Origin of the sequence: Pseudomonas protegens, assembly GCF_003363755.1 — a bacterium.
GTDB lineage: Bacteria > Pseudomonadota > Gammaproteobacteria > Pseudomonadales > Pseudomonadaceae > Aquipseudomonas > Aquipseudomonas danubii.
The window spans coordinates 4,009,279-4,066,720 of record NZ_CP031396.1 but is presented as its reverse complement, the minus strand read 5'-3'; the positions used below and the strand labels follow the sequence as shown (position 1 = coordinate 4,066,720).

Sequence of the window (57,442 nt, the reverse complement as noted above, 5' to 3'; positions counted from 1 at the left end):
ACTTCATCCAACGCTCACAGGCCCATCCCGAGGCGCTGATCTGCGGTTATCCGCAGTACGACGCCAGCGTGCCCAAGGGGCGCCTGTACGCCCGCTACCTGACTCACGTCTGGGTCTGGATCAACAGCCTGTCGCTGCAGATCCCGGACTCCATGTGTGGCTTCCGGGTCTATCCCCTGCCCGCCACGTTGGCCCTGCTGGACTCGGTGCAACTGGGGCGGCGCATGGACTTCGACCCGGAGATCCTGGTGCGCCTGTCCTGGCGCAACCAGCCCATGCACTGGCTGCCGACCCGGGTGCACTACCCCCAGGACGGCCTGTCGCACTTTCGCCTGTTCCACGACAACGCGCTGATTTCCAAGATGCACGCCAAGCTGTTCTTCGGCATGTTGCTGCGCCTGCCGCTGATTCTCTGGCGCCGGTGGCGTTCATGAGCCTGGAGCAACCCAAGGAGCCCGGCAGCGAACACTGGGCCGGCCATCAGGAGCGCGGCAGCTTCTGGCTGATGAAGCTCACCGCCTTCGGTGTACGAGTGCTGGGGCGCCGGGTGCTGAGCCCGGTGCTGTACGCCATAGTCTTCTACTTCTTCCTGTTCGGCCGCCGCGCCCGCCGCAGCATCTGGCAGTACCAGCAGCGCCTGGCCCAATGGAGCGGGCGCGACGAATTGCGCCCCAGCCACTGGCGGGTGTTCGGCCAGTTCATGGCCTTTGCCGATGCCCTACTGGACAAGCTCGATGTGTGGAACGGCAAGTTGCGCATCGAACAGATCGAAATCGTCGACCCGGCGCAGCTGCGCCATCAGCTGCGCGGGGAACGCGGACAACTGCTGGTGGGCGCGCACCTGGGCAACCTGGAAGTCTGCCGGGCCCTGGCCGAGCTGGGCGAGCAAGTGACCATGAACGTGCTGGTGCACACCAAGCACGCCGAACGCTTCAACCGCCTGCTGGGCGAGGCCGGGGCCAGCAACCTGCGGCTGATCCAGGTCAGCGAGCTGGACCCGGCGATCATGCTGCAACTGAGCCAGCGCCTGGATCGCGGCGAGTGGCTGGCGATTGCCGGCGACCGCGTACCGCTGCACGGCGGGCGCAACGTGCGGGTGGATTTCCTCGGCCATCAGGCCGCTTTTCCCCAGGGCCCCTGGCTGCTGGCCGGGCTGCTCAAGTGCCCGGTCAACCTGCTGCTGTGCCTGAAACAGCAGGGCCGCTACCAGGTGATCCTCGAGCCCTTCGCCGAGGCCGTGCAGTGGAAGCGCAATGACCGCCAGCAGGTGATCGCCCAGTGGACCGCCCGCTACGCCGAGCGCCTGGGCCAGTACTGCCTGCAGGCACCGCAACAATGGTTCAACTTTTACCCATTCTGGAAGACCGATGACGACCTCGACCCATGAGCCGGTAACCTTCGGCGAACACCCCCTGCGCATCGAAGACGTGCTGGCCCTGGCCAACCGCCAGGTACCGACCCGCCTGCAAGACGACGCCGCCTGGCGCCAGCGGATTGCCAAGGGTGCGCAGTTCCTCGACTCCCTGCTGGACAAGGAAGGGGTGATCTACGGCGTGACCACCGGCTACGGCGACTCCTGCGTGGTGGCGGTGCCGCTGCAGCATGTCGAGGCCCTGCCGCGTCATCTGTACACCTTCCACGGCTGCGGCCTGGGCAAGCTGCTGGACGCCCAGGCCACCCGCGCTGTATTGGCCGCACGTCTGCAGTCGCTGTGCCACGGGGTTTCCGGGGTCCGGGTGGAACTGCTGGAGCGCCTGCAGGCCTTCCTCGACCAGGACATCCTGCCGCTGATCCCGGAAGAGGGCTCGGTGGGCGCCAGCGGCGACCTGACGCCGCTGTCCTACGTGGCGGCCACCCTGTCCGGCGAACGCGAGGTGCTGTTCCGCGGCGAGCGTCGTGAGTCCGCCGACGTGCACCGCGAGCTGGGCTGGGAGCCCCTGGTGCTGCGGCCCAAGGAAGCCCTGGCGCTGATGAACGGCACCGCAGTGATGACCGGGCTGGCCTGCCTGGCCTTTGCCCGGGCCGATTACCTGCTGCACCTGGCCACCCGCATCACCGCCCTCAACGTGGTGGCCCTGCAAGGCAACCCGGAGCACTTCGACGAACGCCTGTTCGCCGCCAAGCCGCACCCGGGGCAGATGCAAGTGGCCGCGTGGCTGCGCCAGGACCTGGCCATCGATGCGCCGACCGCGCCCCTGCACCGCCTGCAGGACCGTTACTCGCTGCGCTGCGCGCCCCATGTGCTCGGCGTGCTGGCCGACAGCCTGAACTGGCTGCGGGGCTTTATCGAAACGGAACTCAACAGCGCTAACGACAACCCGATCATCGACGCCGAGGCCGAACGCGTGCTGCACGGTGGGCACTTTTATGGCGGGCATATCGCCTTCGCCATGGACAGCCTGAAGAACCTGGTGGCCAACGTCGCCGACCTGCTGGACCGGCAGTTGGCGCTGCTGGTGGACGTGCGCTACAACCACGGCCTGCCGAGCAACCTGTCCGGCGCCAGCGCCGAACGCGCCATGCTCAATCACGGGTTCAAGGCGGTGCAGATCGGCGCCAGCGCCTGGACTGCCGAAGCCCTGAAAAACACCCTGCCAGCCAGCGTGTTCTCCCGTTCCACCGAGTGCCACAACCAGGACAAGGTGAGCATGGGCACCATCGCCGCCCGCGACGCGATCCGCGTGCTGGAGCTCACCGAGCAAGTGGCCGCCGCCACCTTGCTCGCAGCCAACCAGGGCGTCTGGCTGCGCCGCCAGGAAGCCGATGCCCGGCCGTTGCCGCCGGCCCTGGATGCCATGCACCAGCAACTGGCCGCAGACTTCCCACCGGTGATCGAGGACCGCGCCCTGGAGCGCGAGCTGCGCCTGTGCCTGCAACGTATCGCCGAACAACACTGGAGGCTGCATGCGCAGTAAGGGAGTGATCCACGCCGACACCCAGGTCCAGGTGCCGTTCTTCGACGTCGACACCATGCATGTCGTCTGGCACGGGCACTACGTCAAGTACCTGGAAGTCGCCCGCTGCGCCCTGCTGGACAAGCTCGGCCACAACTACAACCAGATGCTCGAATCCGGCTACGCCTGGCCGGTGATCGACCTGCAACTGCGCTACGTGCGCGGCGCGGTGTTCGGCCAGACCCTGAACGTGCGCGCCAGCCTGGTGGAGTGGGAGAACCGCCTGAAGATCAACTACCTGATCACCGACCTGGCCAGTGGCGAGCGCCTGACCCGCGCCAGCTCGGTGCAGGTGGCCGTGGAGATCGCCAGCCGGGAGATGCAACTGGCCTCGCCCAAAGTCTTCACCGACGCCGTTGCCAGGGCCCTGCCATGAGGGTAGGAGCGAGCTTGCTCGCGAAGATCGTGGGTCTGTCGGCCAATTGCATGATGCCAGGCACCCTGGTGCGGCGGTTCGCGAGCAAGCTCGCTCCTGCGCTACTGGTATTGCTGGTGATACCGGGGTTGGCCCAGGCCTTCGATCTGCAACAACTGAGCGACCAGCTGTCGCGGCCGGAGGTGATCCACGGTCGCTTCATCCAGGAAAAACACCTGCGCGCCCTGCCCCAGCCTTTGACCAGCAAGGGCCACTTCGTCCTGGCGAAAAACCATGGCCTGCTGTGGCTGCTGCAGACCCCGTTGCAGCAGGACTACCGCATCACCGCCGCCGGCATTGCCCGGCGCGATGCCGGCGGCTGGCAGATGCTTCCGGGCAAGAGTGCCGGTGCCGAACAGAACCGCCTGTTCCTCGCCGTGCTGCAAGGCGACAGCAGTGGCCTGCAGCGTGACTTCGAACTCAAGCTGCAAGGCAGCGCGCAGAACTGGCAGTTGCAACTGATCCCCCGCTCCCTGCTGCTGAAACAGATCTTCAACCAGATCAACATCGACGGCGGCGAGCTGGTGCAACGCATCGAACTGCTGGAAGCCCAGGGCGACCGTACCTTGCTGATCATGCAGGACAGCAGCAGTGCCCAACCCTTGAGTGAAGCGGAGCAACATGACTTTGCCGAGTGAACGCTGGCTGCCGCGATCCTTCCTGATCCTGCTGGCCCTGGTGCTGGCCTTGGGCGCCTGGCAATGGCGCCACGGTGCGCCCCTGTCCGCCAACCTGATGGAACTGGTGCCCGGCACCGCCCCGGACGCCCTGGAGCTGCAGGCCGAACAGCGCATGCAGGAACCGCTGAACCGGGAAATCCTGGTGCTGGTGGGGCATGCCGAGCGCGAAAAAGCCGTGGCCATGGCCCGGCAACTGGCCGAGCAATGGCAGGCCAGCGGGCTGTTCGAGAAGGTCCAGTGGAACCTGCAGGCCGACCTGCCGGCCTTGCGCAAACAACTGCTGCAAGGCCGCCTGGCCATGCTCTCGGCCGCTGACCGCGAGCAGTTGATCAACCAGCCCCAGGCGTTCATCGAGCAGCGCGTGCAAAGCCTCTTCGACCCCTTTGCCGGCTTCTCCCTGGTGCCGAGCCAGGATGACTGGCTGGGCCTGACCGGACGTATTCAGAACAGCCAGCCGCAACACGGCGCGGTGCAATTGGACATCGGCAGCGGCGCCCTGGTGGCCGACGCCGATGGCAAACAATGGGTACTCCTGCGGGCCCGCACCAACGGCAATGCCTTCGACATGCAATTGCCCTTGCAGGTGGCCGAACTGCTGGACCACAGCCGCGAACAGGCCGGCCACAGCGATGTACAACTGCTGGCCGCCAGCGGCTTGCTGTACGCCGCCAACGGCCAGCAGCAGGCCAGCCGGGAAATCACCTGGGTTGGCGGAGGCGCCACCCTGGGCATCCTCTTGCTGCTGCTCCTGGCCTTCCGCCGCTGGCGCGCCTTGCTGGCCTTCGTCCCGGTGCTGGTGGGCATGCTGTTCGGCGCCGTGGCCTGCGTCGCGCTGTTCGGGCGCATGCACGTCATGACCCTGGTGCTGGGCTCAAGCCTGATTGGCGTGGCCGTCGACTACCCCCTGCATTACCTGTCCAAGAGCTGGAGCCTGAAACCCTGGCGCAGCTGGCCGGCCCTGCGCCTGACCCTGCCCGGGCTGAGCCTGAGCCTGATCACCAGTTGCATCGGCTACCTGGCCCTGGCCTGGACCCCATTCCCGGCGCTGACCCAGATCGCCGTGTTCTCCGCCGCCGGCCTGCTGGGGGCCTACCTGTCGGCGGTGTGCCTGCTGCCGGCCCTGCTCAAGGGCGTCGAACTGCGTCCGGCGCAATGGCCGCTGCGGGTCGCCGAAGCCTTGCTCGGGGTGCGTGCCGCGCTGCTCAAGCGTGTGCCGAGCCCGGCGTTGCTGGCCCTGTTGGCGCTGTTCTGCGCCGCTGGTTTGTGGCAGCTCGAGAGCAAGAACGACATTCGCCAATGGGTCGGCGCACCGCCGCAACTGATGCAAGAGGCCCAGGCCATTGCCCGGATCACCGGCTATCAACCCACCAGCCAGTTCTTCCTGGTGCGCGCGACCGATCAGCAGCAATTGCTGGAACGCCTGCGCGCCCTGGACCTGCGCCTGCAACAACTGGTGAGCCTGGGCAAGCTCAAGGGCTACCTGTCCCTGGACCAACTGGTGAGCCAACCCACCGAGCAGCAACAAGTACGCGAGGCCCTCAAGCAACTGCCGGGCGTCTGGCAGCCGCTGCTGGCGCTGGGGGTGCCCCTGCCGGCCCTGCAAGCGGAGTTGAAACAACTGCAGGACCTGCCCGTGGCCGACATTGATACCGCGCTCATCGGCCCCCTGGCCGAGCCTTATCGCCCGCTGTGGCTGGGCAGCAACGCCAGCGGCGTAGCGGCCATGGTCAGCCTGCAAGGCTTGAACGACGCTGCCCTGCTGCGGGTCCAGGCCGATGACCTGCCAGGGGTGCAACTGGTGGATCGCCTGGGCGAGCTGAACCGCGTGTTCGCCGCAACCCAGGTCAGCGCCGCCGAACTCAAGCTGGCGTCCTGCGTGCTGATCGTGCTGCTGCTGATCCTGCCCTTCGGTTTCGGTGGCGCCTTGCGCCTGGTGGCCCTGCCGCTGCTGGCAGCCTTGTGCAGCCTGGCCAGCCTCGGCTGGCTGGGCCAGCCGCTGACCCTGTTCAGCCTGTTCGGCCTGCTGCTGGTGACGGCCATCAGCGTCGACTACGCGATCCTCATGCGCGAGCAGATCGGTGGCGCCGCCGTGAGCCTGCTGGGCACCTTGCTGGCGGCCCTGACCACCTGGCTGTCGTTCGGTCTGCTGGCGGTGTCCAGCACCCCGGCGGTGAGCAACTTCGGTCTGGCGGTGAGCCTGGGGCTGGCCTTCAGCTTTATCCTCGCGCCCTGGGCCGGCCACACGCCGCATCCGACGCCGGCCGCAGAGAACCCGCCATGCTGATCCTGCTGTTCTGGCTGCTGGCCCTGGCCCTGTTCGCCCTGGCCACCTACATCGGGCGCCACCTGGGCCTGATTCCGATTGTCAGCCAACTGCTGCTGGCGACCTTCGGCCTGCCGTTACTGATGCTGCTGTGGATCGAGCCGCACTGGCAGCTGGGCGGCGCGCAGCTGGTATCGCCGCAATGGCTCAAGTTCCTCTACGGCCTGAGCTTCGCCCTGCTGCTGGGGCACATCCTCAGTGATGTGATCGACCTGCGCCTGGACCGTCAGAGCCTGAAGATCGCCGTGCCGAGCTTCTGCATTCCCTTTGCCTGTGGCCTGGCCACGGCCTTCTGGCTGCTGCCGGCACAACCCTGGATCAGCTCCCTGGCGGTGGGCCTGCTGTTCGCCATTACCGCAATCCCGGTGCTTTACCTGTACCTGCGACACATCCAGTACCCGCCCGCCGCTACCCGGCGCCTGGTGCAGACCGCGATCCTCATCGACCTGACCTGCTGGACCCTGTTCGCCCTGGCCCAGGGCAGCCTGCAGGTGAGCAGCCTGCTGCTGCCCCTGGCGGGCGCCTGCCTGCCCCTGGTGCTGCGGGTCCTCGGCCTGCGCCAGCCCCTGCTGCACAGCCTGGGGTTCTTCGGCCTGCTGGTGCTGGCCGAGCACTACAAGCTCAATGCGCTGATCTTTGGCATCGGCTACCTGTTGTGCATGGCCGCCCTCAAGCTGCCGCTGGTGCTGCCGTTAAAGGCTGCCTGGATGAACCGCTTGCAGACCTTGGTTGCCATTCCGCTGATCCTCACGTTCGGCATCGTGCAGATCAACGTGCACAGCGCCATGGACAGCCTCGGCTGGGTGCAACTGGCGGCGCTGCTGTTGCTGCCGATTGCCAGCAAGCTGCTGGGCAACTGGCTGGGCCTGAGCTGGGCCGGCGCCTCTTTCGAGGGCGCCAGCCGCTGGCGGGAAAGCCTGCTGCTGAACATTCGCGGCTTGAGCGAGATCGTCTTTCTCAACCTGCTGCTGCAACAACAGTTGATCAGCCCGGCGCTGTACTTCGCGCTGATGCTCATGGGCCTGATCGCCACCCTGCTGCCGGCCCTGGCCGGGATGCACCGAACGCCTGCGGCCGCGGTAAACGCGGCCCCCCTGAACCTGAACATCGCCGAACCGGCAAGGAGCCCCAGTGCCAACAGTTGAAATGCAACGTCGCCAGGTCGTGGTGATTGGTGCCGGCCCCTCGGGGGCCATCGCGGCCGCGCTGCTCAAGCGCCAGGGCCACGACGTGCTGATCGTCGAGCGGCAACATTTCCCGCGTTTCTCCATCGGTGAAAGCCTGCTGTCCCACTGCCTGGATTTCGTTGAGGAAGCCGGCATGCTGGAGGCAGTGCAAGCCGCCGGTTTCCAGCTCAAGAACGGCGCAGCCTTCGCCTGGGGCGAGCACTACAGCGCCTTCGATTTTGGTGACACCTTCAGTAACGGCAAGCCCACCACCTTCCAGGTGCAGCGCGCCGATTTCGACAAGCTGCTGGCCGACCAGGCCGCCCTGCAAGGGGTCGAGATCCGCTACGGCGAAGAGATTGTCGCCGTAGACGTGGAACGGCCGTTGCCGCAGCTCGACTGCCGCCGCGAGGACGGCAGCCAGTACCGCATCGAAGCCGACTTCATCCTCGACGCCAGCGGCTACGGCCGGGTCCTGCCACGCCTGCTGGAACTGGAGGCACCGTCGAACTTCCCGGTGCGCCGGGCGGTGTTCACCCATGTCGAGGATCGCATCGACTGCGAGCATTTCGACCGCAACAAGATCCTTATCACCACCCACCCGGAACACCGCGACATCTGGTTCTGGAGCATCCCCTTCAGCAACGGCCGCTGCTCGGTGGGCGTGGTGGCCGCCGACGAACACTTCGCCGGGCGCGATGGCGACCTGGACGCCTGCTTGCGCGGCTTCATCAACGAAACCCCGAGCCTGGCCAAGGTCCTGGAAAACGCCGAGTGGGACACCCCGGCGCGGACCATCGGCGGCTACTCGGCCAACGTCACCACCCTGCACGGCCCGGGCTTCGCCCTGCTGGGCAATGCCGCGGAATTCCTCGACCCGGTGTTCTCCTCCGGCGTGACCATCGCCATGCGTTCATCGAGCATGGCCGCCGCGGTGCTGCACCGTCAGTTGCAAGGCCAGAGCGTCGATTGGCAGAGCGAGTTCGCCGAACCGCTCAAGCGTGGCGTCGACACCTTCCGCTGCTACGTCGAAGGCTGGTACGCCGGCACTTTCCAGGACGTGATCTACCACCCGGGCAGCTCGCCGGAAATCCGCCGCATGATCAGCTCGATCCTCGCCGGCTACGCCTGGGATGAGCGCAACCCCTTCGTCAGCGAGCCCAAGCGCCGGCTCAAGGCCCTGTCGCAAGTCTGTGCGAGGGACGTGGCATGAGCGAACCATCCAGCCAGTACCTGAGCGCCAGCTACGTCGAGGAAACCCGCTTCGGCTTCTGGTTCCTGCGCAGCCACACCTGGCAGCACCATGTGCTGCGGGTGGCGATCAACGACCTGCGCTCGCTGTTCGACGGCGAGCCGCCCGCCCATCCGGTGCTGCTGGATGCTGGCTGCGGCCAGGGCAAGTCGTTCCAGTACCTGCGCCAGGTGTTCGCTCCGCAGCGCCTGATCGGCCTCGACGCCGACCCCCACAGCCTCAAGCTCAGCGCCGAAGAAGCCCGGCGCCAGCAACTGCAGGTGGAATTGATCGGCAGCGACTGCGCGACCCTGGAGCTGGCGGACGCCAGCGTCGACCTGTTGTTCTGCCACCAGACCTTCCATCACCTGGTGGAGCAGGAAAAGGCCCTGGCCGAGTTCTACCGGGTGCTCAAGCCGGGAGGCTACCTGCTGTTCGCCGAATCCACCGAGGCCTACATCGATACCTGGGTGATCCGCTGGCTGTTCCGCCATCCGATGCATGTACAGAAAAGCGCCGCCGAGTATCTGCAGATGATTCGTCGGCAGGGCTTTGAGTTCGGCCCGCAGAACGTGTCTTATCCTTACCTGTGGTGGAGCCGCGCCAAAGACTTCGGCCTGTTGGAGCGCTTCGGCCTGCGCCAGCCGCCGCCGGTGGGCCAGCGCGAGGAAACCCTGGTCAATGTGGTGGCCCGCAAGCCCCTGAATCCCCCGGTCGCCGAGGAAGGTCTGCCCGCATGATCCGCGCTCTGCTGCTCGGTTGTGTCCTGTTGCTGAGCGCTTGCGTCAGTCAGGCTCCGCTGCCCGAGCGCATGCCTTCCCTGGTGTTGCCGTTGCAGTTGCATGTGCAGCGCCAGGCGGATGGCCAACGCCAGGACTGGCTGCTGGTGATCCAGGCTGAAGGCGCGGACCTGCGCTGGTCGCTGATGGACCCATTGGGCATTCCCCAGGCCCGTCAGCGCCTGGTGCATGGCCAGTGGCAGGCCGATGGCCTGCTGCCCCCCAACCCGGAGGCCCGGGAGCTGTTCGCAGCGCTGCTGTTCGCCCTCACACCCGAGGCGGAACTGGCCGCCAACTACCCGGGCGCTCGTCAGCAAGGCGCCCAACGTACCCTCGGCCCACGCTGGCGGATTGACTATCAACAACTTCTGGATTTCGAGTTGAACCTGCCTCAAGGCCCGCACTACCACATCACTGCACTGAGTACCGAGGCCACCCCATGACGGCCTACCTCAATGCCCTCGGGGTGATTTGCGCCCTGGGCCGCAATCGCCAGGAAGTCGCCCGCAGCCTGTTTGCCGGCGACTGTTCAGGCATGCGCGACGAAAGCCACTGGGTGCCCGAGCGCACCTTGCCGGTGGCGGCGGTGCGCGGTCCACTGGCCCCCATGCCCAGTGGCTTCCAGGCGCAAAACAGCCGCAACAACCAATTGCTGCTGGAGGCCACGCTGCAGATCGAGGGCGACATCCGCCAGGCGATCCAACGCTATGGCCGTGGCCGCATCGGTATCGTCCTGGGCACCAGCACCTCGGGCATCGACGAAGCCAGTCGCGGCATTGCCCGTTATCTGCAGGACCGGCAATTCCCGGCGGATTACGACTACCGCCAGCAGGAGCTCAGCGCGCCGGCAAACTTCCTCGCCGACTGGCTGCAACTGTGCGGCCCGGCCTATGTGATTTCCACCGCCTGCACTTCCAGCGCCCGGGCCCTGATCAGCGCCCGGCGCCTGCTGGACCTGGGCCTGTGCGACGCGGTGCTGTGCGGCGGGGTCGACAGCCTGTGCCAGCTCACCCTGAACGGTTTCACCGCCCTGGAGGCGGTGTCCGCTCAGCGCTGCAATCCGTTTTCCCGCCACCGCGACGGCATCAACATCGGTGAAGCGGCGGTGCTGTTCCTGATGAGCAAGGAACCGGGCCGTGACTCGCCCATTGCCCTGCTGGGCGGCGGTGCCAGTTCCGATGCCTACCATATTTCCGCCCCGGCCCCCGACGGTCGAGGAGCCTTGCAGGCCATGAAACTGGCCCTGCACAGTGCCGGCTTGCAGCCACAACAGATCGGCTACCTGAACCTGCACGGCACCGCCACCCAGCACAACGACGCCATGGAGAGCCTGGCGGTGGCCCAGCTGTTCCCCGAAGGCGTGCCCTGCTCATCGACCAAGCCCATGAGCGGCCACACCCTGGGGGCCGCTGGTGCCCTGGAGGCCGCGTTCTGCTGGCTCAGCCTGAGCGCCGAGAACCCCGCCCAGGCACTGCCGCCACACCTCTGGGACGCCCAGGCCGACCCGGCCCTGCCGGCACTGCGCTGGGTCACCCCGGCCGACCGCCTGGACCCGCATGCCCCGCGCCGCCTGATGAGCAACTCCTTCGCCTTCGGCGGCAACAACGTCAGCCTGATTATCGGAGACGCCCCATGATTGACTGGCCGCTCGCCGAGTTGCTGCCCCATGCCGGGGACATGATCCTCATCGATCAGGTCCTGGCTTTTGATGAAGAACAGATCCGCACTCGCCTCCAAGTTCGCCCCGGCGGCCTGTTCAACCGAGCCGATGGCAGCCTGCCGGCCTGGGTCGGCATCGAACTGATGGCCCAGAGCGTCGCCGCCTACGCCGGTTGCCGCGCCCGCCAGCAGGGCTTGCCGGTGGAGCTGGGTTTTCTTCTGGGCACCCGTAAATTCGAGTGCAACGTTGAACATTTCCCCGTCGGCAGCACCCTGGAAATCCACGCCCTGCGCTCCCTCGAAGACGACAACGGCATGGGCGTGTTCGAGTGCCACCTCAGCGGCCCCGGCATTGCCGCCAGCGCGCGCCTGAATGTGTTCCGTCCGCCCCAGGCCGCCGACTATCTGCATGAAACACCTGCCTCTTCTACAGGAACCCCGTCATGACTGACTCCGTACTGGTCACCGGCTCCAGCCGTGGCATCGGCCGTGCCATCGCCCTGCGTCTGGCCCAGGCTGGCTATGACCTGGTGCTGCATTGCCGCAGCGGCCGCAGCGAAGCCGAAGCCGTCAAGGGCGAAGTCGAGGCCCTGGGCCGCAGCGCCCGCATCCTGCAATTCGACGTGTCGGACCGAGCGGCCTGCAAGGCCGCGCTGGAAGCCGACGTTGAGACTCATGGCGCCTATTACGGCGTGGTGCTCAATGCCGGGCTGACTCGCGACGGCGCCTTTCCGGCCCTCAGCGAAGAGGACTGGGATCAGGTGCTGCGCACCAATCTCGACGGTTTCTACAACGTCCTGCACCCGGTGATGATGCCGATGATCCGCCGCCGCGCCGCCGGGCGCATTGTCTGCATCACCTCGGTGTCGGGGCTGATCGGCAACCGTGGCCAGGTCAACTACAGCGCTTCCAAGGCCGGGTTGATCGGCGCCGCCAAAGCCCTGGCCATCGAGCTGGGCAAGCGCAAGATCACTGTCAACTGCGTGGCCCCGGGCCTGATCGACACCGCCATGCTCGACGAGAACGTGCCGGTGGACGAGCTGATGAAGATGATCCCCGCCCAGCGCATGGGCACCCCGGAAGAAGTCGCCGGCGCGGTGAACTTCCTGATGTCCGCCGAGGCCGCCTACATCACCCGCCAGGTGCTGGCGGTGAACGGGGGCCTGTGCTGATGAAACGCGTGGTCGTCACCGGCATGGCCGGCATCACCTCCCTGGGCAGCGACTGGGCCAGCATCGCCGAGCGCTTCGCCGCCAACCGCAGCGGCATCCGGCGCATGGACGAGTGGGACAGGTTCAGCGAACTCAATACCCGCCTGGCCGGCCCTATCGACGACTTCCAGGTGCCCGGCCACTGGACCCGCAAGCAACTGCGCAGCATGGGCCGGGTTTCGCGCCTGGCCGTGGGCGCCGCCGAGCAGGCCCTGGCCGACGCCGGGCTGCTGGGCGACCCGTCGATCAAGGACGGGCGCATGGGCGTGGCCTGCGGTTCTTCCACCGGCAGCACCGACGAGATCAAGGCCTTCGGCAACATGCTGCTGAATTCGGTGGCCGAAGGGCTCAACGCCAACTCCTACGTGCGCATGATGCCCCACACCACCGCGGCCAATATCAGCATCTTCTTCGGCCTCACCGGGCGCCTGATTCCCACCTCCAGCGCCTGCACCAGCGGCAGCCAGGGCATCGGCTACGCCTATGAAGCGATCAAGTTCGGGCGTCTGCCGCTGATGCTTGCTGGCGGTGCCGAAGAGTTGTGCCCCACCGAGGCCATGGTGTTCGACGCGCTGTATGCCACCAGCCTGAAAAACGATGCGCCCCACACCAGCCCGCGGCCCTACGACACCGACCGCGACGGTCTGGTGATTGGTGAGGGCGGCGGCATGCTGGTGCTCGAAGAACTGGAACATGCCCTGGCCCGCGGCGCGCGCATTCACGCGGAAATCGTCGGCTTCGGCAGCAACGCCGACGGCCAGCACACCACCCGTCCCGAGCAGAGCACCATGCGCCGGGCCATGGAGCTGGCGCTGGAGGATGCGGCCCTGTTCCCGGCGGCCATCGGCTACGTCAACGGCCATGGCACGGCCACCGAACAGGGCGATATCGCCGAGACCCAGGCCACCAGCAGCCTGTTCGGCAATCGCATGCCCATCAGCTCGCAGAAGAGCTTTCTCGGCCACACCCTGGGCGCCTGCGGCGCGCTGGAATCCTGGTTCAGCATCGAGATGCTCAACCGCGACCTGTACGTGCACACCTGCAATCTGGATCAGGTCGACCCGCGCTGCGGCGAGCTGGACTACCTGCAGGGCGGTTTCCGGGCCATGAGCCACGAATACGTGATGAACAACAACTTTGCCTTTGGCGGCGTCAACACCTCGTTGATCTTCCGCCGCTGGTCCTGATGCCTCACCTCACTGGAGAAATGGAATGTCTTCCCTGTTTCGCGCCACCCTCATCGTCCTCGCCCTGCTGAGCGTCACCGCCTGCACCAGCAAGCGCATGTACACCCCCAACCGAGTGATCCCGGCCACCATCCAGGCCGACCAGGAGCAGGTCAAACAGGCGATCCTGAAGAACCTGGTGGCCCGCAAGTGGACCGTGCAGCGCATCAGCCCGGAGCTGATTCAGGCCGAGATCACCGTGCGTGAGCAGTTCCACGCCGAGATCGATATCCAGTACTCCGCCAGCTACTACAAGATCGTCTACCGCGACAGCCGCGACCTGGATTACAAGGACGGCAAGATCCACAAGAACTACATCCGCTGGGTACGCCTGCTGGACAAGGGCATCCTGCGCGAGCTGCGGGACAACCAGAACGAGCGGACCGCGCAACAGCTGTCCGACGCCGCGGCCAAGAGCTTCCCGGCCGCGCAATGAGCCTCTCCCTGTGACCCCGGTCACAGGGCTGCTTCACCCCCTTTAATGTCATGGAGAATGCGATGCGTTTGAAGACACTGGCGGCCACCGCCACCCTGCTGCTGTGCACCCTGCCCGGCATCAGCCAGGCCCGCGATACCACCCTGTTCCTGCCCTTCGACAAGGTGGTGGCCGAGGCCATCAGCACCGGCAAGATCGATGGCAGCGTGAAGTTCTACCTGGCGGGCAACAAGCCGGCCGGCAAGGTCAGTGTGCTGAGCCCGGGCGCCGTGACCAACAAGAAGACCAATGCCTTCGGCAAGGCCGACCAGGTGGCCTGCGAGTGGGCCTTGCAGTCGGCGCTGATCACCCTGCATGAAGCGGCGAAGAAAGTCGGCGCCAACGCCGTGACCGACATCGCCAGTTTCTACAAGAGCCGTGAGCGCAAGGACGCCACCACCTATGAGTGCCATGCTGGCGCCATCATGGCTGGTGTCGCACTGCGCGGGGATCTGTCCAAGGTCCAGTAAGCTGCGGCTGACAATGAAAAGGGCGCCCCACACAGCCTGGTGGGGCGCCCTTTTTGTTTCCGGGATTTTTTCGGGGGCCCGGCCAGCGCCGTCTACACTCGCAACAGCAGGCCGGGCCACCGTCGCCTGCGGGAGCCAAGCGCTGCGACTGGACCTGGGCCGGTGCGACGCTGGCTCTTCTTTCACGTCCGTCAAGGAGCCGACCATGCAAGTGAAAGCGCTGATTGCCCTGGCCCTGCTAGCCGTCCTGAGCCCCACCAGCCAGGCCACCAACCTGATGTACATGCCCTTCGAAAAAGTCGTGGCCGACGCCGAGCGCGCCGGGCGCCTGGATGGCAGCGTGAGCTTCCACCTGGCCGGCAACCCGCTGCCACCGGTGCTCCAGGTGCGGCTCACCGAAGTGACCACCCACAAGAAGACCAATGCCTCCAACAAGAGCGATATCGCCGCCTGCGAGTGGGCCTTGCAGTCGGCGCTGATCACCCTGCAAGCCGCAGCCAAGCGGGTCGGCGCCAACGCGGTAACCAACATCGTCAGCTACTACAAGCGCCACGTACGCAAGGACCTCAACACCTACGAATGCCGCGCCGGGGTGCTGATGGCGGGCGTCGCCCTGCGCGGCGACCTGGTCATCCTGCAGCCCCCGGTGCGCCCCAACAGCCCCTCAGGACGTGGCCCCGGTCTTGCGCGTCAGTAGCTCGACAAAGGCCTTGGCCATGGGCGAGGCCTGGTCCTGGCGCTGTACCAGCCACACCGCCGACATGGCCTCCGGGTCCAGCAGCCGACGATAGACCACGCCGTCGATGCGCATGCGCTGGTAGGACGCCGGCAGTACCGAGACCCCCAGCCCCGCTGCGACCAGGCCGATGATGGTCATGGCTTCACCCGCCTCCTGGGCGAAATGCGGGGTAAACCCGGCCTCCCGGGACAGGCTCAGCAACTGGGCATACAGGCCGCTGCCATAGCTGCGAGGGAAGAACACAAAAGGCTCCTGGGCCAGCGCCGCCAGGTGCAAGCCCTCTTCACTGCCGCTGGCCAGCGGATGCTTGGCGCTGAGCACCGCCACCAGCGGCTCGCGCAGCAGCTCCACCACCGACAAGGAGTCCGGCAAGGGCAAGGGCCGCATGATGCCCACCTGGATCGTCTGGTCCACCAAGGCTTCGGCCACCTGGGTGCTGCTCATTTCCTTGAGCTTGAGGTGCACCGCGGGAAAGCGCTGGCGAAAGGCAAAGATGGCCTGGGGAATGGTCGAGTTGAAGGGGGCTGACGAGGTGAAGCCGATCTTCAGTTCGCCCAGTTCGCCCAACTGCGCGCGCCGGGCCACGTCTGCCGCCTTGTCCACCTGAGCCAGCACCAGGCGCGCCTCTTCGAGGAACAGGCGCCCGGCCTCGCTAAGCTCGACCCGACGATTGGTACGCTCGAACAGCCGGGCGCCCACCTCCTGCTCCAGGGCCTGGATCTGCTGGCTCAGCGGTGGCTGGGAAATGCCCAGCACCTGGGCCGCACGGCCGAAGTGCAGCTCTTCGGCGACGGCGATGAAGTAGCGCAAGTGACGCAATTCCATGGGCGATTCCATTGAGTCGTTAAAGCTATCAAACAGGTCGAACAATATATTGGAAATGATCATTAGCCAGCTATATGCTTTTTTCCATTGCCTGACCGGCTGCGTCCCCCCCGAGGTCCCCGTGAAAACCGCTGTTGCCCCCCTTGCCCACACCCTCGCCGCTACGCCCCTGGACGAGGTGGTCGCCCAACTCAACGAGGTCTACATCGAGAAAGGCACACCGCTGTTCATGCGCACGGTGCTGGCGCTGTTCTCCGGGGGCTTTGCCACCTTCGCCCTGCTGTACTGCGTGCAACCGATGATGCCGCTGCTGTCCCGGGAGTTTTCCATCAATGCGGCCCAGAGCAGCCTGATTCTCTCGGTGTCGACGGGCATGCTGGCCATCGGTCTGCTGATCACCGGGCCCATTTCCGACCGCATCGGCCGCAAGCCGGTGATGGTGGCGGCCTTGCTCGCCGCCGCCCTGTGCACCATCGCCAGCGCACTGATGCCCAGCTGGCACGCAGTGCTGGTGATGCGGGCGCTGGTGGGGCTGTCCCTGAGCGGGCTGGCAGCGGTGGCCATGACCTACCTCAGCGAAGAGATTCACCCCCAGCACATCGGCCTGGCCATGGGCCTGTACATCGGCGGCAATGCCATTGGCGGCATGAGCGGGCGACTGATCACCGGGGTGCTGATCGACTTCGTCAGCTGGCACACAGCGATGCTGGTGATCGGCGGCCTGGCATTGATCGCCGCCGCGGTGTTCTGGCGCATCCTTCCCGAGTCGCGCAACTTCCGCCCCCGCTCGCTGCACCCACGCAGCCTGCTGGACGGCTTTACCATGCACTTTCGCGACGCCGGCCTGCCCTGGCTGTTTCTTGAAGGTTTCCTGCTGATGGGGGCCTTCGTCACCCTGTTCAACTACATCGGCTACCGCCTGCTGGCCGATCCCTATCAGCTGAGCCAGGCCTGGGTCGGGATGCTGTCGGTGGTCTACCTCTCGGGGATCTACAGCTCGGCGAAGATCGGCGCCCTGGCGGACCAACTGGGCCGACGCCGAGTGCTCTGGGCCACCATCGTGCTGATGCTGGCGGGGATCGCCCTGACCCTGCTGACGCCGCTGTCCCTGGTGCTGATCGGCATGCTGCTGTTCACCTTCGGCTTCTTCGGTGCCCACTCGGTGGCCAGCAGCTGGATCGGCCGCCGGGCCACCAAGGCCAAGGGCCAGGCCTCATCGCTGTACCTGTTCAGCTACTACGCCGGTTCGAGCATTGCCGGCACCGCTGGCGGGGTGTTCTGGCACCTGGCGGGGTGGAACGGCATCGGCCTGTTCATCAGTGCGCTGTTGCTAGGCGCGTTACTGGTCGCCATGAAGCTCGCAAAACTTCCCCCCCTGACCCGCAGCGAAGCGGCCTGAGCGCGCCAAACCTTCAGCAACGAAAACGCCCGGCATTGCAGGCTGTGTGAAAACTACTGCGTTTGGCAATACTGCGTTAAAAACAGGCTCGGAATGCTCATTTACAGCCAGTAAACTCCGCTTCCTCGCCTGTTTTTGCCTTGTCTTGCCTTCACTCGTGACGTTTTCACACAGCCTGCATTGGCCGGGCGTTTTTGATGGGGTGGCGCTTACACGTGGTATTGCGCCGACAACTCGTGCACCGCTTCCAGGAAAGCACCGGCATGCTCCGGCTTCACTTCCGGGGTGATGCCGTGACCCAGGTTGAACACGTGGCCGCTGCCGGTGCCGTAGCTCGCGAGGATGCGCGCGACTTCGCTGCGGATCGCCTGCGGATTGGCGTAGAGCACGGTAGGGTCCATGTTGCCTTGCAGGGAAACCTTGCTGCCGACACGCCGACGGGCTTCGCCAATGTCGCAGGTCCAGTCCAGGCCCAGGGCGTCGGCGCCAGCATCGGCAATGCTCTCCAGCCACAGGCCGCCGCCCTTGGTGAACAGGATCACCGGCACCTTGCGCCCCTCGTGCTCGCGGATCAGGCCGCTGACGATCTTGCGCATGTAGGCCAGGGAGAATTCCTGATAGGCCGCCGACGAAAGGCTGCCGCCCCAGCTATCGAAAATCTGCACCGCCTGGGCACCGGCCAGGATCTGCCCGTTGAGGTAGGAAGTGACCGACTGCGCCAGCTTGTCCAGCAGCAGGTGCATGGCTTGCGGGTTGTCGTAGAGCATGGCCTTGGACTTGCGGAAGTCTTTCGACGAACCGCCTTCGACCATGTAGGTGGCCAGGGTCCAGGGGCTGCCGGCAAAACCGATCAGCGGCACGCGGCCATTGAGTTCGCGACGAATGGTGCTGACCGCGTCCATCACGTAGCCCAGGTCCTTTTGCGGATCGGGGATCGGCAGGGCTTCGATGTCGGCCAGGGTGCTGACCACTTTCTTGAAGCGCGGGCCTTCACCGGTCTCGAAGTACAGGCCTTGGCCCATGGCGTCGGGGATGGTGAGGATGTCGGAGAAGAGAATCGCCGCATCCAGCTGTGGATAGCGGTCCAGAGGCTGCAGCGTGACTTCGCAGGCGAACGCCGGGTTCATGCACAGGCTCATGAAGTCACCGGCATTGGCACGGCTGGCGCGGTATTCAGGCAGGTAGCGCCCGGCTTGCCGCATCATCCACACCGGGGTGACGTCTACGGGTTGCTTGAGCAGGGCACGAAGGAAACGGTCGTTCTTCAGGGCAGTCATGTCGGCATCCGGAAAAAAAGTGGGGGCATTTTCTCAGAGCGCGACACAAAAGGCACGGCAAGAGCCGTGCCTTTTATGTATCAGGTCAATTTGTCGCGGACTACAAGCAGTTGTTTAAGCGTCGCGAGCGAAGGCAAGGCAAGGCGAAAACAGACGAGGAAGCGGAGTTGACTGCTGTCAATGAGCATTCCGAGTCTGTTTCTGCGTAGCGCCGCAGGCGTGCAGCGCGCAGCATTGCCGAGCGCAGCAGCTTAAACGCCCAGGTAGTCGAGGATGCCTTCGGCGGCGTTACGCCCTTCGAAGATCGCCGTCACCACGAGATCAGAACCGCGGACCATGTCGCCACCGGCAAAGATTTTCGGGTTGCTGGTCTGGTGCTTGTACTGGCCTTGCTCCGGCGCCACGACGCGGCCCTGGCTGTCGGTCTGGATGCTGAACTGCTCGAACCACGGCGCCGGGCTCGGGCGGAAACCGAAGGCGATGACCACGGCGTCGGCCGGGATGATCTCTTCGGAGCCGGGAATCGGCTCGGGGCTGCGGCGGCCACGGGCATCCGGTTCGCCGAGACGGGTCTCGACCACCTTCACGCCTTCGACCTTGTCTTCACCGACGATGGCGATCGGCTGGCGGTTGTAGAGGAACTTCACGCCTTCTTCCTTGGCGTTCTTCACCTCTTTGCGCGAGCCGGGCATGTTGGCTTCGTCACGACGATAGGCGCAGGTCACCGACTTGGCGCCCTGGCGGATCGAGGTGCGGTTGCAGTCCATCGCGGTGTCGCCACCGCCCAGTACCACCACCTTCTTGCCCTTCATGTCGACAAAGTCTTCCGGCGACTTTTCAAAGCCCAGGTTGCGGTTGACGTTGGCGATCAGGAAATCCAGGGCGTCGTACACACCCGGCAGGTCCTCACCGGCAAAGCCGCCCTTCATGTAGGTGTAGGTGCCCATGCCCATGAACACCGCATCGTATTCGGCAAGCAGTTGCTCCATGGTCACGTCCTTGCCCACCTCGGTGTTGAGGCGGAACTCGATGCCCATGCCGCTGAAGACTTCGCGACGATTGCTCAGCACGGTCTTTTCCAGCTTGAACTCGGGAATGCCGAAGGTCAGCAGACCGCCGATTTCCGGGTTCTTGTCGAACACCACCGGGGTCACGCCGCCACGCACCAGCACGTCGGCACAGCCCAGGCCCGCCGGGCCCGCACCGATGATCGCCACGCGCTTGCCAGTGGGCTTGACCTTGGACATGTCCGGGCGCCAGCCCATGGCGAAGGCGGTGTCGGTGATGTACTTCTCCACCGAGCCGATGGTCACCGCGCCAAAGCCGTCGTTGAGGGTGCAGGCACCCTCGCACAGCCGGTCCTGGGGGCAGACCCGGCCGCAGACTTCCGGCAGGGTGTTGGTCTGATGCGACAGCTCGGCGGCGGCGAGGATGTTGCCCTCGGCCACCAGCTTGAGCCAGTTGGGAATGAAGTTGTGCACCGGGCACTTCCATTCGCAGTACGGGTTGCCGCAACCCAGGCAGCGGTGGGCCTGGTCGGCCGACTGCTGGGGTTTGAAGGGTTCGTAGATCTCCACGAACTCTTTCTTGCGTTGACGCAACAGTTTCTTCTTCGGGTCTTTGCGCCCGACCTCGATGAACTGGAAGTCGTTATTGAGACGTTCGGCCATGTTCAGGAACCTCTTTACGACAGCCTCAAGCGACGAGCTTCAAGCTGCAAGACAATCACATTAAGTCGGCACACCGCGCACGAGCTTCAAGCTTGCCGCTTGAGGCTCGTAGTCTGCAGCTGCGTTACTGCGGATTCGCACGAGTACTGGAGAGCAGAGACTTCAAGCTCGCCGCCTTGGGCTTGACCAGCCAGAAGCGACGCAAGTAGTCGTCGAGGTTCTCAGCGAGGTTACGACCCCATTCGCTGTCGGTTTCCTCGACATACTCGTTCAGCACACGCTGCAGGTGGCTGCGATAGGCTTCCATCGCTTCGCCGCTGATCCGCTGGATTTCCACCAGTTCGTGGTTGACCCGGTCAACGAAAGTGTTGTCCTGGTCGAGCACGTAGGCGAATCCGCCGGTCATGCCTGAGCCGAAGTTGTAACCGGTCTTGCCCAGGACGCAGACAAAGCCACCGGTCATGTACTCGCAGCAGTGATCGCCAGTGCCTTCCACCACGGTGTGGGCACCGGAGTTACGCACGGCGAAACGCTCGCCCGCGGTGCCGGCGGCGAACAGCTTGCCGCCAGTGGCGCCATACAGGCAGGTGTTGCCGATAATCGCGCTGTCCTGAGTCTTGTAGACGCTGCCCTTGGGCGGAACGATCACCAGCTTGCCGCCGGTCATGCCCTTGCCCACGTAGTCGTTGGCATCGCCTTCCAGGTAGAGGTTCAGGCCCCCGGCGTTCCACACGCCGAAGCTCTGCCCCGCAGTGCCCTTGAAGCGGAACGTGATCGGTGCCTGGGCCATGCCCTGGTTGCCGTGCAGCTTGGCAATTTCACCGGAGATCCGCGCACCGATGGAACGGTCGCAGTTGCAGATATCCAGGGCGAAGTCGGCACCGCTCTTGTCGTTGATCGCCGAACGCGCCATCTCGACCATTTTCTCGGCCAGCAGGCCCTTGTCGAACGGAGGGTTGCGGTCCACCTGGCAGAACTGCGGTTTGTCCGCCGGGATATGGTCGCTGCCCAGCAGCGGGGTCAGATCCAGGTGGTGCTGCTTGGCGGTCTGGCCTTCGAGGATTTCCAACAGATCGGTACGACCGATCAGTTCCTCCAGGGAGCGCACGCCGAGCTTGGCCAGCCACTCACGGGTTTCCTCGGCGACGTAGGTGAAGAAGTTCACCACCATGTCGACGGTGCCGATGTAGTGATCCTTGCGCAGCTTCTCGTTCTGCGTCGCCACGCCAGTGGCGCAGTTGTTCAGGTGGCAGATGCGCAAGTACTTGCAGCCCAGGGCGATCATCGGCGCGGTGCCGAAGCCGAAGCTTTCAGCCCCGAGGATGGCCGCCTTGATCACGTCGAGGCCGGTTTTCAGGCCGCCGTCGGTCTGCACCCGGACCTTGCCGCGCAGGTCGTTGCCGCGCAGGGTCTGGTGGGTTTCCGCCAGGCCCAGTTCCCACGGCGCACCGGCGTACTTGATCGAGGTCAGCGGCGAAGCGCCGGTGCCACCGTCGTAGCCGGAAATGGTGATCAGGTCGGCATAGGCCTTGGCCACACCGGCAGCGATGGTGCCGACACCGGCTTCCGCCACCAGCTTCACCGAAACCAGGGCCTGAGGGTTGACCTGCTTGAGGTCGAAGATCAGCTGCGACAGGTCTTCGATGGAGTAGATGTCGTGGTGCGGCGGTGGCGAGATCAGGGTCACGCCGGGCACGGCGTAACGCAGCTTGGCGATCAGGCCGTTGACCTTGCCGCCGGGCAGTTGGCCGCCTTCGCCGGGCTTGGCGCCCTGGGCCACCTTGATCTGCAGCACTTCGGCGTTGACCAGGTATTCCGGGGTCACACCGAACCGGCCAGTGGCCACTTGCTTGATCTTGGAGCTCTTGATGGTGCCGTAGCGCGCCGGATCTTCGCCGCCTTCACCGGAGTTGGAACGCGCACCGAGGCGGTTCATGGCTTCGGCCAGGGCTTCGTGGGCCTCGGGGGACAAGGCGCCCAGGGAAATGCCCGCGGAGTCGAAGCGCTTGAGGATCGACTCCAGGGGCTCGACTTCGCTGATGTCCATCGGCGTGTCCAGGGTCTTCACCTGGAACAGGTCACGGATCATCGACACCGGGCGGTTATCCACCAGCGCGGTGTATTCCTTGAACTTGGCGTAGTCGCCCTGCTGCACGGCGGCTTGCAGGGTGTTGACCACGTCCGGGTTGTAGGCGTGGTATTCGCCGCCGTGGACGAACTTCAGCAGGCCGCCTTGCTGGATCGGCTTGCGCGGGCTCCAGGCTTCGGCCGCCAGGGCTTTCTGCTCGGCTTCGATGTCGACGAAACGTGCGCCCTTGATCCGGCTCGGCACGCCACGGAAGCTCAGGTTGCAAACTTCCTCGGACAGGCCGATGGCTTCGAACAGCTGCGCGCCACGGTAGGAGGCGATGGTGGAGATGCCCATCTTCGACAGGATCTTCAACAGGCCCTTGGTGATGCCCTTGCGGTAGTTCTTGAACACCTCGTAGAGGTCGCCCAGCACTTCGCCGGTACGGATCAGGTCCCCCAGCACTTCATAGGCCAGGAACGGATAGACCGCCGAAGCACCAAAACCGATCAGCACCGCAAAGTGGTGCGGATCGCGGGCGGTGGCGGTTTCCACCAGGATGTTGGAGTCGCAACGCAGGCCTTTTTCGGTCAGGCGATGGTGCACCGCGCCCGTGGCCAGGGAGGCGTGGATCGGCAGCTTGCCCGGCGCGATATGACGGTCGCTGAGGACGATCTGGGTGCGGCCGGCGCGCGCGGCTTCTTCAGCCTGGTCGGCGACATTGCGGATTGCCGCTTCCAGACCGACGCTCTCGTCGTAGTTGAGGTCGATGACCTGGCGCTCGAAGCCCGGGCGATCGAGGTTCATCAGCGAACGCCACTTGGCCGGGGAGATCACTGGCGAGCTGAGGATCACCCGCGAAGCATGCTCAGGCGACTCCTGGAAGATGTTGCGCTCGGCACCGAGGCAGATCTCCAGGGACATGACGATGGCTTCGCGCAGCGGGTCGATCGGCGGGTTGGTGACCTGGGCGAACTGCTGGCGGAAGTAGTCGTAAGGGGTACGCACGCGCTGGGACAGCACCGCCATCGGCGTGTCATCGCCCATGGAGCCCACCGCCTCGTAGCCCTGTTCGCCCAGCGGACGCAGCACCTGGTCACGCTCTTCGAAGGTGACCTGGTACATCTTCATGTACTGCTTGAGCTGGTCGACATCGTAGAAGGCCGAACCGTGGTCGTTGTCTTCCATGGTGGCCTGGATGCGCAGAGCGTTCTTGCGCAGCCATTGCTTGTATGGATGACGGGATTTCAAGCGGTTGTCGATGGCGTCAGTGTCGAGGATCTGCCCGGTTTCGGTGTCCACGGCAAAGATCTGCCCTGGCCCCACACGGCCCTTGGCGATCACGTCCTCGGGCTGGTAGTTCCACACGCCGATTTCCGAAGCCAGGGTGATGAAGCCGTTCTTGGTGGTGACCCAGCGCGCCGGGCGCAGGCCATTGCGGTCCAGCAGGCAGACGGCGTAGCGACCGTCGGTCATGACCACGCCGGCCGGGCCATCCCACGGCTCCATGTGCATGGAGTTGTATTCGTAGAACGCGCGCAGGTCGGCGTCCATGGTCTCGACGTTCTGCCACGCTGGCGGAATGATCATGCGCACGCCGCGGAACAGGTCGATGCCGCCGGTGACCATCAGTTCCAGCATGTTGTCCATGCTCGAGGAGTCGGAACCCACGCGGTTGACCAGCGGGCCGAGCTCTTCCAGGTCCGGGATCAGGTCGTTGGCGAACTTGGTACGCCGGGCCACGGCCCAGTTGCGGTTGCCGGTGATGGTGTTGATCTCGCCGTTGTGGGCGAGGAAGCGGAATGGCTGGGCCAGCGGCCATTTCGGCAGGGTGTTGGTGGAGAAGCGCTGGTGGAACACGCAGATCGCGGTTTGCAGGCGCGGATCACCCAGGTCCGGATAGAAGGCGGCGAGGTCCGCCGGCATCATCAGGCCTTTGTAAATGATGGTCTTGTGGGAAAAGCTGCAGATGTAGTGATCGGTGTCGGCGGCGTTGGCCACCGAGGAGCGACGACGGGAACTGAACAGCTTGATGGCAAAGTCCTGGTCGCTCAGACCCTGGCCGCCGATGAACACTTGTTCGATCTGTGGCAGGCGCTCCAGGGCCAGACGCCCGAGCACACTGGTATCGATCGGTACTTTGCGCCAGCCCACCAGCTGCAGGCCGGCGGCCAGGATCTCGCGGTTCATGTTTTCGCGAGCGGCTTCGGCTTTCACCGGGTCCTGGTTGAAGAACACCATGCCCACCGCATATTGCTTGGGCAGTTCGACGCCGAAATGCTCCGTGGCGACGGCGCGCAGGAACAGGTCGGGCTTTTGCATCAGCAGACCGCAACCGTCGCCGGTCTTGCCGTCCGCGTTGATCCCACCGCGGTGGGTCATGCAGGTCAGGGCCTCAATGGCCGTTTTCAACAGGGTATGACTGGGTTCGCCCTGCATATGGGCTATCAGGCCGAAACCACAGTTATCCTTAAACTCATCTGGTTGGTACAGACCTGCTTTCATAGACACTTTCTCACCAGGCTGCCTCTTATCGAGACAAATTTCTTTTCAATTCAACCACTTACCGTCCACGCCGAACGTACGCCAGCTTTGCGGGGGCAAAAGGGAGGTCATTATACACACCGACACAAAGCCCCACAAATTTGACGACGATCTGTCGCAAATTCATGTCGCATTTATGAACGTTTTAAAGCGATATGCTGTGCTAGTCAAAAAGTTTTGCTTTTGACTGCCGCGACTCAAAAACTACTGTGACGCAGACACCACAAGGCACGCGGCCGGTAAGGCAGCATGCCGATGCGGAAATTTGAGGTTGCCGGGAGAGGCGGCCTGGGTAAGGCCGCCGAATCTTCAGCGAGTTGTTGCCAGTTCTTGTTGAACGCTAGCGACAGTGCGAGGCCAAGGTTTACCAGCCTGAACCTTCGCTGGCAAGGATTTGATGGCGCTGACCGCTGCATCGCGGCTTGCGAAGTTGCCGTAGGTGATCACATACAGCGGCTTGCCGTTGAGGACTTTCTTGAAGTAGCGGTATTCACCGCCTTGTTCCTTAACAAAATTCTGCGCGGCGGCTTCCGAGCTGGTGCCGAGAATCTGCACCACGTAGTTGCCTGGCGCTTGTCCGGCGTACCAACTGCCACCGGCAGCCTTGGCTACAGTGACCGGCTTTTCCGCTGGCTTGGCGGCCGGAGCCGGCTTGGCAGCAACCGGTTTCTCTACCGGCTTGGGCGCAGGGGTCGGCTTGGCGGTGGCGACCTGGGTCGGGGCCGGAGTCGGAGTCGGTGCAGGGCTGGCCACTGCACCAGCAGGCGGCGCGGTGGTGGTCACGGTTGGCGGAACGGCACTGGAGCCTTCCACAGGAACCCCATCGTCGCCCTCGGTGATACCGCCTGCGGCTTCAGCCAGAGGACCGCGCATGACCGGTTGCGACTGGCCGACCAACGGCAGCGGCATCGGCTGAGACGAGCCGGCAAATTCCACCGATGGACTGCCATTGGCATTCGGTGTCGGTGTCTGCCCGAGGGGCAGTTGCGCTTGCTCGCTGGCCGGAGCCCCGGTGGTTGGCGCCTTGCTGCGACCCGGCATCAACCAGGCTGCAGCCACGGCCACAACCACTACAGCGGAAATGGCCAATACGTGTTTCTTCGGCATGTTGAACCCCATACTTGGACGCTTGACCGCGGAGCGGCTGGCGATCATGGCTTCGATCATTGCATCCCTGGCGACCTGGTTGATGTTGCCCGGCCAGCCATCGGAGCTTTCGTGAATATCACTGATCTGATCTGCGGAGAAAAGTTCGATGCCCTGACCCGCGCCCTCGAGGCGCTGAGCCAGATATTCACGGGTTTCCTCTTCGGTGTATGGCTGCAATTCGATGACGTGGAAGCGCTCTTCCTCGGTGCTCAACTGATCCAGGGACGCGATCAGCGACGACTCGCCGAACAGGAATACATGAGGGCGACCTTCCGGAGCGCCCGCCGCCAGGGCCAGCAGGGCCTCAAGTGCAGACTCGTCAAGCTGCTCGGCATCATCCACCAGCAGGTAGACTTCCTGACCGGTCAGGGCCAGTTGCACCACTTGGGCGAGGATTGCGCCGATCTCGGCCTGGGCCACGTTCAAGGCCTGGGCTACCTGGTGCAACACTCCGGCAGCATCGCTGGCGCCACGGGCGGAAACCACCACGCTTTGCACCGATTGCTTGTTGGTACTGGCGACCAGAGCCTGACGCAACAGCGTCTTGCCACTGCCCTGAGGGCCGGTGACTACCAGCAGCAGCTGACTGTAACGTGCCAGGTGATGCAACTGCCCCAGCACAGGCTTGCGTTGGGCAGGAAAGAATTTGAAGCCAGGGACCCGGGGAGCGAAAGGATCATGGCTCAACTGGTAATGGCCGAGGAAAGCCTCGTCGGCGTGCAAACTAGTCATCGGGATCTTATTAACCTTTAAGCTGAGCCAGGGCGCGGTAATCCGCTCCCAGCGTGGCCTGTAAAATCTCTTTCGGATAATCGTCGGTCACTACGGCTTCGCCCATGCGGCGCAACAGCACCAGACGCAAACGACCGTCGATCACTTTCTTGTCAATTGCCATATGTTCGAGGAAGTCCGCTTCGGTCATCTCTTCAGGCGGGATGACCGGCAAGCCCGCGCGCTGGAACAGACGAATACCGCGGTCACGCTCCTGGCTGGTGATCCAGCCCAGGCGCGCGGACATTTCCAAGGCCATTACGGTGCCAGCAGCTACCGCCTCACCATGCAGCCAGACACCGTAGCCCATATGAGTCTCGATCGCATGGCCGAAGGTATGGCCCAGGTTGAGGGTGGCACGCACCCCCGATTCACGCTCGTCGGCACCGACCACCGCAGCCTTGGCCGCGCAGGAGCGTTCGATGGCATAGGTCAGCGCCTGCTGGTCCAGGGACCGCAGGCGATCGACATTCTCTTCCAGCCAGGTCAGGAACGGCTCGTCGCAGATCAGGCCGTACTTGATCACTTCCGCCAGGCCCGCCGACAGTTCACGGTTCGGCAGGGTATTGAGGCTGGTGGTATCGATCAGCACCACGTTCGGCTGATAGAAAGCGCCAACCATGTTCTTGCCCAGGGGGTGGTTGATGCCCGTCTTGCCACCCACCGAGGAGTCCACCTGGGACAACAGGGTGGTAGGAATCTGGATAAAGTCCACGCCGCGCTGATAGCAGGCGGCGGCAAAGCCGGCCATGTCGCCGATCACTCCGCCGCCGAGGGCAATGATGGTGGTCCGACGGTCGTGGCGCGCAGTGAGCAGGCCGTCGAAGATCAGTTGCAGGGTTTCCCAGTTCTTGTAGGCCTCGCCATCGGGCAGGACCACCGAAATCACCGAAAACTGCGCCAGACTGCGGGTCAAACGCTCAAGGTACAGCGGCGCAACGGTCGCATTGGAAATGATCGCCACTTGCCGCCCGGCGATATGGGGCACCAGCAGCTCGGGCCGGTCCAACAGTCCTTCACCAATGTGAATCGGGTAGCTGCGCTCGCCTAGATCGACCTTAAGTGTCTGCATGTGTCCCCACAGTGAAGATGGAAGCAGGCGTTGTGCCTTGTATTGACGATGGGCCTCGTCTGGTCTTCTGACGCTGCCCGATAGCTCTGCGCCACACCTTGGCGGTCGTGGCGCGACGCCGAGAATAGCGCATTTCGCTCGACGCATTAACGGGGTGGCAGCTGCTGCAGGCGCTCGAGTATGTCCAGCACCACCATTCGTGGCGGCCGCTCATCGGTTTCCACCACCAGGTCGGCGATTTCCCGATAAAGCGGATCACGGATTTCCAACAGGTCGCGCAGGGTCTTGGCCGGATCGGCGGTGCGCAGCAAGGGACGATTGCGGTCCCGGGCGGTGCGCCCTACCTGCTGTTCCACCGAAGCGTGCAGATAGACCACTCGTCCACCGGCATGCAGCGCCCGACGATTGGCTTCGCGCATCACCGCACCACCGCCGGTAGCCAGGACCACGCCGTCGGTGCCACAGAGCTCGGCGATCATCGCCTGCTCACGATCGCGAAAGCCCGGCTCGCCTTCTTTATCGAAGATCCACGGAATATTCGCGCCTGTACGCAGTTCAATTTCCTTATCGGAATCTTTGAATGGCAGGCGCAGCTCTTTGGCCAGTAAGCGGCCTATGGTGCTTTTTCCAGCCCCCATCGGCCCAACAAGAATCAAATTTCGCACAGAATCAACGACTCACAGCAATCGCCTGGTTGTTCATGATACGCGGAGTGAGAAATACCAGCAGCTCGGATTTTTTCTCCGACACCACGTCACGCCGGAAAAGGCGGCCAAGATACGGCACATCGCCAAGAAATGGCACTTTATCTACAACCTTGCTTTGGGTATTGGAGAAAACCCCACCGATGACGATGGTCTCACCATCAGTGACCAGGACCTTGGCATTGACCTCGTTCTTCTTGATCGGCGGCACATCCTGAACCTTGTTCAGGTAATCCGGCTCATCCTTGGTGACCTTGACGTCCATGATGATGCGGTTGTCCGGGGTGATCTGCGGCGTCACCTCAAGAGACAGCGAGGCCTCCTTGAACGACACTGAAGTGGCGCCACTGGAACTGGCTTCCTGGTAGGGAATTTCGGTGCCCTTGAGAATCCTCGCGGTTTCCTTGTCGGAGGTGACCACCTTGGGCTGGGACACGATTTCACCGTTGCCGGTCTTCTCCATGGCGGTCAGCTCCAGGTCCAGCAGCACGCTGTCAGTGATGTAGGCAACGCCGATGCCCGAGGTGTTGGCCGTGACACCCAGATCGACGAAGGGCGAATTGCTGCCACTGCTGCCCGGGGTGCCGATGGTCGAAGAGCCTTTGGCGCCGCTCTGCACCCCGGAAGCATTCCAATTGCCCCTGTTTTGCACCGAGCCGCCCCAGCGCACGCCCAGGCTCTTGTCGTAGTCGATGTTGGCCTCGACGATTCGCGCCTCGATCATCACCTGACGCACCGGGACGTCCAGCTGAATGACCATGCGCCGCAGCTCATCGAGGCGCTCCTGGGTCTGGTAGGCAATGATGTTGTTGGTGCGCTCATCCACGGTGATGGAGCCACGTTCGCCAACCTTCTCCTCGGTACCGGTCACGGACTGGAACAGCCTGGCGATATCCGCAGCCCTGGCGTAATTGACCTGCAGCAGATCCCGGCGCAAGGGCGCCAGGTTTTCCAACTGCGTCTGCAACTCCAGCTCCTGGCGCTCGCGGGCCGCGATCTCATCCGCCGGAGCCACCAGCAAAACGTTCCCGACCTTGCGCTTATCCAGCCCCTTGGTCTTGAGTACCAGATCCAGAGCCTGGTCCCAGGGCACGCTCTGCAAGCGCAAGGTGATATTGCCTTGCACGGTGTCACTGGCCACCAGATTGAGCCCGGTGAAATCGGCGATCAGTTGCAGCACCGCGCGCACCTCGATGTCCTGGAAATTCAGCGAAAGCCTTTCACCGGGCAGACGCGTTGCGCCCTCACCTGAAACCCCAATGTTTTCCGGCTCAAGCGGGGGGCTGCTGGCAAATCGATTGTGCTCTTCAGAGGCGAAGGCCCTGAGCGCGGTGGCGCCAACCAGCGATGCCAGCAGCACTATCCATAGCACCACACCGAAGGCTGAAACAGTCCTGTTCATTTTGCAGATTCCACTTAAAAGTGTTTTTTCAGAGACAGTGTTCGCGGCCGCTCCTGCCAGGCTCCCGCTCCATCGGCGACAATTTCCACCACGTCCACCCGGGACTCGCTGATGGCCACGATCCGGCCCTCGTTTCGCCCCAGGTAATCACCGACCTGCAAGGGAAAGACACCGCCTGCGCTGCGCAACAGCGCAAAGCGGCCGGAGGCACGGGACAGAGTCCCGACCATTTGCAACTGCTCGATATCGAAGCCCTCAAGATGTTGCCGGACCCGCCGCGAATTGGGCCGGACAGCACTCGCGCCCTGTCGAGCAGTGATCTGCTCGACTCTTTGGGGTGGCTGAAATGGGCTGCGCAGCGCGCTGGCGCCATAAGTGACCGAGGGGTAGGAGCGCATGACCGGAGGCGGATCAATCGCCCCCGGTGATTGCAGGTGCACCTCACTCATGTAGGCATCCAGGTCGGCAAAGTCAGCGCCACCTTCACATCCCAGCAGTGCCACACAGAAACAACCGAATACCCAGCAACGCGAACCGATCATGAGTGAGGCTCCCGACTGTCATACCTGTAGGTCCGCGCCTCGATGCTCATGCGCAGTTGTGTGGAATTGCCCCTGTCCACGGGCTTGATCTGAAAATCATGCAAGGTGACGACTCTCGGCAGACCGGCGACGCCACTGACGAAAGTCGCCAGGTCGTGATAGGCACCAGTGACCGCGATCTGAATTGGCAGCTCGACATAAAACTCCCGGACCACCTCCGGTTGCAGCTTGATCTCCTCGAACACCAGGCTGCTGTCCTGCCCCATGCGACTGATGTCTTCCAGCAGTCCTGGGACCTCGGTCTCGCTGGGCAACTGGCGCACCACCAGAGAGAAGCTGTCCTGCAGGGCCCCAAGCTGCTCACGGTAGCGCTCAAGATTGGCGACCTTTCCAGCTTTGTCAGCGAACTGCAGCTTGAATCGATGCTCCTCCCGGCGCAGTTGCCCCAGCGTCTCCAGATGCGGACTCAGGTAAAAGCTATAGCCCGCCACCTGGGGCAGTAGCAGAAGCAAGACCGCCAGCAGCGCCTTGATCGGCCCGGGCCAGCAACCGAGGTTGCTCAATTCCAGCTCCCGTAGATCGGTACTACGCAACTGCGCCAACCAATGCCCCAGGCTCATCGCGGGACCTCCTGCGGCAGCAAGGGCATCCACCCAACGTTGAGCCGAAACAGATTGCCCAACCCCTGATCCGCCGCCACAACATGCTTCACCTCGGTCAGACAGGGTGCGGCAAACCCCTCGGCGGACTGCAGATTGCGCATCAACTCGGACACCCGCTGATTGGACTCCGCGGCCCCACTAATGCTCAGGCTCTGCCCCTGCAGACCCACCTCGGTAAAGTACAAGCCAGCGGGCAGGCTGCGGGCCAATTGCTGGAAAATCCGCACACTGGCCGAGCGGCTGCCTTGCAGATCCTCAATGACCCCCATGCGCTCCACCAGTTGCTGACGCTGGACCTTGAGTTGGTGAATGGTGGCAATTTGGTTATCCAGGCCAACCGTCGCCTGCCTCAGATATTGGTTGCGAGCCTGTTGCCGACCGATCAGCCGGTCGATGCAGGCATCGGCCAGGAGCACAAGCCCTACGCCCAGCACCAGCATTGCCGCCAATGCCTGGAGGAAACGTCGGCGGCGCAACGCTCGTGCGGCCTCGCGCCAGGGAAGAAGGTTGATGCCGGCCATCAATCAAACCCTCGCAGGGCCAGACCGCAGGCACGCAGCAGGTACGGCGCCTGTTCAGCAAGCGCTCGGGCATCCACATGGGGAGCAATGGACATGCTGACGAACGGATCGGCGATGACTGTGACGATTCCCACTTGTTCTGCTAGCCGACCATCAAGACCGGTCAAGCGGCTGCCGTCACCGGCCAGCAGCAACCGCTCAACAGGCTGTTGTTGCGGCGACTCGGCAAACAGTTGCAAGGAACGATGCGCCTGCAGCAACAACGCTTGCTCGAACGGCCGCAGCGTGTCATCGGCACAACCTTGGGGCAAACAGCCCTGGCGCTCGGCCAGCAACGCCTGATCCAGGGTCAGCGCGTAGCGGCGCTCCAACGCCTGGGTCAGCTGTCGACTGCCAAACAACTGCTCCCGGCTGTAGATGATTCGCTGGCCGTGCATCACGCAGAACGTGGTCATATCCGCACCTATGTCCAACAGCGCCACGGCCAAGGGCGATGCAGACGGCAACGACTCCGTCAGCATTGCCAGACAACGCTGCAGGGCAAGGGGCGCGCTATCCACCACCCTTGGCATCAGGCCTGCCAGGTTCATTGGCGCTTCCAGGGCTTCGACATCCTCGTTGCGACAGGCCACCAGCAGCACCTGAACCCGCTGGGGATCACCGGGCACGGCGCCCTGGACCTCGAAATCAATGGCCACGTCCTCAAGGGGATAAGGAATGTACTGGGCCGCCTCCAGCTGGAGCTGATGTTCCAGCTCATCGTCGCCGAGCCCGGCCGGCATCTCGATCAGCTTGCTGATCACTGCCTCGCCCGACACCGCCACAGCTACATCCCGGCGACGGCTGCCGCTCTTGAGCCAGGCCCGGGACAACACCCTGGCCAGCGCCTCGGGATCGGTCCCGAACGGGTCCGAAGCCAGGTCTTCCCTGGCATAAGCCTCGACTCGATAGCTGCGCCGCTGGTGACTCAGAGCCAGAAGCGTGACCGATGTCGCACTGATGTCGATCCCCAGCAGGGAACCCGACTTTTTGCTGAAGAGTCCAAGCACGATCATTTCCCTATGACTATCCGTAACTTACGAACTTCCTGAGCTCAATTGCACTCGTTCGCCACGTCTTGACAGACAGGCAAATGACGCTCTCGGCGGAAAATGCTTATAATGCGCAGCGTTTTTTTTCCGCTTTCCTGCTGCGTAGGTCGGTCCCTGAATACCTTGAATGCCCTGACGCCTAATTCATTCCTTTCTCTGGAAATCCAAAAGCCTTGATTCGTCTGCTGAAGTTTTTCGGGTGGTCCATCGTCGCTGTGTTCTGCGGGCTGCTTCTCGCCCTCTCCGGTGCGTTTCTCTATCTTAGTCCCGGCCTTCCCTCGGTTGAGGCCTTGAGAAGTATCCAGTTGCAGATTCCTCTGCGGGTGTACAGCAGCGACGGCAAGTTGATCGCAGAATTTGGCGAAATGCGCCGTACCCCTATACGTTTCGCCGAAATTCCCCCCAACTTCATCAATGCGTTACTAAGTGCTGAAGACGACAACTTCGCTAACCATTACGGAGTTGACCCCAGCAGCCTGATGCGCGCTGCGACCCAATTGGTCAAAAGCGGACACATCCAGTCCGGCGGCAGCACCATCACCATGCAGGTGGCGAAAAACTTCTTCCTCAGCAGCGAGCGCAGCTTCTCGCGCAAGACCACCGAAATCCTCCTGGCCCTGCAGATCGAGCGGCAGTTGACCAAGGACGAGATCCTCGAGCTGTACGTCAACAAGATCTATCTGGGCAACCGCGCCTATGGCATCGAGGCTGCGGCCCAGGTGTATTACGGCAAGTCCATTCGCGACGTGAGCCTGGCGCAGATGGCGATGATCGCCGGCCTGCCCAAGGCCCCATCGCGCTTCAACCCCCTGGCCAACCCGGCGCGCAGCAAGGAGCGTCGTGACTGGATCCTGGGGCGCATGTACAAGCTCGGCAAGATCACCGAAGCGGCCTACACCGAAGCCATCAACGAGCCGCTCAACGCCAGCTATCACGTGCCGACACCGGAAGTGAGCGCGCCGTACATCGCCGAGATGGCCCGTGCCGAGATGGTTGGCCGCTATGGCAGCGACGCTTATACCGAAGGTTTCCGAGTCACCACCACGGTGCCCAGCGATCTGCAGGAAATGGCCAACACCGCGGTCCATGAAGGCTTGATGACCTACGACCAGCGCCACGGCTATCGCGGGCCTGAGTCCCGCCTGCCAGGCAAGACTCAGGCGGCCTGGGCCACCGAACTGACCAAGCAGCGGACCATCAGCGGCCTGGAACCGGCGATCGTCACCCAGGTCGAGAAGAACGGCGTACAAGTGCTGACTCGCAACGGCGAGGAGCACGTGGCCTGGGACACCATGAAATGGGCCCGGCCGTTCCTCAACACCAACAGCATGGGCGCCGTCCCTCGCCAGCCGGCGGACGTGGCTCAGGTCGGCGACCTGATTCGCGTACAGCGTCAGGCGGACAATTCGCTGAAGTTCAGCCAGATCCCGGTCGCCCAAGGCGCCTTGGTGACCCTGGACCCGAAAAACGGCGCGATCCGTGCGCTGGTGGGGGGCTTTGCCTTCGAGCAGAGCAACTACAACCGTGCGATGCAGGCCAAGCGCCAACCCGGCTCGAGCTTCAAGCCGTTCGTCTATAGCGCAGCCCTGGACAATGGCTACACCGCGGCCAGCCTGGTCAATGACGCCCCGATCGTGTTTGTCGATGAGTACCTGGACAAGGTCTGGCGTCCGAAGAACGACACCAACACCTTCCTCGGCCCGATCCGCATGCGTGAAGCGTTGTACAAGTCGCGCAACCTGGTATCGATCCGCCTGCTACAGAGCATGGGTGTGGACCACACCATCGACTACATCAGCAAGTTCGGCTTCAACAAGCAGGACCTGCCGCGCAACCTGTCCCTGGCACTGGGCACCGCGACTCTGACGCCCATGGAGATCGCCACTGGCTGGAGCACCTTTGCCAACGGCGGCTACAAGATCACCCCATACATCATCGACAAGATCGAAAGCCGCAACGGCGAGATGCTGTTCAGCGCCAACCCGCCCAGCGTCCCCACCGGGGATACCACCAGCAGCGGCATTGCGGCGCCGGAACACAGCTTCACGGTCAATACCGTGGCGGGCGAAAATCCGATCCAGGCCCCCGTGCAGACCCCCGCGGTCGCCGAGCGGATCATCGACGGGCGCACCACCTACATCCTCAACAGCATGCTCCAGGACGTGATCAAGCTGGGCACCGGACGTCGGGCCCTGTCCCTGGGCCGTACGGACCTGGCCGGCAAGACCGGTACTACCAACGAATCCAAGGACGCTTGGTTCTCCGGCTACAACGCTGACTACGTGACCACCGTGTGGACCGGCTTTGACCAGCCGGAAAGCCTGGGACGCCGTGAGTACGGCGGTACTGTGGCTCTGCCGATCTGGATTAACTTCATGGGCGCCGCCCTCAAGGACAAGCCGGCGCACACCCAGGCGGAGCCGGAAGGCATCCTCAGCCTGCGGGTCGACCCGGTCAGCGGCCGCGCGGCTACCCCAGGCACACCGAATGCCTATTTCGAGCTGTTCAAGAGCGAAGACACTCCGCCCTCAGTCAACGAGCTGGGCAATGGGGTCGCTCCGGGCAGCCCGTTGCCGGCGGACGAGGCGGCACCGATCGATCTGTTCTAAGCCTGCAGGAGCCGGCTGGCCAGCGAAGGTCGATGGGTGTCTTACGGCCTCTTCGCGGGCAAGCCCGCTCCTACGGCAAGGCCATGACAGGGTACAAAGCGCCCACAAAAAAGCCCCGGCTCGCGAGAGCCGGGGCTTTTTGCATGACGCTACAACAGCTTAGCCGTTGAACACATCATCCACGCTTTTGAGCGGGTAGTTCTTCGGATACGGCAGGGTCGCAACGCCGGTCTCGATGGCAGCCTTGGCCACGGCATCGGAGATCACGGTGATCAGGCGGGCATCCATTGGCTTCGGAATGATGTACTCACGACCGAATTCCAGCTTGATGCCGCCGTAGGCGTCGCACACTTCCTGAGGCACTGGCAGCTTGGCCAGTTCACGCAGGGCGTTGGCTGCAGCGATCTTCATTTCTTCGTTGATACGCTTGGCGCGAACGTCCAGGGCACCACGGAAGATGAACGGGAAGCCCAGAACGTTGTTCACCTGGTTCGGGTAGTCCGAACGGCCAGTGGCCATGATCACGTCATCACGGGTGGCGTGAGCCAGCTCTGGAGCGATTTCCGGATCAGGGTTCGAGCAGGCGAACACGATCGGGTTCGGCGCCATGGACTTCAGGCCTTCAGCGCTCAGCAGGTTCGGACCGGACAGACCCACGAACACGTCGGCACCTTGCAGGGCATCGGCCAGGGTGCGCTTGTCGGTCGCGTGGGCAAACACGGCCTTGTACTGATTCAGGTCGTCACGGCCGGAGTGGATCACACCGGTACGGTCAACCATGAAGATGTTCTCGATCTGCGCACCCATGCTCACCAGCAGTTTCATGCAGGAGATGGCGGCAGCACCGGCACCCAGGCAGACGATCTTGGCGTCGGACAGGGTTTTGCCAGCGATTTCCAGGGCGTTGATCATGCCGGCTGCGGTCACGATCGCGGTGCCGTGCTGGTCATCGTGGAAGACCGGAATGTCGCACTGCTCGATCAGAGCGCGCTCGATCTCAAAGCACTCTGGAGCCTTGATGTCTTCTAGGTTGATGCCACCGAAGGTGATGGAGATGCGCTTGACGGTGTCGATGAAGGCTTGCGGGCTTTCGGAGTCGACTTCGATGTCGAATACATCGATGCCGGCGAAACGCTTGAACAGTACGCCCTTGCCTTCCATCACAGGCTTGGAGGCCAGTGGGCCGAGGTTACCCAGGCCGAGAATCGCGGTGCCATCGGAAATGACGGCAACCAGGTTGCCTTTGCCGGTGTACTTGTAGGCCAGTTCCGGATCGCGAGCGATTTCGCGTACCGGTTCGGCTACGCCGGGGCTGTAGGCCAGCGCCAGATCACGAGCGGTAGCAGTGGCCTTGGTGAGCTCGACACTCAGCTTTCCTGGACGAGGATTGGCATGATATTCGAGAGCGGCAGTTTTCAAATCAGACATGTGGGCATTCCGCTTTTTACTGTTGGACAGACGGACCGCCGAGGATACGCGTGTCGCATAGTCCCTACAAGACTGCCCAGTCACCCCTGTCAAGGCCTGTAGCGTACGACTTTGGGCCAAGAGCCACGGTGCACAAGGCTTTCAACTGTTCACAATCCAATTAAAAAATGTCTACAATTTTTCTTTATCAGAGACGTCTGACCATGGAAGTGTCGGTCACTGACAACATCCAGCGCACCCCGCCCGATGTGGAACCCTCTCGACGCGAGCGCTCCACCACCCAGCCGCGAGCCTCGATTCGCTGCCCCGAAAGCCCCTTGAGCCAGCGACGATCAAAACGCTCCAGGACATTGGGTGCAATGCGCAATACAACCGCGCCCCGCAATGTGATCCAAACACCCCCGCGATTGCGCTGCACCTTGCTCACACGCCCCTCAAGCACAACAAAACCCGAACCGCGAATCTGCTCCACTTTCAGTACAGGTGAACGCCGCCAGAGCCCCAGCCCGGCTCGGCGCGCATGTTTTTCAGCGGCTTGCTGACAAGCCACCAGGGCGACGTTCGGCGCCAGTGCAATCTGGTAGGCCAGCCCTTCAGCGATCAAGCGCGCCTCAAAGTTGATGCCATTGGCACCATAGACATGAGCCAGGGTCCGGCCATAGCGATCACGCCGCTCACGCCCGGGCAACAAACCGACTCGACCACCACTCTGCGCCACCAATTGCTGCAAGCGTTGCCGCGCCGCCACCGCGAAAGGCTCGGCCGACCGCCCCTTACCGGCCAGCTCCGGCGCATTGAGGCCGATCATGCGTACGCTGCGGCCATCCTTGAGGCGCAGCGTGTCGCCATCCACCACCCGCTGCACGGTTGCAGGAATCAGTCCCTTTGGTACCGGGCAAAACGCCTGAGCGGTGGTCAGCCAAATCGCAGACACAAAAAAGGCGCCCACTAGGGACGCCTTTTTCATCAGCGAGGAAAGTCGGTAACGGCTTTCCAGAACGATCAGCCTCAGGCCTTTTTCGTTGCGCCGAAAGCACCGAAGCGCGACTTGAACTTGTCGACACGACCGCCAACGTCCAGAGTCTTTTGCTTACCGGTGTAGAACGGGTGGCACTCGTTGCACACGTCCAGGCTCAGAGGCTTGGCCAGGGTGGAGCGAGTTTCGATGACGTTACCGCAGCTGCAAGTGGCGGTAATGGCTTCGTATACTGGATGGATATCGGCTTTCATGGTGTATTCCTCAGGCTAGCGTGCCGCCACCCAACACTATTGTTGAATACCGCACGAATTAGGGCGCGAATTCTACCAGACCCCGTCAATCGCGCAAGAGATCCTGACTGCACTCCATCAGAAAAACCCCGAGCAGCCTTGACAGCACCCGGTTTGCCGTTCCGTGAGCGACGACAGCCGTCCCGGTACAGCTCAAAGGTCGCAGGAACCGGAGCCGTACACGCTTGTGCAGGACACTCCAGATCGCCTCTGTTAGGCTCCGGGGCTTATTTACTGTCCGCTCAACGAGATTTTCCCGCGTGCCCGACGCCATCCTGCGCCTCGCCCTGCCTTCGCCCCTGCGCCGCTTGTTCGACTACCGTGCACCCGCCGGCGTGCTGCGCGCCCAGCTGCATCCGGGCATGCGCCTGCGGGTGCCATTCGGCCGTCGGGAAATGATCGGCATTCTGGTGGAAGTGGCGGATCACAGCGAAGTCCCGGCCGAGAAACTCAAGCCGGCGCTGGCCTTGCTGGACCCCACCCCGCCACTGCCACCCGCCCTGTTCAAGCTGTGCCTGTGGACCGCCCAGTATTATCAGCACAGCCTGGGCGACACCCTGAGCTGGGCCTTGCCGGTGCTGCTGCGCCAGGGAGAGCTGGCCGAGGCCCGCCAGGAGCGTTTCTGGTCGATTGCCCCTGGCGCCCGCCTTGATGACCCACGCATCGCCCGTGCACCGCGCCAGCGTGAAGCCCTGGCAACCCTGGCCCAGCATCCCCATGGCGTGCCCCATGCATTGCTGAGCAAGCTGATGCTGAGCAAGGACAGCCTGGATCTGCTTCTGGCCAAGGACCTGGTGCAGGTGGAAGTACGCAAGCACGCTCCAGGCGTGCGCCACGAACACTGGCTGGCCCAGCCCGAGTTGCCGCTCAACAGCGAGCAGCGCGCCGCCTACGAGGCCATCCGCGCCGGGTTCGACAGTTATCACGCCTTTCTCCTGGCTGGCGTCACCGGCAGCGGCAAGACCGAGGTCTACCTGCAGTTGATCCGCGAGACCCTAGAAGCCGGCAAGCAGGCGCTGGTGCTGATCCCGGAGATCAACCTGGGGCCGCAAACCCTGGCGCGCTTCGAGCAACGTTTCAACGCCCGCATCGCCCTGCTGCACTCGGCGGTCAATGATCGGGAACGCCTGGATGCCTGGCTCGCCGCCCGGGATGGCGAAGCCGATATCATCATCGGCACCCGCTCGGCCCTGTTCACCCCGATGAAAAATCCCGGGCTGATCATCATCGACGAGGAGCACGATGGCTCCTATAAACAGCAGGAAGGCCTGCGCTACCACGCCCGGGACCTGGCACTGGTGCGGGCACGCCAGGAAAACATCCCGATTGTCCTGGGCTCGGCCACCCCATCCCTGGAAAGCCTGCACAACGCCTACACCGGTCGCTATGGCCTGCTGCGCCTGAACGAGCGGGCCGGTGGCGCCAAACAGCCACGCTTCCTGCGCCTGGATGTGAAGAGTCGCCCCTTGGACAGCGGTATTTCAGGCCCCATGCAACAAGCCATCGGTCAGACCCTGGCCGCCGGGCAGCAAGTGCTGGTGTTTCTCAACCGCCGGGGCTTCGCTCCGACCCTGCTCTGCCATGACTGCGGCTGGATGTCTGAATGTCAGCGCTGCGATGCCCGGATGACCGTGCACCAGCGCTCCGGCGAGTTGCGCTGCCACCATTGTGGCCACGTCGAGCGCGTGCCCCGGCACTGCCCGCAATGCGGCAAGGTCGACCTGCGCCCCGTGGGTGCCGGAACCGAGCGGGCGGAAGAACGCCTGGGAATACTCTTCCCCGACTACCCGGTACTACGGGTGGACCGCGACAGCACCTCACGCAAGGACGCGATGAACCAACTGTTCGCCACCATCCAGAAAGGTCATCCGTGCATCCTGGTGGGCACCCAGATGCTGGCCAAGGGGCACCACTTCCCCCGGGTCACCCTGGTATCGATCCTCGATGCCGACGGCGGCCTGTTCTCCGGCGACTTCCGTGCCAGCGAGCGCATGGCGCAACTGATCGTCCAGGTGGCCGGGCGCGCGGGACGCGCCGAAGAACCGGGCAAGGTGATCATCCAGACTCACCTCGCCGACCACCCGCTACTGGTGCAACTGACCGAACAGGGCTACTTCGCCTTTGCCGAGCAGGCCCTGAGCGAGCGCCGCGCCGCCGGCCTGCCACCCTTCGCCCATCTGGCGCTGCTGCGGGCCGAAGCCCACAAGCCAGGCCAGGCCGAAGGTTTTCTGGACGAAGCCTGCGGCGAAGCCGAGCGCTTGCTGACGGAACAGAACCTGGGCGGCATCGAACTGTTGGGCCCGGTGCCAGCGCCGATGGAGCGGCGCGCCGGACGTTACCGTGCGCAATTGCTGCTGCAGGCCAACGCCCGGGCACCGCTGCACCGGCTACTCAGCAACTGGCTGCTGCTGCTGGAGCAGATGCCCAGCGGGCGCCAGGTGCGCTGGTCGCTGGATGTGGACCCGGTGGATTTGTATTGATCAACATCGCGCCTTTGCGAGCAGGCCGGCTCCCACGATAGATAGCCACCCACCCACAAGAGCAGGCTCGCCCGCGGACGGGACCCAGTAGCCACCACCGATCCCTCAGCAGCCCTCTATAGTTGGCAAGCCCGCTTCAGCAACGGATAATGCCCAGTTTTTCCACCCGCGCACCGAAGCGCCGCCGCGCCAGCGGTCGAACGAGAAGACCATGAAAGACACCATTCGCCAGCTCATCCAGCAAGCCATCACCCAACTCGTCACCGAAGGTGTGTTGCCAGAAGGCCTGACGCCGGCGATCCAGGTCGAAAACACTCGCGACAAGACCCACGGTGACTTCGCCAGCAATATCGCCATGATGCTGGCCAAGCCCGCCGGCATGAAGCCTCGCGACCTGGCGGAAAAAATCATTGCCGCATTGCCGGCCCATGAAGACCTGAGCAAGGCAGAAATCGCCGGCCCGGGCTTCATCAACTTCTTCCAGAACACCCAGGCCCTGGCCGCGCGCCTGGACGCCGCCCTTGGCGACGAACGCCTGGGCGTGCGCAAGGCCAGCCCGGCACAACGCACCGTGGTCGACATGTCGGCGCCAAATCTGGCCAAAGAGATGCACGTCGGCCATCTGCGCTCCACCATCATCGGCGATGGCGTGGCGCGGGTCCTGGAGTTCCTCGGCGACACCGTGATCCGCCAGAACCACGTCGGCGACTGGGGCACCCAGTTCGGCATGCTGATGGCGTACCTGGAAGAAAACCCGATTACCAGCGACGAGCTGTCGGACCTGGAGAACTTCTACCGCGCCGCCAAGCAACGCTTCGACGAATCCGAAGCCTTTGCCGATCGCGCCCGCAGCCTGGTGGTCAAGCTGCAAGCCGGCGATCCGGACTGCCTGGAGCTGTGGACCAAGTTCAAGGACATCTCCCTGTCCCACTGCCAGAAGATCTACGAGCTGCTGAACGTCAAGCTGACCATGGCCGACGTCATGGGCGAAAGCGCCTATAACGACGACCTGATCAATGTGGTCAACGACCTCAAGGCCAAGGGCATGCTGGTGGAGAGCAACGGCGCCCAGTGCGTGTTCCTCGACGAGTTCAAGAACGCCGAAGGCGAGCCGCTGCCAGTGATCATCGTCAAGGCCGACGGCGGCTACCTCTACGCCACCACCGACCTGGCCGCCGTGCGCTACCGCAGTGGCAAGCTCAAGGCCGATCGCGCCCTGTACTTCGTCGACCAGCGCCAGGCCCTGCACTTCCAGCAAGTGTTCGCCGTCGCCCGCAAGGCCGGCTTCGTGACCCATCCGATGGAGATGGAACACATGGGCTTTGGCACCATGAACGGCGCTGACGGTCGTCCGTTCAAGACCCGCGACGGCGGCACCGTAAAACTCATCGACCTGCTGACCGAAGCCGAAGAGCGCGCCTATGCCCTGGTCAAAGAGAAGAACCCGCAACTGCCGGAAGCCGACCTGCGCAGCATCGCCAAGGTAGTGGGCATCGACTCGGTGAAATACGCCGACCTGTCCAAGCACCGCACCAGCGACTACAGCTTCAACTTCGACCTGATGCTCAACTTCGAAGGCAACACCGCCCCTTACCTGTTGTACGCCTACACCCGCGCCGCCGGTGTGTTCCGCAAGCTGGGCAAGGACTTCAGCGAAGTCGGTGGCCAGATCGAACTGCACGCGGCCCAGGAACTGGAGCTGGCGGCCAAGCTGGCGCAGTTCGGCGAGATCCTCAACAACGTCGCCGACAAGGGCACGCCGCACATCCTCTGCACCTACCTGTACGACGTGGCCGGGCTGTTCTCCAGCTTCTACGAGAACTGCCCGATCCTGGCGGCCGAGACGCCGACGCAGATGCATAGCCGCCTGCGCCTCACCGAACTGACCCGTCGCACCCTCAAGCAAGGTCTGGAACTGCTGGGCCTCAAAGTCCTGGAGCAAATGTAAGTTGGCTGCCAAGAAAAAACCTGCACCCAAGCGTGGCGCCAGCCGTTACCAGGCCCCGGCCAAGAAGCCGATTCCGGGCTGGTTGTGGCTGGCCATCGGCCTGACCATTGGCGCCTTCATCGTATTCCTGATGAAGCTCGAACCAGGCAAGGGCGGCGACAGCGTCAAGCGCGAGAAGATCGAACAGCAGAAAGCCAGCAAGATCGCCGAGGCCAACAAGACCCCGCCGAGCCCGCAGCAACCGGTGAAGCCCAAGTACGACTTCTATACCCTGTTGCCGGAATCGGAAGTGATAGTGCCGCCCGAGGCCGTGCCGGAGAAAACCCTGCCGACGCCGCAAGTGCCACCGGTGCCCACCACCCCGGTGACCCCGGCGGAGGCGGCGAAGATCGACACCGCCCGGGCCCAGGCGGCCCTGGCCGGCATCACCCCACCGCCCGCGCCACCGGTGGCCAAGGCGGCGCCGGTGACCAAGTTCTTCCTCCAGGCCGGCTCGTTCCGCAAGCAGGCCGATGCCGACAAGGTACGGGCGCAGATCATCCTGCTGGGCCAGTCGGTGGCGGTGGAATCCGGCACGGTGAAGGACGAAACCTGGTACCGGGTATTGGTGGGGCCGTTCAGCAACCGTGAACAACTGACCGTGGCCCAGAAACAACTGGCCGGCGCCGGCTTCAGCAACCTGCTGTTACAACAGCGCCAGAGCCGCTAAGCCGACGGCTACCCGATTGATCGCGAACAAGCCCACTCCTGCACAACGCGCGGTAGGAGCGGGCTTGCCCGCGAAGCTCTTGCAGCTTGCAACAAAGACCGCCGGTCCCCCGCTACAGCCTCCAGTTGAAAAACGCTCAGCCACCCCCATATGAGTTTCCATCAGGGCACTTTCGCCCCGCTGTGTGGAGACTTCCCCTTGACCACCATCGTTTCAGTCCGCCGCCACGGCAAAGTCGTCATGGGCGGCGACGGCCAGGTATCTCTCGGCAACACCGTGATGAAAGGCAACGCGAAAAAAGTCCGTCGCCTGTACCACGGCCAGGTGATCGCCGGTTTTGCCGGGGCCACCGCTGACGCCTTCACCCTGTTCGAACGCTTCGAAGGCCAGCTGGAGAAACATCAGGGGCACTTGGTGCGAGCTGCTGTTGAACTGGCCAAGGAATGGCGCACCGATCGCTCCCTGAGCCGCCTGGAAGCCATGCTGGCTGTCGCCAACAAGGACGCTTCCTTGATCATCACCGGCAACGGCGACGTGGTTGAGCCCGAAGACGGCCTGATCGCCATGGGTTCCGGTGGCGCCTACGCCCAGGCCGCAGCCAGCGCCTTGCTGAAGAAGACCGACCTGTCGGCCCGTGAAATCGTCGAGACCGCCCTGGGCATCGCCGGCGACATCTGTGTATTCACCAACCACACTCAAACCATCGAGGAGCAGGATCTCGCGGAATAAGCCTGTTACGGCGCTCGCGCCACGGCATTCATTCTTGCTTGAGGACCGCCAATTACTATGTCCATGACACCCCGCGAAATCGTCCACGAACTCAACCGCCATATCATCGGCCAGGACGATGCCAAGCGCGCCGTCGCTATCGCTCTGCGTAACCGCTGGCGCCGCATGCAGCTACCGGCCGAGCTGCGCGTTGAAGTAACCCCCAAGAACATCCTGATGATCGGCCCGACCGGTGTCGGCAAGACCGAGATCGCCCGGCGCCTGGCCAAACTGGCCAATGCCCCCTTTATCAAGGTCGAAGCCACTAAATTCACCGAGGTCGGCTATGTCGGCCGCGACGTTGAATCGATCATTCGTGACCTGGCCGACGCGGCGATCAAGATGTTCCGCGAGCAGGAGATGATCCGGGTTCGCCACCGCGCCGAAGACGCCGCCGAAGAACGCATCCTCGATGCCCTGCTGCCACCGGCACGCACCGGTTTTGGCGGCGATGAAGCGCCAGCCCAGGACTCCAACACCCGCCAGCTGTTCCGCAAGCGCCTGCGCGAAGGCCAACTGGACGACAAGGAAATCGAGATCGAAGTGGCGGAAGTCAGCGGTGTCGACATCTCTGCGCCACCGGGCATGGAAGAAATGACCAACCAGCTGCAAAGCCTGTTCGCCAACATGGGCAAGGGCAAGCGCAAGAGCCGCAAGCTCAAGGTCAAGGAAGCGCTGAAACTGGTGCGCGACGAAGAAGCCAGCCGCCTGGTCAACGATGAGGAACTCAAAGCCAAGGCCCTGGAGGCCGTCGAGCAGCATGGCATCGTGTTCATCGACGAGATCGACAAGGTGGCCAAGCGCGGCAATTCCGGCGGCGTCGACGTGTCCCGCGAAGGTGTACAGCGCGACCTGCTGCCGCTGATCGAGGGCTGCACCGTCAACACCAAGCTGGGCATGGTCAAGACCGACCACATCCTGTTCATTGCCTCCGGCGCCTTCCACCTGAGCAAGCCCAGCGATCTGGTGCCAGAGCTGCAAGGCCGCCTGCCGATCCGTGTGGAGCTCAAGGCACTGTCGCCGGAAGACTTCGAGCGCATCCTCAGCGAGCCCCATGCTTCGCTGACCGAGCAGTACCGAGAGCTGCTGAAGACCGAGGGCCTGAATATCGAGTTCCTGCCCGACGGCATCAAGCGCCTGGCGGAGATTGCCTGGCAGGTCAACGAGAAGACCGAAAACATCGGTGCCCGTCGCCTGCACACCCTGCTCGAGCGCCTGCTGGAAGAGGTATCGTTCAGCGCCGGTGACCTGGCCAGCGCTCATAACGAAGAGCCGATCCGCATCGATGCTGCCTACGTCAACAGCCACCTGGGCGAATTGGCGCAGAACGAAGACCTGTCCCGTTATATCCTGTAAGCCTTCACTACCCACGTAGGAGCCGGCCTGTCGGCGATAGGGCCAAACCCGATCGCCGGCAGGCCGGCTCCTACCGGAAGGACTACAGGTCATGAGCAAACTCCCTACCGGCATCAACCTGCATAAAGCCTCGAAAACCCTGACCCTGACCTATGGGCCAGACGAGGTCTATCAGCTGCCCGCAGAATTCCTGCGAGTGCACTCCCCCTCCGCCGAGGTCCAGGGCCACGGCAAACCCATCCTCCAGTTCGGCAAGCTAGGCGTGGGCCTGAGCAAGGTTGAACCGGCTGGCCAGTACGCACTGAAATTGACCTTCGATGATGGCCATGACAGCGGATTGTTCACCTGGGAATACCTGTATCAGTTGGCGCTGCGCCAGGACGATCTGTGGAACGATTATCTGGCGGAGCTCAAAGCCGCCGGAAAAACCCGCGACCCGAATCAGTCCGTCATCAAGCTGATGCTCTAACTCAAGCCTCCGACTGTTTAGAGGGCATTTTCTAATTCCATCTGTTTGAATGCTGGGCTGTATGGCCAATGAATGGCCTGCTTGCGAAAAAAATTAAACTCGGGTAACCAATGGAGCTGGCAAGTTCCCTGCAGAGTTTTGCGAGCCTGTAAGGCAGCGGTGCGCAATTAACGGTCACCCGAGCAGTAGTACCTGGCATCGTGCTGTGTGACTGCACAGCAGGTCCGGTACTCGTCTCAGGACAATGGAGCGTCGTAGATGAGTAACAAGAATAACGATGACCTGAAACGCCAAGCCTCGGAAAACACCCTGGGGCTCAATCCGGTCATCGGCTTGCGTAGAAAGGATCTGCTTACCTCTGCTCGAATGGTGCTTGCCCAGGCCATCAAACAACCCATCCACAGCGTCAAGCACGTTGCGCATTTCGGCCTCGAACTGAAGAACGTGATGTTCGGCAAGTCGACACTGCAACCGGAGAGCGACGACCGTCGCTTCAACGATCCGGCCTGGAGCCAGAACCCGCTGTACAAACGCTACCTGCAAACCTATCTGGCATGGCGCAAAGAGCTCCACGACTGGATCGGCGAAAGCAGCCTGTCGGAACAGGACATCAGCCGCGGCCACTTCGTGATCAACCTGATGACCGAGGCCATGGCCCCGACCAACAGCGCGGCCAACCCTGCCGCAGTCAAACGCTTCTTCGAAACGGGCGGCAAGAGCCTGCTCGACGGCCTGTCCCACCTGGCCAAGGACCTGGTGCACAACGGCGGCATGCCCAGCCAGGTGAATATGGACGCCTTCGAAGTCGGCAAGAACCTGGGCACCAGCGAAGGGGCTGTGGTGTTTCGCAACGATGTCCTGGAACTGATCCAGTACCGGCCAATAACCGAGCAGGTGCATGAACGCCCACTGCTGGTGGTGCCGCCGCAGATCAACAAGTTCTATGTCTTCGACCTCAGCCCGGACAAGAGCCTGGCGCGGTTCTGCCTGCGCAACAATGTGCAGACCTTCATCGTCAGCTGGCGCAACCCCACCAAGGCACAGCGGGAATGGGGCCTGTCCACCTATATCGAGGCCCTGAAAGAGGCCGTCGACGTGGTGACCGCGATCACCGGCAGCAAAGACGTGAACATGCTCGGTGCCTGCTCCGGCGGCATCACCTGCACGGCCTTGCTGGGCCACTATGCAGCGCTGGGGGAGAAGAAGGTCAATGCCCTGACCCTGCTGGTCAGCGTGCTCGACACCACCCTGGATACCCAGGTAGCCCTGTTCGTCGACGAGCAGACTCTGGAAGCGGCCAAGCGCCACTCCTATCAGGCCGGTGTCCTCGAAGGCCGGGACATGGCCAAGGTGTTCGCCTGGATGCGCCCCAACGATCTGATCTGGAACTACTGGGTCAACAACTACCTGCTGGGCAATGAGCCGCCGGTGTTCGACATCCTGTTCTGGAACAACGACACCACCCGCCTGCCTGCCGCGTTCCACGGCGACCTGATCGAGATGTTCAAGAACAATCCGCTGATCCGCCCCAATGCACTGGAAGTGTGCGGAACGCCGATCGACCTGAAGCAGGTCACGGCCGACATTTTCTCCCTGGCCGGCACCAACGATCACATCACCCCGTGGAAGTCCTGCTACAAGTCGGCACAACTGTTCGGCGGCAATGTGGAGTTCGTGCTGTCCAGCAGCGGTCATATCCAGAGCATCCTCAATCCGCCAGGCAACCCGAAAGCGCGTTACATGACCAGCAGCGATATACCTGCCTGTCCCGATCAGTGGCAGGAAAACTCGGTCAAGCACACCGACTCCTGGTGGTTGCACTGGCAAGCCTGGCAAGCCGAGCGCTCAGGCGAACTGAAAGCCGCACCCAGTGTTCTGGGCAACAAGAAATACCCAGCCGCCGAGGCTGCGCCGGGGACCTACGTCCACGAACGTTGAGCCCAGGTAGTAAACGACGCGGCGCCAGGAGGTGCCGCCAAGCCCTATTCTTGGTACGAGGCCTGGCCTCAGGAAATCCGGAGGACGCCCGGGAAGGCGCCTCCAATGGTTCAATTCACAGGGCTACGGCATGCCACACTCTTTCATCTTCCGTACCGTTGATCTGGACGGCCAGACCATCCGCACTGCGGTACGCCCCGGCAAGCCTCACTTGACGCCGCTGCTGATCTTCAACGGTATCGGTGCCAACCTGGAGCTGGTGTTCCCCTTCGTCCAAGCCCTGGACCCGGACCTGGAGGTCATTGCCTTCGACGTCCCGGGAGTTGGCGGTTCCTCGACCCCAAGCCGGCCTTATCGTTTCCCGGGCCTGGCCAAGCTGACCGCACGCATGCTCGATTACCTGGACTATGGCCAGGTCAACGCGGTGGGCGTTTCATGGGGCGGGGCCCTGGCCCAGCAATTCGCCTACGACTACCCGGAGCGCTGCAAGAAGCTGGTGCTGGCAGCCACCGCCGCCGGCGCTTTCATGGTCCCCGGCAAGCCCAAAGTGCTGTGGATGATGGCCAGTCCGCGGCGCTACGTGCAGCCCTCCCACGTAATGCGCATCGCCCCGCTGATCTACGGTGGCTCCTTCCGCCGCGACCCGAACCTGGCCGCTGAACACGCGGCCAAGGTGCGCTCGGCCGGCAAGCTGGGCTATTACTGGCAGCTGTTCGCCGGCCTGGGCTGGACCAGCATTCACTGGCTGCACAAGATCCGCCAGCCGACCCTGGTGCTGGCCGGTGATGACGATCCGCTGATCCCCTTGGTCAACATGCGTATGCTGGCCTGGCGAATTCCCAACGCCCAACTGCACATCATCGATGACGGCCACCTGTTCCTGATCACCCGGGCCGAGGCCGTTGCCCCCATCATCATGAAGTTCCTCCAGGAGGAACGACAAAGGGCAGTGATGCATCCGCATCCCCAGCCTTTGCGTCCCGTGAAGTAAAAGATACCTGTCGACAGGATCGTCGCGCGCAAGAAGGGCCAGGACCGACTATGTTGTCTGTCTTGGATTGGTCTGCTTGTTAGTGGTTTGACGAAGGAGTGTTGACTCATGCAAGACAAACCTGCGCAGGGCTCATTGCCCTCCCCCGCAGCCTATATCAACGCACAGAGTGCGATCACCGGTCTGCGCGGCCGGGATCTGCTTTCCACGTTGCGCAGCCTCGCGGCCCACAGTCTACGTAATCCGTTGCACAGCGCCCGTCATACCTTAGCGCTGGGCGGCCAGCTGGGACGCGTGCTGCTGGGGGAAACCCTGCACAAACCCAACCCCAAGGACAACCGTTTCGCCGACCCGGCCTGGACCCTCAACCCTTTTTACAAACGGGGTCTGCAGGCTTACCTGAGCTGGCAGAAGCAAGTCCGGAACTGGATCGACGACAGCACAATGAGCGAGGACGACCGGGCCCGGGCGCACTTTGCCTTTTCCCTGCTCAATGACGCCGTGGCACCCTCCAACACCCTGCTCAACCCACTGGCCCTCAAGGAGATTTTCAACACCGGTGGCAACAGCGTGGTGCGCGGCATCAGCAACCTGGTGGATGACCTGCTGCACAACAACGGATTGCCCAGCCAGGTGACCAAACACGCCTTCGAAGTCGGCCGAAACCTGGCCGTAACCCCGGGTTCGGTGGTGTTTCGCAATGAATTGCTGGAACTGATCCAGTACAGCCCCATGAGCGAAAAACAGTACGCCAAGCCAGTGCTGATCGTGCCGCCACAGATCAACAAGTACTACATTTTCGACCTCAGCCCGGCCAACAGCTTCGTTCAGTACGCGCTGAAGAACGGCCTGCAGGTGTTCATGATCAGCTGGCGCAACCCGGACGTGCGTCATCGCGAATGGGGCCTGTCGAGCTATGTGGAAGCAGCCGAAGAGGCACTGAATGTCGCTCGCGCCATTACCGGCAGTCGGGAAGTCAATCTGGTGGGCGCCTGCGCCGGCGGCCTGACCATCGCCGCCCTGCAAGGCCATCTGCAGGCCAAGCGGCAACTGCGCCGGGTCGCCAGCGCCACCTACCTGGTGAGTCTGCTGGACAGCCAGCTGGACAGCCCGGCCACCTTGTTTGCCGATGAGAAAACCCTGGAGGCAGCCAAGCGTCGCTCCTACCAGCAAGGGGTGCTGGACGGCCGCGACATGGCCAAGGTGTTTGCCTGGATGCGCCCCAACGACCTGATCTGGAACTACTGGGTCAACAACTACCTGCTGGGCAAGGAGCCGCCGGTCTTCGACATCCTGTACTGGAACAACGACAGCACCCGCTTGCCCGCCGCCTTGCACGGCGATCTGCTGGACTTCTTCAAGCACAACCCGCTGAGCCACGAGGGTGGACTGGAAGTCTGCGGCACACCGATCGACTTGCAGAAGGTCACGGTGGACAGCTTCAGCGTGGCCGGGATCAACGACCACATCACGCCCTGGGACGCGGTGTACCGCTCGACCCTGCTGCTGGGAGGCGAGAAACGTTTTGTACTGTCCAACAGCGGGCACGTGCAGAGCATCCTCAACCCACCAAGCAACCCCAAGGCCAACTACGTGGAGAACCACAAGCTCAGCAGCGACCCCCGAGCCTGGTACTACGACGCCAAACACGTCGACGGTAGTTGGTGGAGCCAATGGCTGACCTGGGTTCAGGAACACTCCGGAGCGCAGCGGGAAACCCTGACCACCCTGGGCAACCAGAACTACCCACCGATGGAGGCTGCTCCAGGCACCTACGTGCGCGTGCGCTGAAGACACTTTGCACCACGACTCCGCCGCTGGAGTCGTACCCCTCAATGGACCGACAAGAAGTCAGGATGAAGACCCGCGACCGGATACTCGAATGTGCCCTGCAACTGTTCAACCAGAAGGGCGAGCCCAATGTCTCCACCATGGAGGTGGCCAATGAAATGGGGATCAGCCCTGGCAACCTCTACTACCACTTCCATGGCAAGGAACCTCTGGTGCTCGGCTTGTTCGAGCGTTTCCAGAACGAGCTGACACCGCTGCTGGACCCTCCGTCCGATGCCCAACTGGCGCCGGAAGACTATTGGTTGTTCCTACACTTGATTGTCGAGCGCCTGGCCCACTACCGCTTTCTGTTCCAGGACCTCTCCAACCTTGCGGGACGCCTGCCGAAACTGGCCAAGGGCATTCGCAATCTGCTCAACGCCCTCAAGCGCACCCTGGCTTCCCTGCTGGCTCGGCTCAAGGCCCTAGGCCAACTGGTCAGCGGCACCCAAGCCCTGGGCCAACTGGTGGAACAGATCACCATGACCTTGCTGTTCTCACTGGATTACCAACGGATTCTCGATCGCGAAGGGGAAGTGCGCCTAGTGGTCTACCAGATCATGATGCTGGTGGCGCCGCACTTGCTGCCACCGGCAAAGCTGGCCACGGAACAGATGGCCCTGCGTTACCTGGATGAACAGGGATAGCCAGCAGCGCGCCATAAAAAAACGCCCGACCTTCGCAGGCCGGGCGTTTTTTGTGTGCCTGATGTAATCAGGACTGGCTGCTTGGCGTCACTGGAGTTGGCGCTGCAGTCGGAGTTACAGCCGGGCCAGGTGCTGCGGCGGAATTCGCCGAGTTGGCCGAGGCCACTGGTGCCGCAGTTGCAGGCTTGGCTGCAGCAGTGGGCTTGGCTGCTACAGGCTTCTTGGCTACAGGCTTTTTCGCCACGGCCGGCTTCGCAGCGGGTTTGGCGGCGGCTTTCACCGCTGGCTTGGCAGCGGGTTTGGCCGCTGGCTTGGCGGCAACGGGCTTGGCGGCGGGTTTGGTTGCCGGTTTGGCGGCCGCTGTTTTCGCTGCTGGCTTGGCGGCAGGTTTTGCGGCGGCCTTGACTGCCGGTTTGGCGGCAGGCTTGGCCAGTGGTTTGGCAGCAGGTTTTGCCGCCGGTTTGGCGGCAGCGGTCTTGGCCGCAACCGGCGCGACCTTGGCACCTGTGAGTTTCTCGATCTGCTTGGTCAGGGTATCGACCTTGTCGTGCAGCGCCTTGACCTCATTGCGGCTCGGTACGCCCAGACGCGAGATGGCACTGTTCAAACGCTTGTCGAAAGCGCCTTCCAGTTCATCCCACTTGCCCAGGGCGCGGTCCTTGACGTCACTGATGCGCGACTTGGCGGAACTTGCGGAGTCTTTGGCAGCATCCACTTTCTTGCCAACTACGCTCTTGGTCAGTTTCTCGGCTTTCTCACCGTCCTTGACCAGTGTCTCGAAAAGCTTGCTGCCGTCAGAGTCGATTTTCGAGTACACGCCTAAACCAGCAAGCCAAATTTTACGGGAGTACTCTTCGACTTTCCCGATCCACGAGCTGCCTTCTTTTTCAGTATTCTTTTTACCAGCCATCCCGTTCTCCTTAATGTTTACGCGCGACACGTTCGAGCAACGCCGTCAGCTCATCGAGCTTAGCAGAGAGTGTCTCAACGTCATGTTTAGACGGAATGCCGATACGATTCAAGGCACTGGCGACGCGCGTGTCAAAAGCCTTCTCGACTTTATCCAGTTGCACTTCGACTTTGCCTTTAAGAGTGCTGACATCCCCTTTAACGCTATCAATCTGACTGTTGGCCGCTTCAAGTTGTTCAGTGACAACTTTTTTGCCTTTCTTTTCAACGGATTGACCAGCCTTGATCAACTCCTGGAAGTAGTCGCTGCCCTCCTGGCCAACTTTGGCGTAGGCACCCAGGCCTGCCAGCCAGATCTTGCGGGCATAGGATTTGACTTCGCTCAGAGCAGTTGATTGAACATCAACTTTTTTCTTCAGAATTACTTTGGCCATGGTGCACCTCACGCGCAGAAGGTTTGAGGAACTGCCCTCGGAAAGAGGACCTGAGGCACAACCTAAAGAGAAAAATTAGAATCGGCACCCTAACGAATGTCATCAAATCATGTAGGAGCCTGCTGGCCGGCGATGCGCTTTGCCTGGCACCGTTGCAGTGCCTGCGATGCGCCGACAAGCCGGCTCCTGCGGGTGGACTCAGGTCAGGGCCTTGTCCAGGGCCTTTTCGATTTCCGACTTGATGGTGCCGCTCATGGCGGACATCAACAGCCCCAGTTCCACATCGATACGGATCGATTCTTCGCCCACATGCACCGCGCCTTTGACGCCTGAGCGCTTGAGATTCAGGGTATCCCCTGCCCATTGCGGCTCCAGGCCATACTGATCGGCGAGTTTCTGCGCCAGTTTGTCAGCCTTTTCACGGGCCACCTGCTTACCCAGGCCATGGGCACGTTCAACACTAATACGGGCCATTGAAGGACTCCTGCTGTTTCGGGACTTGCCTGAAGCATCTTGACCCTGAGTGCGTCAAAACGTCCCGGCGGATCGCTATCTTACATTCAGCCTTGCCAAGACAAAGACCGCCACCGGCATTAGAATGTCGCGCATTCTCTTTTGGTGACAGCGATATGACTGATCAGCGCAAAGGCAGCGATGCCGAACCCACCACGCACTTCGGCTTCAAGAACGTTCCTGAAAGCCAGAAGGCGGAAAAAGTCGCAGAAGTGTTCCACTCGGTAGCGGCTAAGTACGACCTGATGAATGACGTACTGTCCGGCGGCATGCACCGTTTGTGGAAACGCTTCACCATCGAGCTGTCGGGCGTACGCGCCGGCAATCGCGTACTGGACATCGCGGGCGGCACTGGCGACCTGACCAAGCGCTTCTCCCACCTGGTAGGCCCTACTGGCCAAGTGGTACTGGCCGACATCAACGAGTCCATGCTCAAGGTCGGTCGCGACCGCCTGCTGGACCTGGGTGTGGCCGGCAACGTCGAATTCGTCCAGGCCGATGCGGAAAAACTGCCCTTCCCGGACAACCATTTCGACTGCGTGACCATCGCCTTCGGCCTGCGCAACGTCACCCATAAAGAAGACGCCCTGCGCTCCATGCTGCGAGTGCTCAAGCCCGGCGGCCGGCTGTTGGTGCTGGAGTTCTCCAAGCCGACCAACGCGCTGATGTCCAAGGTCTACGACGCCTATTCGTTCGCCTTCATGCCCCTGGCCGGCAAGCTGATCACCAACGACTCGGAGAGCTATCGCTACCTGGCCGAATCGATCCGCATGCACCCCAACCAGGAAACCCTGAAGTCGATGATGGTCGAGGCCGGTTTCGACCGCGTGACCTATCACAACATGACCGCAGGCATCGTCGCCCTGCACCGCGGCATCAAGCCCTGATGTTGCTCAGCGGCTTGCTCGCCAGCGTCGAGACCGGCATCAATCGGGTGTTGCGTCTGGACAGTACGGCCCTGCCGCGCCTGCAGCACCTCAATGGCAAGGTGATCGCAGTGGATTGCCGCAACCCGGCATTGCAGCTGTTCATCCTGCCCAGCGACGAAGGCCTGATGCTGGCCTCCCAGTGGGCTGCGGACCCTGACTGCACCCTCCGTGCACCGGCTTCAAGCCTGATGCGCCTGGCACTGAGCAAGGACAAGACCGCGATCCTGCACAGCCCCGAAGTAGAGCTGGAAGGCGACAGCGGCGTGCTGCTGGACCTGGCGGCCATCCTCCAGGACCTGGAGCTGGACTGGGAATACGAACTGTCCCGGTGGCTGGGCCCCGTGGCCACCCAACTGTTCAGTGGCCATGTGCGCAGCCGCGCCCGCTGGTATCAGCAAGGATTTGCCAGCCTGAATCAGAACCTCGCCGAATTCCTCGCCGAAGAATCGCGCACCCTGGTGGGCCAGCGCGAAGCCGAAGCGCGTTTTCGTGAGCTGGATCAGGCCAAACTCGACCTGGAACGTCTCGAGGCGCGCTTCGAGCGCCTTTCCCGCTCCCTTGACCCAAGCGATAACGCATGAAGCTGCTTGCCGTCCGCCGTCTGTTGCGCATCCAGCGCGTCGTGATCCGTTACCGCCTCGATGACCTGCTGTTTGCCCTGCCTCTGCCCTGGTTTCTCCTGGCCCTGCGCTTCGCCCTGCCCTGGCGCTGGTTCCCGCGCAAGCCGCTGGAACTGAGCCGCGGCGCCCGGCTGCGCCTGGCGCTGCAAGACCTGGGGCCGATCTTCATCAAGTTCGGGCAGATCCTCTCCACCCGCCGCGACCTGCTGCCGGAAGACATCGCCGACGAACTGATGCTGCTGCAGGACCGGGTGCCACCGTTCGATTCACAGAAATCCGTGGCCCTGATCGAAGAGCAACTGGGCAAAAAGATCAGCGACGTGTTCAGCCGCTTCGACATCGAGCCGCTGGCCTCGGCCTCGGTGGCCCAGGTCCACGCCGCCAAGCTCAAGACCGGTGAAGAAGTGGTGGTCAAGGTGATCCGCCCCGGGCTCAAGCCAATCATCGCCCAAGACCTGGCGTGGCTATTCATTCTCGCCCGCGCCGCGGAAAAGCTTTCGGCCGACGCGCGCCTGCTGCACCCGGTGGACGTGGTCAGCGACTACGAGAAAACCATCTACGACGAGCTCGACCTGCTGCGCGAGGCGGCCAACGCCAGCCAGCTCAAGCGCAACTTCGAAGGCTCGCCGCTGCTGTATGTGCCCCAGGTCTACTGGGACTGGTGCCGGCCGAAAGTGCTGGTGATGGAGCGCATCTACGGCATCCAGGTGACCGATCTGGCAACCCTGGCCGACCAGCGCACCGACATGAAGATGCTCGCCGAGCGCGGTGTGGAGATCTTCTTCACCCAGGTGTTCCGCGACAGTTTCTTCCACGCCGACATGCACCCGGGCAACATCTTCGTCAGCACCGTGCAGCCCTGGAGCCCGCAGTACATTGCCATCGACTGCGGCATCGTCGGCAGCCTGACCCCGGAAGACCAGGACTACCTGGCGCGCAACCTGTTCGCCTTCTTCAAGCGCGACTACCGCCGCGTGGCCCAGTTGCACATTGATTCCGGCTGGGTCCCGGCGGAAACCAAGCTCAACGAATTCGAGGCGGCGATTCGCACCGTGTGCGAGCCGATCTTCGAAAAGCCGTTGAAGGACATTTCCTTTGGCCAGGTACTGATGCGCCTGTTCCAGACCGCCCGGCGCTTCAACATGGAAGTGCAGCCGCAGCTGGTGCTGCTGCAGAAGACCCTGCTCAACATCGAGGGCCTGGGCCGCCAGCTGTATCCGGACCTGGACCTGTGGAACACCGCGCAACCTTTCCTCGAACGCTGGATGCGCGAACGGGTCAGTCCGAAAGCCGTGTTCGGCAATATCCACAACCAGATCGAACAGCTCCCCCACCTGGCCAACATGACCCGCGACCTGCTGGAACGCATGTCGCAGCCCCATGCCGCCAACCCTCCGGCGCCCTGGCACAAGCGCAAAGACGACTGGTTCCTGCGCCTGCTGGGCACCGCCCATCTGGGTGGCGGCGCCGTTCTGGCCGCCGGAGGTCCGCTGCATGAGCTGGGCCACTGGCCTGCCGGCATCATGATTGCGGTGGGTTTGTATCTGATCGTTCGCCGATAGCCAGTGGCGCGACCTGCTGGCAAACTGTCGAAATCGCCGAGGCGTCACCAGCGGGTTGAGCCCGGTTGTCGGAGTCGAAAATGAAAGATTGGCTGGACCAGATCAAATGGGATGCGCACGGCCTGGTGCCGGCCATCGCCCAGGATCACAAGACCGGGCGCGTGCTGATGATGGCCTGGATGAACCGCGAGGCCTTGAGCCTGACCGCTGCCGAGAACCGCGCCATCTATTGGTCACGTTCCCGTGGCAAGCTATGGCGCAAGGGCGAAGAGTCCGGGCACGTGCAGAAGCTGCATGAAATGCGCCTGGACTGCGACGCTGACGTGATCATCCTGATGGTCGAGCAGATCGGCGATATTGCCTGTCACACCGGCCGCCACAGCTGTTTCTACCGCGTCTACGAAGACGGCGAGTGGAAAACCGTCGAACCGGTCCTCAAGGACCCGCACGCGATTTATTCTGCAGGACACTGACATGAGCGATACCCTCACCCGTCTGGCCCAAGTGCTGGAAGAGCGTAAAGACGCCGCAGCCGACAGCTCCTATGTGGCCAGCCTATATCACAAGGGGCTGAACAAGATTCTGGAAAAAGTCGGTGAAGAATCGGTGGAAACCATCATCGCCGCCAAGGACGCCGCCATCAGCGGTGACTGCAGCGATGTGATCTATGAAACCGCAGACCTGTGGTTCCATACCCTGGTCATGCTGGCGCAGTTGGGTCAGCACCCCCAGGCCGTGCTCGATGAACTGGATCGCCGCTTCGGTCTGTCTGGACACGCCGAGAAAGCCTCGCGTCCGTCCGCCTGAACAACTTTCTAAGAGGAAACGCAGCATGGGCATTTTTGACTGGAAACACTGGGTCGTCATCCTGGTGGTCGTGGTACTGGTATTTGGCACCAAGAAGCTCAAGAACCTGGGCACCGACGTTGGCGAATCGATCAAGGGCTTTCGCAAGGCCATGAACGACGACGAAAAGCCCGCCGAGCCCGTAGTACCCCCAGCGGCACA

The 57,442-nt window shown here is 63.0% G+C and carries 52 protein-coding genes and 1 pseudogene (2 of these 53 running past the window's edge); 35 read left to right on the top strand and 18 right to left on the bottom strand.

Translation table 11 applies throughout. The features are described 5' to 3' along the window. The 17 genes from DWF74_RS18400 to DWF74_RS18320 all read left to right on the top strand — a co-directional run. Positions 1–434, top strand: the 3' portion of a protein-coding gene (locus DWF74_RS18400; RefSeq protein WP_102882201.1) for a glycosyltransferase family 2 protein. It extends 325 nt beyond the left edge of the window; only the last 434 of its 759 coding nucleotides appear in the window; its start codon lies off the left edge, out of view; its stop codon occupies positions 432–434. Next, positions 431–1,387: a glycosyl transferase gene (locus DWF74_RS18395; RefSeq protein WP_102882067.1), complete on the top strand. Its 957-nt coding sequence runs from the start codon at positions 431–433 to the stop codon at positions 1,385–1,387. Before DWF74_RS18400 ends, DWF74_RS18395 begins: the two co-directional genes overlap by 4 nt. Next, on the top strand, positions 1,368–2,915 hold the full coding sequence (locus DWF74_RS18390) for an HAL/PAL/TAL family ammonia-lyase (RefSeq protein ID WP_102862824.1): 1,548 nt from the start codon (positions 1,368–1,370) through the stop codon (positions 2,913–2,915). The genes DWF74_RS18395 and DWF74_RS18390 overlap by 20 nt, the downstream gene beginning before the upstream one ends. Further along, positions 2,905–3,330 carry an acyl-CoA thioesterase gene (locus DWF74_RS18385; RefSeq protein ID WP_102862823.1) on the top strand — a complete coding sequence of 142 codons (426 nt, stop codon included), beginning with the start codon at positions 2,905–2,907 and terminating at the stop codon, positions 3,328–3,330. Before DWF74_RS18390 ends, DWF74_RS18385 begins: the two co-directional genes overlap by 11 nt. Further along, entirely contained in the window at positions 3,327–4,007 is a 681-nt protein-coding gene (locus tag DWF74_RS18380; protein WP_102862822.1) for an outer membrane lipoprotein carrier protein LolA, read from the top strand. Before DWF74_RS18385 ends, DWF74_RS18380 begins: the two co-directional genes overlap by 4 nt. After that, complete coding sequence (locus DWF74_RS18375; RefSeq protein ID WP_115581450.1) at positions 3,991–6,333, top strand: MMPL family transporter; 2,343 nt, start codon at positions 3,991–3,993, stop codon at positions 6,331–6,333. The genes DWF74_RS18380 and DWF74_RS18375 overlap by 17 nt, the downstream gene beginning before the upstream one ends. After that, positions 6,327–7,517, top strand: coding sequence for a sodium:proton antiporter (locus tag DWF74_RS18370; RefSeq protein WP_102862820.1), 1,191 nt, complete (start codon positions 6,327–6,329; stop codon positions 7,515–7,517). The genes DWF74_RS18375 and DWF74_RS18370 overlap by 7 nt, the downstream gene beginning before the upstream one ends. Then, complete coding sequence (locus DWF74_RS18365) at positions 7,504–8,751, top strand: NAD(P)/FAD-dependent oxidoreductase (RefSeq protein ID WP_115581449.1); 1,248 nt, start codon at positions 7,504–7,506, stop codon at positions 8,749–8,751. The genes DWF74_RS18370 and DWF74_RS18365 overlap by 14 nt, the downstream gene beginning before the upstream one ends. Further along, complete coding sequence (locus DWF74_RS18360; protein ID WP_115581448.1) at positions 8,748–9,509, top strand: class I SAM-dependent methyltransferase; 762 nt, start codon at positions 8,748–8,750, stop codon at positions 9,507–9,509. Before DWF74_RS18365 ends, DWF74_RS18360 begins: the two co-directional genes overlap by 4 nt. Next, on the top strand, positions 9,506–9,991 hold the full coding sequence (locus tag DWF74_RS18355; RefSeq protein ID WP_115581447.1) for a DUF3261 domain-containing protein: 486 nt from the start codon (positions 9,506–9,508) through the stop codon (positions 9,989–9,991). Before DWF74_RS18360 ends, DWF74_RS18355 begins: the two co-directional genes overlap by 4 nt. Next, positions 9,988–11,184 carry a beta-ketoacyl-[acyl-carrier-protein] synthase family protein gene (locus tag DWF74_RS18350; RefSeq protein ID WP_115581446.1) on the top strand — a complete coding sequence of 399 codons (1,197 nt, stop codon included), beginning with the start codon at positions 9,988–9,990 and terminating at the stop codon, positions 11,182–11,184. The genes DWF74_RS18355 and DWF74_RS18350 overlap by 4 nt, the downstream gene beginning before the upstream one ends. Further along, complete coding sequence (locus tag DWF74_RS18345; RefSeq protein WP_102862815.1) at positions 11,181–11,654, top strand: hotdog family protein; 474 nt, start codon at positions 11,181–11,183, stop codon at positions 11,652–11,654. Before DWF74_RS18350 ends, DWF74_RS18345 begins: the two co-directional genes overlap by 4 nt. Further along, positions 11,651–12,379 carry a 3-oxoacyl-ACP reductase FabG gene (gene fabG, locus DWF74_RS18340; protein WP_102862814.1) on the top strand — a complete coding sequence of 243 codons (729 nt, stop codon included), beginning with the start codon at positions 11,651–11,653 and terminating at the stop codon, positions 12,377–12,379. The genes DWF74_RS18345 and fabG overlap by 4 nt, the downstream gene beginning before the upstream one ends. Then, a complete protein-coding gene (locus tag DWF74_RS18335; protein WP_102862813.1) occupies positions 12,379–13,605 on the top strand; it encodes a beta-ketoacyl-ACP synthase in 1,227 nt (408 codons plus the stop codon). The genes fabG and DWF74_RS18335 overlap by 1 nt, the downstream gene beginning before the upstream one ends. A gap of 25 nt (positions 13,606–13,630) precedes the next feature. Beyond that, complete coding sequence (locus DWF74_RS18330) at positions 13,631–14,080, top strand: hypothetical protein (protein WP_102882076.1); 450 nt, start codon at positions 13,631–13,633, stop codon at positions 14,078–14,080. A 62-nt stretch (positions 14,081–14,142) separates the two neighbouring features. After that, positions 14,143–14,589, top strand: coding sequence for an excinuclease (locus DWF74_RS18325; RefSeq protein ID WP_102862811.1), 447 nt, complete (start codon positions 14,143–14,145; stop codon positions 14,587–14,589). A 205-nt stretch (positions 14,590–14,794) separates the two neighbouring features. Then, entirely contained in the window at positions 14,795–15,286 is a 492-nt protein-coding gene (locus DWF74_RS18320) for an excinuclease (protein ID WP_102862810.1), read from the top strand. Here DWF74_RS18320 and DWF74_RS18315 read toward each other — a convergent pair. Continuing rightward, complete coding sequence (locus DWF74_RS18315) at positions 15,254–16,153, bottom strand: LysR family transcriptional regulator (RefSeq protein WP_102863059.1); 900 nt, start codon at positions 16,151–16,153, stop codon at positions 15,254–15,256. The two genes, DWF74_RS18320 and DWF74_RS18315, sit on opposite strands and share 33 nt — an antisense overlap. A gap of 169 nt (positions 16,154–16,322) precedes the next feature. Between DWF74_RS18315 and DWF74_RS18310 the strand changes: the two genes are divergently transcribed. Next, positions 16,323–17,552: an MFS transporter gene (locus DWF74_RS18310; RefSeq protein WP_430757473.1), complete on the top strand. Its 1,230-nt coding sequence runs from the start codon at positions 16,323–16,325 to the stop codon at positions 17,550–17,552. Between the two features lie 209 nt (positions 17,553–17,761). On the opposite strand, the gene hemE is transcribed toward DWF74_RS18310, so the two are convergent. From hemE to pilM, 11 genes and pseudogenes are all read right to left on the bottom strand, one after another. Next, on the bottom strand, positions 17,762–18,829 hold the full coding sequence (gene hemE, locus DWF74_RS18305) for a uroporphyrinogen decarboxylase (protein WP_102862808.1): 1,068 nt from the start codon (positions 18,827–18,829) through the stop codon (positions 17,762–17,764). A 251-nt stretch (positions 18,830–19,080) separates the two neighbouring features. Further along, entirely contained in the window at positions 19,081–20,499 is a 1,419-nt protein-coding gene (locus DWF74_RS18300) for an FAD-dependent oxidoreductase (protein ID WP_102862807.1), read from the bottom strand. Positions 20,500–20,623: 124 nt separating this feature from the next. Further along, positions 20,624–25,072, bottom strand: coding sequence for a glutamate synthase large subunit (gltB, locus tag DWF74_RS18295; protein WP_115581445.1), 4,449 nt, complete (start codon positions 25,070–25,072; stop codon positions 20,624–20,626). Between the two features lie 348 nt (positions 25,073–25,420). After that, positions 25,421–26,992: an AAA family ATPase gene (locus tag DWF74_RS18285; protein WP_102862805.1), complete on the bottom strand. Its 1,572-nt coding sequence runs from the start codon at positions 26,990–26,992 to the stop codon at positions 25,421–25,423. A gap of 10 nt (positions 26,993–27,002) precedes the next feature. Further along, complete coding sequence (aroB, locus tag DWF74_RS18280; RefSeq protein WP_102862804.1) at positions 27,003–28,103, bottom strand: 3-dehydroquinate synthase; 1,101 nt, start codon at positions 28,101–28,103, stop codon at positions 27,003–27,005. A 146-nt stretch (positions 28,104–28,249) separates the two neighbouring features. After that, positions 28,250–28,768, bottom strand: coding sequence for a shikimate kinase AroK (aroK, locus tag DWF74_RS18275; RefSeq protein WP_011058824.1), 519 nt, complete (start codon positions 28,766–28,768; stop codon positions 28,250–28,252). Between the two features lie 4 nt (positions 28,769–28,772). Further along, positions 28,773–30,032 (bottom strand): annotated as a pseudogene (locus DWF74_RS18270) (type IV pilus secretin PilQ); the annotation flags it as partial. A 191-nt stretch (positions 30,033–30,223) separates the two neighbouring features. Beyond that, positions 30,224–30,751: a pilus assembly protein PilP gene (locus tag DWF74_RS18265; RefSeq protein ID WP_115581443.1), complete on the bottom strand. Its 528-nt coding sequence runs from the start codon at positions 30,749–30,751 to the stop codon at positions 30,224–30,226. Next, entirely contained in the window at positions 30,748–31,371 is a 624-nt protein-coding gene (locus DWF74_RS18260) for a type 4a pilus biogenesis protein PilO (protein ID WP_115581442.1), read from the bottom strand. The genes DWF74_RS18265 and DWF74_RS18260 overlap by 4 nt, the downstream gene beginning before the upstream one ends. After that, entirely contained in the window at positions 31,368–31,934 is a 567-nt protein-coding gene (locus DWF74_RS18255; protein ID WP_115581441.1) for a PilN domain-containing protein, read from the bottom strand. Before DWF74_RS18255 ends, DWF74_RS18260 begins: the two co-directional genes overlap by 4 nt. Beyond that, positions 31,934–32,983, bottom strand: a complete 1,050-nt coding sequence (gene pilM / locus DWF74_RS18250) for a type IV pilus assembly protein PilM (RefSeq protein ID WP_115582462.1) — start codon at positions 32,981–32,983, stop codon at positions 31,934–31,936. Before pilM ends, DWF74_RS18255 begins: the two co-directional genes overlap by 1 nt. 218 nt (positions 32,984–33,201) lie before the next feature. Here pilM and DWF74_RS18245 point away from each other — a divergent pair, with 218 nt between their 5' ends. Beyond that, positions 33,202–35,634 carry a penicillin-binding protein 1A gene (locus DWF74_RS18245; protein ID WP_205413509.1) on the top strand — a complete coding sequence of 811 codons (2,433 nt, stop codon included), beginning with the start codon at positions 33,202–33,204 and terminating at the stop codon, positions 35,632–35,634. A 159-nt stretch (positions 35,635–35,793) separates the two neighbouring features. On the opposite strand, the gene DWF74_RS18240 is transcribed toward DWF74_RS18245, so the two are convergent. From DWF74_RS18240 to rpmE, 3 genes are all read right to left on the bottom strand, one after another. Further along, complete coding sequence (locus tag DWF74_RS18240; RefSeq protein WP_102862798.1) at positions 35,794–37,062, bottom strand: malic enzyme-like NAD(P)-binding protein; 1,269 nt, start codon at positions 37,060–37,062, stop codon at positions 35,794–35,796. A gap of 187 nt (positions 37,063–37,249) precedes the next feature. Then, the gene (locus DWF74_RS18235) at positions 37,250–38,029 is read right to left on the bottom strand and encodes a thermonuclease family protein (protein WP_115581439.1); all 780 of its coding nucleotides are present in this window, start codon (positions 38,027–38,029) and stop codon (positions 37,250–37,252) included. A gap of 41 nt (positions 38,030–38,070) precedes the next feature. Continuing rightward, on the bottom strand, positions 38,071–38,292 hold the full coding sequence (gene rpmE / locus DWF74_RS18230; RefSeq protein ID WP_011058815.1) for a 50S ribosomal protein L31: 222 nt from the start codon (positions 38,290–38,292) through the stop codon (positions 38,071–38,073). A gap of 299 nt (positions 38,293–38,591) precedes the next feature. On the opposite strand from rpmE, the gene DWF74_RS18225 reads away from it, so the two are divergent. From DWF74_RS18225 to DWF74_RS18180, 10 genes are all read left to right on the top strand, one after another. Next, positions 38,592–40,811 carry a primosomal protein N' gene (locus DWF74_RS18225; protein WP_115581438.1) on the top strand — a complete coding sequence of 740 codons (2,220 nt, stop codon included), beginning with the start codon at positions 38,592–38,594 and terminating at the stop codon, positions 40,809–40,811. 211 nt (positions 40,812–41,022) lie between these two features. Then, positions 41,023–42,759, top strand: coding sequence for an arginine--tRNA ligase (gene argS / locus DWF74_RS18220; protein WP_102882089.1), 1,737 nt, complete (start codon positions 41,023–41,025; stop codon positions 42,757–42,759). Between the two features lies 1 nt (position 42,760). After that, a complete protein-coding gene (locus tag DWF74_RS18215) occupies positions 42,761–43,468 on the top strand; it encodes an SPOR domain-containing protein (RefSeq protein WP_016962745.1) in 708 nt (235 codons plus the stop codon). Between the two features lie 198 nt (positions 43,469–43,666). After that, the gene (hslV, locus tag DWF74_RS18210; protein ID WP_003186641.1) at positions 43,667–44,197 is read left to right on the top strand and encodes an ATP-dependent protease subunit HslV; all 531 of its coding nucleotides are present in this window, start codon (positions 43,667–43,669) and stop codon (positions 44,195–44,197) included. A gap of 57 nt (positions 44,198–44,254) precedes the next feature. Continuing rightward, positions 44,255–45,592, top strand: coding sequence for an ATP-dependent protease ATPase subunit HslU (hslU, locus tag DWF74_RS18205; protein ID WP_102862794.1), 1,338 nt, complete (start codon positions 44,255–44,257; stop codon positions 45,590–45,592). 91 nt (positions 45,593–45,683) lie between these two features. Continuing rightward, positions 45,684–46,061, top strand: coding sequence for a gamma-butyrobetaine hydroxylase-like domain-containing protein (locus DWF74_RS18200; protein ID WP_102862793.1), 378 nt, complete (start codon positions 45,684–45,686; stop codon positions 46,059–46,061). A gap of 258 nt (positions 46,062–46,319) precedes the next feature. Next, complete coding sequence (gene phaC, locus DWF74_RS18195; protein WP_115581437.1) at positions 46,320–47,999, top strand: class II poly(R)-hydroxyalkanoic acid synthase; 1,680 nt, start codon at positions 46,320–46,322, stop codon at positions 47,997–47,999. A 130-nt stretch (positions 48,000–48,129) separates the two neighbouring features. Next, positions 48,130–48,990 carry a poly(3-hydroxyalkanoate) depolymerase gene (phaZ, locus tag DWF74_RS18190; RefSeq protein WP_102862791.1) on the top strand — a complete coding sequence of 287 codons (861 nt, stop codon included), beginning with the start codon at positions 48,130–48,132 and terminating at the stop codon, positions 48,988–48,990. Positions 48,991–49,098: 108 nt separating this feature from the next. Further along, on the top strand, positions 49,099–50,781 hold the full coding sequence (gene phaC / locus DWF74_RS18185; protein WP_102862790.1) for a class II poly(R)-hydroxyalkanoic acid synthase: 1,683 nt from the start codon (positions 49,099–49,101) through the stop codon (positions 50,779–50,781). A 65-nt stretch (positions 50,782–50,846) separates the two neighbouring features. Further along, positions 50,847–51,467, top strand: a complete 621-nt coding sequence (locus DWF74_RS18180; RefSeq protein ID WP_102862789.1) for a TetR/AcrR family transcriptional regulator — start codon at positions 50,847–50,849, stop codon at positions 51,465–51,467. Between the two features lie 67 nt (positions 51,468–51,534). Here DWF74_RS18180 and DWF74_RS18175 read toward each other — a convergent pair whose 3' ends face one another. From DWF74_RS18175 to DWF74_RS18165, 3 genes are all read right to left on the bottom strand, one after another. Next, positions 51,535–52,377, bottom strand: coding sequence for a phasin family protein (locus tag DWF74_RS18175; protein ID WP_115581436.1), 843 nt, complete (start codon positions 52,375–52,377; stop codon positions 51,535–51,537). A gap of 10 nt (positions 52,378–52,387) precedes the next feature. Then, positions 52,388–52,810 carry a phasin family protein gene (locus tag DWF74_RS18170; protein WP_102862787.1) on the bottom strand — a complete coding sequence of 141 codons (423 nt, stop codon included), beginning with the start codon at positions 52,808–52,810 and terminating at the stop codon, positions 52,388–52,390. Positions 52,811–53,008: 198 nt separating this feature from the next. Continuing rightward, positions 53,009–53,284: a polyhydroxyalkanoic acid system family protein gene (locus DWF74_RS18165; RefSeq protein WP_102862786.1), complete on the bottom strand. Its 276-nt coding sequence runs from the start codon at positions 53,282–53,284 to the stop codon at positions 53,009–53,011. A 155-nt stretch (positions 53,285–53,439) separates the two neighbouring features. On the opposite strand from DWF74_RS18165, the gene ubiE reads away from it, so the two are divergent. The 6 genes from ubiE to DWF74_RS18135 form a co-directional block, all read left to right on the top strand. Further along, positions 53,440–54,210: a bifunctional demethylmenaquinone methyltransferase/2-methoxy-6-polyprenyl-1,4-benzoquinol methylase UbiE gene (gene ubiE / locus DWF74_RS18160; protein ID WP_011058802.1), complete on the top strand. Its 771-nt coding sequence runs from the start codon at positions 53,440–53,442 to the stop codon at positions 54,208–54,210. Next, complete coding sequence (locus tag DWF74_RS18155) at positions 54,210–54,833, top strand: ubiquinone biosynthesis accessory factor UbiJ (protein ID WP_102882093.1); 624 nt, start codon at positions 54,210–54,212, stop codon at positions 54,831–54,833. The genes ubiE and DWF74_RS18155 overlap by 1 nt, the downstream gene beginning before the upstream one ends. Further along, positions 54,830–56,434: a ubiquinone biosynthesis regulatory protein kinase UbiB gene (gene ubiB / locus DWF74_RS18150; protein WP_102862784.1), complete on the top strand. Its 1,605-nt coding sequence runs from the start codon at positions 54,830–54,832 to the stop codon at positions 56,432–56,434. Before DWF74_RS18155 ends, ubiB begins: the two co-directional genes overlap by 4 nt. An 80-nt stretch (positions 56,435–56,514) precedes the next feature. Next, complete coding sequence (hisI, locus tag DWF74_RS18145) at positions 56,515–56,907, top strand: phosphoribosyl-AMP cyclohydrolase (protein WP_102862783.1); 393 nt, start codon at positions 56,515–56,517, stop codon at positions 56,905–56,907. Position 56,908: 1 nt separating this feature from the next. After that, complete coding sequence (locus DWF74_RS18140; RefSeq protein WP_011058798.1) at positions 56,909–57,241, top strand: phosphoribosyl-ATP diphosphatase; 333 nt, start codon at positions 56,909–56,911, stop codon at positions 57,239–57,241. A gap of 25 nt (positions 57,242–57,266) precedes the next feature. After that, positions 57,267–57,442: the 5' portion of a twin-arginine translocase TatA/TatE family subunit gene (locus tag DWF74_RS18135; protein ID WP_102862782.1), read on the top strand. The gene runs 106 nt beyond the window's last position; only the first 176 of its 282 coding nucleotides appear in the window; its start codon is at positions 57,267–57,269; its stop codon lies off the right edge, out of view.

What these genes read in the sequence shown, in the direction of transcription:
- DWF74_RS18395 (WP_102882067.1), top strand. Translation starts at nt 431, where the DNA reads ATGAGCCTGGAGCAACCCAAGGAGCCCGGCAGCGAACACTGGGCCGGC.
- DWF74_RS18390 (WP_102862824.1), top strand. Translation starts at nt 1,368, where the DNA reads ATGACGACCTCGACCCATGAGCCGGTAACCTTCGGCGAACACCCCCTG.
- DWF74_RS18385 (WP_102862823.1), top strand. Translation starts at nt 2,905, where the DNA reads ATGCGCAGTAAGGGAGTGATCCACGCCGACACCCAGGTCCAGGTGCCG.
- DWF74_RS18380 (WP_102862822.1), top strand. Translation starts at nt 3,327, where the DNA reads ATGAGGGTAGGAGCGAGCTTGCTCGCGAAGATCGTGGGTCTGTCGGCC.
- DWF74_RS18375 (WP_115581450.1), top strand. Translation starts at nt 3,991, where the DNA reads ATGACTTTGCCGAGTGAACGCTGGCTGCCGCGATCCTTCCTGATCCTG.
- DWF74_RS18370 (WP_102862820.1), top strand. Translation starts at nt 6,327, where the DNA reads ATGCTGATCCTGCTGTTCTGGCTGCTGGCCCTGGCCCTGTTCGCCCTG.
- DWF74_RS18360 (WP_115581448.1), top strand. Translation starts at nt 8,748, where the DNA reads ATGAGCGAACCATCCAGCCAGTACCTGAGCGCCAGCTACGTCGAGGAA.
- DWF74_RS18355 (WP_115581447.1), top strand. Translation starts at nt 9,506, where the DNA reads ATGATCCGCGCTCTGCTGCTCGGTTGTGTCCTGTTGCTGAGCGCTTGC.
- DWF74_RS18350 (WP_115581446.1), top strand. Translation starts at nt 9,988, where the DNA reads ATGACGGCCTACCTCAATGCCCTCGGGGTGATTTGCGCCCTGGGCCGC.
- DWF74_RS18345 (WP_102862815.1), top strand. Translation starts at nt 11,181, where the DNA reads ATGATTGACTGGCCGCTCGCCGAGTTGCTGCCCCATGCCGGGGACATG.
- fabG (WP_102862814.1), top strand. Translation starts at nt 11,651, where the DNA reads ATGACTGACTCCGTACTGGTCACCGGCTCCAGCCGTGGCATCGGCCGT.
- DWF74_RS18335 (WP_102862813.1), top strand. Translation starts at nt 12,379, where the DNA reads ATGAAACGCGTGGTCGTCACCGGCATGGCCGGCATCACCTCCCTGGGC.
- DWF74_RS18330 (WP_102882076.1), top strand. Translation starts at nt 13,631, where the DNA reads ATGTCTTCCCTGTTTCGCGCCACCCTCATCGTCCTCGCCCTGCTGAGC.
- DWF74_RS18325 (WP_102862811.1), top strand. Translation starts at nt 14,143, where the DNA reads ATGCGTTTGAAGACACTGGCGGCCACCGCCACCCTGCTGCTGTGCACC.
- DWF74_RS18320 (WP_102862810.1), top strand. Translation starts at nt 14,795, where the DNA reads ATGCAAGTGAAAGCGCTGATTGCCCTGGCCCTGCTAGCCGTCCTGAGC.
- DWF74_RS18315 (WP_102863059.1), bottom strand. Translation starts at nt 16,153, where the DNA reads ATGGAATTGCGTCACTTGCGCTACTTCATCGCCGTCGCCGAAGAGCTG.
- hemE (WP_102862808.1), bottom strand. Translation starts at nt 18,829, where the DNA reads ATGACTGCCCTGAAGAACGACCGTTTCCTTCGTGCCCTGCTCAAGCAA.
- DWF74_RS18300 (WP_102862807.1), bottom strand. Translation starts at nt 20,499, where the DNA reads ATGGCCGAACGTCTCAATAACGACTTCCAGTTCATCGAGGTCGGGCGC.
- gltB (WP_115581445.1), bottom strand. Translation starts at nt 25,072, where the DNA reads ATGAAAGCAGGTCTGTACCAACCAGATGAGTTTAAGGATAACTGTGGT.
- DWF74_RS18285 (WP_102862805.1), bottom strand. Translation starts at nt 26,992, where the DNA reads ATGACTAGTTTGCACGCCGACGAGGCTTTCCTCGGCCATTACCAGTTG.
- aroB (WP_102862804.1), bottom strand. Translation starts at nt 28,103, where the DNA reads ATGCAGACACTTAAGGTCGATCTAGGCGAGCGCAGCTACCCGATTCAC.
- DWF74_RS18265 (WP_115581443.1), bottom strand. Translation starts at nt 30,751, where the DNA reads ATGATCGGTTCGCGTTGCTGGGTATTCGGTTGTTTCTGTGTGGCACTG.
- DWF74_RS18260 (WP_115581442.1), bottom strand. Translation starts at nt 31,371, where the DNA reads ATGAGCCTGGGGCATTGGTTGGCGCAGTTGCGTAGTACCGATCTACGG.
- DWF74_RS18255 (WP_115581441.1), bottom strand. Translation starts at nt 31,934, where the DNA reads ATGGCCGGCATCAACCTTCTTCCCTGGCGCGAGGCCGCACGAGCGTTG.
- DWF74_RS18240 (WP_102862798.1), bottom strand. Translation starts at nt 37,062, where the DNA reads ATGTCTGATTTGAAAACTGCCGCTCTCGAATATCATGCCAATCCTCGT.
- DWF74_RS18235 (WP_115581439.1), bottom strand. Translation starts at nt 38,029, where the DNA reads ATGAAAAAGGCGTCCCTAGTGGGCGCCTTTTTTGTGTCTGCGATTTGG.
- rpmE (WP_011058815.1), bottom strand. Translation starts at nt 38,292, where the DNA reads ATGAAAGCCGATATCCATCCAGTATACGAAGCCATTACCGCCACTTGC.
- argS (WP_102882089.1), top strand. Translation starts at nt 41,023, where the DNA reads ATGAAAGACACCATTCGCCAGCTCATCCAGCAAGCCATCACCCAACTC.
- hslU (WP_102862794.1), top strand. Translation starts at nt 44,255, where the DNA reads ATGTCCATGACACCCCGCGAAATCGTCCACGAACTCAACCGCCATATC.
- DWF74_RS18200 (WP_102862793.1), top strand. Translation starts at nt 45,684, where the DNA reads ATGAGCAAACTCCCTACCGGCATCAACCTGCATAAAGCCTCGAAAACC.
- phaC (WP_115581437.1), top strand. Translation starts at nt 46,320, where the DNA reads ATGAGTAACAAGAATAACGATGACCTGAAACGCCAAGCCTCGGAAAAC.
- phaZ (WP_102862791.1), top strand. Translation starts at nt 48,130, where the DNA reads ATGCCACACTCTTTCATCTTCCGTACCGTTGATCTGGACGGCCAGACC.
- phaC (WP_102862790.1), top strand. Translation starts at nt 49,099, where the DNA reads ATGCAAGACAAACCTGCGCAGGGCTCATTGCCCTCCCCCGCAGCCTAT.
- DWF74_RS18180 (WP_102862789.1), top strand. Translation starts at nt 50,847, where the DNA reads ATGAAGACCCGCGACCGGATACTCGAATGTGCCCTGCAACTGTTCAAC.
- DWF74_RS18175 (WP_115581436.1), bottom strand. Translation starts at nt 52,377, where the DNA reads ATGGCTGGTAAAAAGAATACTGAAAAAGAAGGCAGCTCGTGGATCGGG.
- DWF74_RS18170 (WP_102862787.1), bottom strand. Translation starts at nt 52,810, where the DNA reads ATGGCCAAAGTAATTCTGAAGAAAAAAGTTGATGTTCAATCAACTGCT.
- DWF74_RS18165 (WP_102862786.1), bottom strand. Translation starts at nt 53,284, where the DNA reads ATGGCCCGTATTAGTGTTGAACGTGCCCATGGCCTGGGTAAGCAGGTG.
- ubiE (WP_011058802.1), top strand. Translation starts at nt 53,440, where the DNA reads ATGACTGATCAGCGCAAAGGCAGCGATGCCGAACCCACCACGCACTTC.
- DWF74_RS18155 (WP_102882093.1), top strand. Translation starts at nt 54,210, where the DNA reads ATGTTGCTCAGCGGCTTGCTCGCCAGCGTCGAGACCGGCATCAATCGG.
- ubiB (WP_102862784.1), top strand. Translation starts at nt 54,830, where the DNA reads ATGAAGCTGCTTGCCGTCCGCCGTCTGTTGCGCATCCAGCGCGTCGTG.
- hisI (WP_102862783.1), top strand. Translation starts at nt 56,515, where the DNA reads ATGAAAGATTGGCTGGACCAGATCAAATGGGATGCGCACGGCCTGGTG.
- DWF74_RS18140 (WP_011058798.1), top strand. Translation starts at nt 56,909, where the DNA reads ATGAGCGATACCCTCACCCGTCTGGCCCAAGTGCTGGAAGAGCGTAAA.